The 57434-nt window shown below is 35.7% G+C and carries 65 protein-coding genes and 1 riboswitch (2 of these 66 running past the window's edge); of the genes, 25 read left to right on the forward strand and 40 right to left on the reverse strand.

All coding sequences use genetic code 11. The annotated features are described in order from the left end of the window. The 5 genes from NSQ89_RS16195 to NSQ89_RS16215 form a co-directional block, all read right to left on the reverse strand. A protein-coding gene (locus tag NSQ89_RS16195) for an ornithine--oxo-acid transaminase (protein ID WP_341132919.1) crosses the window boundary here: on the reverse strand, window positions 1–905 show its 5' portion. The gene continues 319 nt to the left of window position 1, outside the view; only the first 905 of its 1224 coding nucleotides appear in the window; its start codon is at window positions 903–905; the stop codon falls past the left edge of the window. A 184-nt stretch (window positions 906–1089) separates the two neighbouring features. Then, the gene (gene yugI / locus NSQ89_RS16200) at window positions 1090–1494 is read right to left on the reverse strand and encodes a S1 domain-containing post-transcriptional regulator GSP13 (RefSeq protein WP_095259324.1); all 405 of its coding nucleotides are present in this window, start codon (window positions 1492–1494) and stop codon (window positions 1090–1092) included. 213 nt (window positions 1495–1707) lie between these two features. Beyond that, window positions 1708–2880: an aminotransferase gene (locus NSQ89_RS16205; protein ID WP_047942203.1), complete on the reverse strand. Its 1173-nt coding sequence runs from the start codon at window positions 2878–2880 to the stop codon at window positions 1708–1710. Beyond that, window positions 2880–3380, reverse strand: coding sequence for an Lrp/AsnC family transcriptional regulator (locus NSQ89_RS16210; RefSeq protein WP_047942204.1), 501 nt, complete (start codon window positions 3378–3380; stop codon window positions 2880–2882). The genes NSQ89_RS16205 and NSQ89_RS16210 overlap by 1 nt, the downstream gene beginning before the upstream one ends. A gap of 197 nt (window positions 3381–3577) precedes the next feature. Then, window positions 3578–3838 (reverse strand): DUF1871 family protein, encoded by a 261-nt coding sequence (locus NSQ89_RS16215; RefSeq protein ID WP_047942205.1) that lies wholly within the window; start codon window positions 3836–3838, stop codon window positions 3578–3580. Window positions 3839–4006: 168 nt separating this feature from the next. Next, window positions 4007–4113: riboswitch (SAM riboswitch) on the forward strand. A 155-nt stretch (window positions 4114–4268) separates the two neighbouring features. Here NSQ89_RS16215 and NSQ89_RS16220 point away from each other — a divergent pair. From NSQ89_RS16220 to NSQ89_RS16240, 5 genes are all read left to right on the forward strand, one after another. Then, window positions 4269–5282 carry a methionine ABC transporter ATP-binding protein gene (locus tag NSQ89_RS16220; protein WP_061799037.1) on the forward strand — a complete coding sequence of 338 codons (1014 nt, stop codon included), beginning with the start codon at window positions 4269–4271 and terminating at the stop codon, window positions 5280–5282. Next, complete coding sequence (locus NSQ89_RS16225) at window positions 5272–5949, forward strand: methionine ABC transporter permease (RefSeq protein WP_061799039.1); 678 nt, start codon at window positions 5272–5274, stop codon at window positions 5947–5949. The genes NSQ89_RS16220 and NSQ89_RS16225 overlap by 11 nt, the downstream gene beginning before the upstream one ends. Window positions 5950–5981: 32 nt before the next feature. Then, the gene (locus NSQ89_RS16230) at window positions 5982–6806 is read left to right on the forward strand and encodes a MetQ/NlpA family ABC transporter substrate-binding protein (protein WP_047942208.1); all 825 of its coding nucleotides are present in this window, start codon (window positions 5982–5984) and stop codon (window positions 6804–6806) included. A 273-nt stretch (window positions 6807–7079) separates the two neighbouring features. After that, a complete protein-coding gene (locus NSQ89_RS16235) occupies window positions 7080–7625 on the forward strand; it encodes a polymer-forming cytoskeletal protein (protein WP_061799041.1) in 546 nt (181 codons plus the stop codon). A 206-nt stretch (window positions 7626–7831) separates the two neighbouring features. Continuing rightward, window positions 7832–9106, forward strand: coding sequence for an Nramp family divalent metal transporter (locus NSQ89_RS16240; protein ID WP_341132920.1), 1275 nt, complete (start codon window positions 7832–7834; stop codon window positions 9104–9106). Between the two features lie 162 nt (window positions 9107–9268). Here the strand turns inward: NSQ89_RS16240 and NSQ89_RS16245 are convergent, their stop codons facing one another. Beyond that, window positions 9269–9784, reverse strand: a complete 516-nt coding sequence (locus NSQ89_RS16245) for a superoxide dismutase family protein (RefSeq protein ID WP_047942211.1) — start codon at window positions 9782–9784, stop codon at window positions 9269–9271. A gap of 128 nt (window positions 9785–9912) precedes the next feature. Between NSQ89_RS16245 and NSQ89_RS16250 the strand changes: the two genes are divergently transcribed. Next, a complete protein-coding gene (locus tag NSQ89_RS16250; RefSeq protein ID WP_047942213.1) occupies window positions 9913–10302 on the forward strand; it encodes a kinase-associated lipoprotein B in 390 nt (129 codons plus the stop codon). Between the two features lie 44 nt (window positions 10303–10346). Here NSQ89_RS16250 and kapD read toward each other — a convergent pair whose 3' ends face one another. Beyond that, a complete protein-coding gene (gene kapD, locus NSQ89_RS16255) occupies window positions 10347–10964 on the reverse strand; it encodes a 3'-5' exonuclease KapD (protein ID WP_047942214.1) in 618 nt (205 codons plus the stop codon). An 812-nt stretch (window positions 10965–11776) separates the two neighbouring features. On the opposite strand from kapD, the gene NSQ89_RS16260 reads away from it, so the two are divergent. The 9 genes from NSQ89_RS16260 to NSQ89_RS16300 all read left to right on the forward strand — a co-directional run bounded on the left by NSQ89_RS16260 (window position 11777) and on the right by NSQ89_RS16300 (window position 18329). Then, on the forward strand, window positions 11777–14167 hold the full coding sequence (locus NSQ89_RS16260) for a Na+/H+ antiporter subunit A (protein ID WP_341132921.1): 2391 nt from the start codon (window positions 11777–11779) through the stop codon (window positions 14165–14167). Next, complete coding sequence (locus tag NSQ89_RS16265) at window positions 14154–14579, forward strand: Na(+)/H(+) antiporter subunit B (RefSeq protein ID WP_047942218.1); 426 nt, start codon at window positions 14154–14156, stop codon at window positions 14577–14579. The genes NSQ89_RS16260 and NSQ89_RS16265 overlap by 14 nt, the downstream gene beginning before the upstream one ends. After that, on the forward strand, window positions 14579–14917 hold the full coding sequence (locus NSQ89_RS16270; RefSeq protein ID WP_047942219.1) for a Na(+)/H(+) antiporter subunit C: 339 nt from the start codon (window positions 14579–14581) through the stop codon (window positions 14915–14917). Before NSQ89_RS16265 ends, NSQ89_RS16270 begins: the two co-directional genes overlap by 1 nt. Beyond that, window positions 14910–16382, forward strand: a complete 1473-nt coding sequence (locus tag NSQ89_RS16275; protein WP_341132922.1) for a Na+/H+ antiporter subunit D — start codon at window positions 14910–14912, stop codon at window positions 16380–16382. Before NSQ89_RS16270 ends, NSQ89_RS16275 begins: the two co-directional genes overlap by 8 nt. 5 nt (window positions 16383–16387) lie before the next feature. Then, window positions 16388–16864 (forward strand): Na+/H+ antiporter subunit E, encoded by a 477-nt coding sequence (locus NSQ89_RS16280; protein ID WP_251688413.1) that lies wholly within the window; start codon window positions 16388–16390, stop codon window positions 16862–16864. Then, window positions 16864–17151: a Na(+)/H(+) antiporter subunit F1 gene (locus tag NSQ89_RS16285; RefSeq protein WP_047942223.1), complete on the forward strand. Its 288-nt coding sequence runs from the start codon at window positions 16864–16866 to the stop codon at window positions 17149–17151. The genes NSQ89_RS16280 and NSQ89_RS16285 overlap by 1 nt, the downstream gene beginning before the upstream one ends. Further along, window positions 17132–17494, forward strand: a complete 363-nt coding sequence (gene mnhG / locus NSQ89_RS16290) for a monovalent cation/H(+) antiporter subunit G (protein ID WP_095259317.1) — start codon at window positions 17132–17134, stop codon at window positions 17492–17494. Before NSQ89_RS16285 ends, mnhG begins: the two co-directional genes overlap by 20 nt. 111 nt (window positions 17495–17605) lie before the next feature. Further along, window positions 17606–17788 (forward strand): hypothetical protein, encoded by a 183-nt coding sequence (locus tag NSQ89_RS16295; protein WP_047942225.1) that lies wholly within the window; start codon window positions 17606–17608, stop codon window positions 17786–17788. Window positions 17789–17930: 142 nt separating this feature from the next. Then, on the forward strand, window positions 17931–18329 hold the full coding sequence (locus NSQ89_RS16300) for a hypothetical protein (RefSeq protein WP_141231664.1): 399 nt from the start codon (window positions 17931–17933) through the stop codon (window positions 18327–18329). A gap of 172 nt (window positions 18330–18501) precedes the next feature. On the opposite strand, the gene NSQ89_RS16305 is transcribed toward NSQ89_RS16300, so the two are convergent. Beyond that, the gene (locus NSQ89_RS16305; RefSeq protein WP_341132923.1) at window positions 18502–18711 is read right to left on the reverse strand and encodes a hypothetical protein; all 210 of its coding nucleotides are present in this window, start codon (window positions 18709–18711) and stop codon (window positions 18502–18504) included. Window positions 18712–18951: 240 nt separating this feature from the next. Here NSQ89_RS16305 and NSQ89_RS16310 point away from each other — a divergent pair, with 240 nt between their 5' ends. The 3 genes from NSQ89_RS16310 (at window position 18952) to NSQ89_RS16320 (ending at window position 21297) form a co-directional block, all read left to right on the forward strand. Then, window positions 18952–19719: a glucose 1-dehydrogenase gene (locus tag NSQ89_RS16310; protein ID WP_095259316.1), complete on the forward strand. Its 768-nt coding sequence runs from the start codon at window positions 18952–18954 to the stop codon at window positions 19717–19719. 65 nt (window positions 19720–19784) lie between these two features. Next, on the forward strand, window positions 19785–20282 hold the full coding sequence (locus NSQ89_RS16315) for a hypothetical protein (protein ID WP_144546588.1): 498 nt from the start codon (window positions 19785–19787) through the stop codon (window positions 20280–20282). Between the two features lies 1 nt (window position 20283). Continuing rightward, window positions 20284–21297 (forward strand): alpha/beta fold hydrolase, encoded by a 1014-nt coding sequence (locus NSQ89_RS16320; protein ID WP_053215672.1) that lies wholly within the window; start codon window positions 20284–20286, stop codon window positions 21295–21297. 65 nt (window positions 21298–21362) lie between these two features. Here the strand turns inward: NSQ89_RS16320 and NSQ89_RS16325 are convergent, their stop codons facing one another. Beyond that, the gene (locus tag NSQ89_RS16325) at window positions 21363–22865 is read right to left on the reverse strand and encodes a leucyl aminopeptidase (RefSeq protein WP_341132924.1); all 1503 of its coding nucleotides are present in this window, start codon (window positions 22863–22865) and stop codon (window positions 21363–21365) included. A 477-nt stretch (window positions 22866–23342) separates the two neighbouring features. Between NSQ89_RS16325 and NSQ89_RS16330 the strand changes: the two genes are divergently transcribed. Beyond that, a complete protein-coding gene (locus NSQ89_RS16330) occupies window positions 23343–23819 on the forward strand; it encodes a divergent PAP2 family protein (protein ID WP_095322189.1) in 477 nt (158 codons plus the stop codon). Between the two features lie 207 nt (window positions 23820–24026). On the opposite strand, the gene NSQ89_RS16335 is transcribed toward NSQ89_RS16330, so the two are convergent. Next, window positions 24027–24734: a 3D domain-containing protein gene (locus NSQ89_RS16335; RefSeq protein WP_047942231.1), complete on the reverse strand. Its 708-nt coding sequence runs from the start codon at window positions 24732–24734 to the stop codon at window positions 24027–24029. 333 nt (window positions 24735–25067) lie between these two features. On the opposite strand from NSQ89_RS16335, the gene NSQ89_RS16340 reads away from it, so the two are divergent. Then, on the forward strand, window positions 25068–26060 hold the full coding sequence (locus NSQ89_RS16340; RefSeq protein WP_095322188.1) for an NAD(P)/FAD-dependent oxidoreductase: 993 nt from the start codon (window positions 25068–25070) through the stop codon (window positions 26058–26060). Window positions 26061–26218: 158 nt separating this feature from the next. On the opposite strand, the gene NSQ89_RS16345 is transcribed toward NSQ89_RS16340, so the two are convergent. Beyond that, complete coding sequence (locus tag NSQ89_RS16345; RefSeq protein ID WP_082138323.1) at window positions 26219–26584, reverse strand: HesB/IscA family protein; 366 nt, start codon at window positions 26582–26584, stop codon at window positions 26219–26221. 315 nt (window positions 26585–26899) lie between these two features. Between NSQ89_RS16345 and NSQ89_RS16350 the strand changes: the two genes are divergently transcribed. Beyond that, window positions 26900–27586 (forward strand): DUF2225 domain-containing protein, encoded by a 687-nt coding sequence (locus NSQ89_RS16350; protein ID WP_047942234.1) that lies wholly within the window; start codon window positions 26900–26902, stop codon window positions 27584–27586. A 50-nt stretch (window positions 27587–27636) separates the two neighbouring features. On the opposite strand, the gene NSQ89_RS16355 is transcribed toward NSQ89_RS16350, so the two are convergent. Then, window positions 27637–27873, reverse strand: a complete 237-nt coding sequence (locus tag NSQ89_RS16355; RefSeq protein WP_047942235.1) for a DUF1450 domain-containing protein — start codon at window positions 27871–27873, stop codon at window positions 27637–27639. Window positions 27874–28099: 226 nt separating this feature from the next. Here NSQ89_RS16355 and NSQ89_RS16360 point away from each other — a divergent pair, with 226 nt between their 5' ends. Further along, on the forward strand, window positions 28100–29173 hold the full coding sequence (locus NSQ89_RS16360; protein WP_328283365.1) for an NAD(P)/FAD-dependent oxidoreductase: 1074 nt from the start codon (window positions 28100–28102) through the stop codon (window positions 29171–29173). 203 nt (window positions 29174–29376) lie between these two features. Here NSQ89_RS16360 and NSQ89_RS16365 read toward each other — a convergent pair whose 3' ends face one another. Next, window positions 29377–29700 carry a YuzD family protein gene (locus NSQ89_RS16365; protein WP_047942237.1) on the reverse strand — a complete coding sequence of 108 codons (324 nt, stop codon included), beginning with the start codon at window positions 29698–29700 and terminating at the stop codon, window positions 29377–29379. A gap of 167 nt (window positions 29701–29867) precedes the next feature. Here NSQ89_RS16365 and NSQ89_RS16370 point away from each other — a divergent pair, with 167 nt between their 5' ends. Further along, on the forward strand, window positions 29868–30104 hold the full coding sequence (locus tag NSQ89_RS16370) for a NifU family protein (protein ID WP_047942238.1): 237 nt from the start codon (window positions 29868–29870) through the stop codon (window positions 30102–30104). Between the two features lie 51 nt (window positions 30105–30155). Here NSQ89_RS16370 and thrB read toward each other — a convergent pair whose 3' ends face one another. The 4 genes from thrB to yutH form a co-directional block, all read right to left on the reverse strand. Next, window positions 30156–31076, reverse strand: a complete 921-nt coding sequence (gene thrB, locus NSQ89_RS16375) for a homoserine kinase (RefSeq protein ID WP_047942239.1) — start codon at window positions 31074–31076, stop codon at window positions 30156–30158. Further along, window positions 31073–32134, reverse strand: coding sequence for a threonine synthase (gene thrC / locus NSQ89_RS16380; protein WP_047942240.1), 1062 nt, complete (start codon window positions 32132–32134; stop codon window positions 31073–31075). The genes thrB and thrC overlap by 4 nt, the downstream gene beginning before the upstream one ends. Then, window positions 32134–33432, reverse strand: coding sequence for a homoserine dehydrogenase (locus NSQ89_RS16385; protein ID WP_047942241.1), 1299 nt, complete (start codon window positions 33430–33432; stop codon window positions 32134–32136). Before NSQ89_RS16385 ends, thrC begins: the two co-directional genes overlap by 1 nt. A gap of 429 nt (window positions 33433–33861) precedes the next feature. Further along, entirely contained in the window at window positions 33862–34863 is a 1002-nt protein-coding gene (yutH, locus tag NSQ89_RS16390; RefSeq protein ID WP_047942242.1) for a spore coat putative kinase YutH, read from the reverse strand. A 194-nt stretch (window positions 34864–35057) separates the two neighbouring features. Here yutH and NSQ89_RS16395 point away from each other — a divergent pair, with 194 nt between their 5' ends. Further along, complete coding sequence (locus NSQ89_RS16395) at window positions 35058–35549, forward strand: phosphatidylglycerophosphatase A family protein (RefSeq protein ID WP_095259312.1); 492 nt, start codon at window positions 35058–35060, stop codon at window positions 35547–35549. A gap of 67 nt (window positions 35550–35616) precedes the next feature. Here the strand turns inward: NSQ89_RS16395 and NSQ89_RS16400 are convergent, their stop codons facing one another. The 5 genes from NSQ89_RS16400 to lipA all read right to left on the reverse strand — a co-directional run bounded on the left by NSQ89_RS16400 (window position 35617) and on the right by lipA (window position 40143). Beyond that, on the reverse strand, window positions 35617–36393 hold the full coding sequence (locus tag NSQ89_RS16400) for a TIGR01457 family HAD-type hydrolase (protein ID WP_047942245.1): 777 nt from the start codon (window positions 36391–36393) through the stop codon (window positions 35617–35619). 120 nt (window positions 36394–36513) lie between these two features. Continuing rightward, window positions 36514–36951 (reverse strand): DUF86 domain-containing protein, encoded by a 438-nt coding sequence (locus tag NSQ89_RS16405; protein WP_047942246.1) that lies wholly within the window; start codon window positions 36949–36951, stop codon window positions 36514–36516. Between the two features lie 22 nt (window positions 36952–36973). After that, a complete protein-coding gene (locus NSQ89_RS16410; RefSeq protein ID WP_047942247.1) occupies window positions 36974–38269 on the reverse strand; it encodes an EAL domain-containing protein in 1296 nt (431 codons plus the stop codon). Between the two features lie 312 nt (window positions 38270–38581). Beyond that, the gene (locus NSQ89_RS16415) at window positions 38582–38854 is read right to left on the reverse strand and encodes a YutD family protein (protein WP_047942248.1); all 273 of its coding nucleotides are present in this window, start codon (window positions 38852–38854) and stop codon (window positions 38582–38584) included. Between the two features lie 374 nt (window positions 38855–39228). Continuing rightward, on the reverse strand, window positions 39229–40143 hold the full coding sequence (gene lipA, locus NSQ89_RS16420; protein WP_235844501.1) for a lipoyl synthase: 915 nt from the start codon (window positions 40141–40143) through the stop codon (window positions 39229–39231). A 284-nt stretch (window positions 40144–40427) separates the two neighbouring features. Here lipA and NSQ89_RS16425 point away from each other — a divergent pair, with 284 nt between their 5' ends. After that, the gene (locus NSQ89_RS16425) at window positions 40428–41387 is read left to right on the forward strand and encodes a M23 family metallopeptidase (protein ID WP_341133167.1); all 960 of its coding nucleotides are present in this window, start codon (window positions 40428–40430) and stop codon (window positions 41385–41387) included. Window positions 41388–41439: 52 nt separating this feature from the next. On the opposite strand, the gene NSQ89_RS16430 is transcribed toward NSQ89_RS16425, so the two are convergent. From NSQ89_RS16430 to sufD, 18 genes are all read right to left on the reverse strand, one after another. After that, complete coding sequence (locus NSQ89_RS16430) at window positions 41440–42534, reverse strand: HD-GYP domain-containing protein (RefSeq protein ID WP_061799077.1); 1095 nt, start codon at window positions 42532–42534, stop codon at window positions 41440–41442. Between the two features lie 201 nt (window positions 42535–42735). After that, window positions 42736–43038, reverse strand: a complete 303-nt coding sequence (locus tag NSQ89_RS16435) for a YunC family protein (protein ID WP_095320549.1) — start codon at window positions 43036–43038, stop codon at window positions 42736–42738. Between the two features lie 101 nt (window positions 43039–43139). Then, window positions 43140–44498 (reverse strand): bifunctional metallophosphatase/5'-nucleotidase, encoded by a 1359-nt coding sequence (locus NSQ89_RS16440; RefSeq protein WP_047942253.1) that lies wholly within the window; start codon window positions 44496–44498, stop codon window positions 43140–43142. Between the two features lie 87 nt (window positions 44499–44585). Next, window positions 44586–45431 carry a DUF72 domain-containing protein gene (locus NSQ89_RS16445; protein ID WP_144581275.1) on the reverse strand — a complete coding sequence of 282 codons (846 nt, stop codon included), beginning with the start codon at window positions 45429–45431 and terminating at the stop codon, window positions 44586–44588. A 258-nt stretch (window positions 45432–45689) separates the two neighbouring features. Continuing rightward, entirely contained in the window at window positions 45690–46493 is an 804-nt protein-coding gene (locus NSQ89_RS16450; protein WP_341132925.1) for a gluconate 5-dehydrogenase, read from the reverse strand. 14 nt (window positions 46494–46507) lie between these two features. Then, window positions 46508–47338, reverse strand: coding sequence for a 5-dehydro-4-deoxy-D-glucuronate isomerase (kduI, locus tag NSQ89_RS16455; protein ID WP_095320562.1), 831 nt, complete (start codon window positions 47336–47338; stop codon window positions 46508–46510). 21 nt (window positions 47339–47359) lie between these two features. Continuing rightward, the gene (locus tag NSQ89_RS16460; protein WP_341132926.1) at window positions 47360–48364 is read right to left on the reverse strand and encodes a sugar kinase; all 1005 of its coding nucleotides are present in this window, start codon (window positions 48362–48364) and stop codon (window positions 47360–47362) included. Between the two features lie 2 nt (window positions 48365–48366). Beyond that, window positions 48367–49014, reverse strand: coding sequence for a bifunctional 4-hydroxy-2-oxoglutarate aldolase/2-dehydro-3-deoxy-phosphogluconate aldolase (locus NSQ89_RS16465; RefSeq protein WP_251688398.1), 648 nt, complete (start codon window positions 49012–49014; stop codon window positions 48367–48369). Window positions 49015–49137: 123 nt separating this feature from the next. Continuing rightward, complete coding sequence (locus NSQ89_RS16470) at window positions 49138–49896, reverse strand: IclR family transcriptional regulator (protein WP_341132927.1); 759 nt, start codon at window positions 49894–49896, stop codon at window positions 49138–49140. Window positions 49897–50025: 129 nt separating this feature from the next. Next, window positions 50026–50823 carry an HAD family hydrolase gene (locus NSQ89_RS16475; protein WP_341132928.1) on the reverse strand — a complete coding sequence of 266 codons (798 nt, stop codon included), beginning with the start codon at window positions 50821–50823 and terminating at the stop codon, window positions 50026–50028. Window positions 50824–50848: 25 nt separating this feature from the next. Then, complete coding sequence (locus NSQ89_RS16480; RefSeq protein ID WP_061799197.1) at window positions 50849–51409, reverse strand: maltose acetyltransferase domain-containing protein; 561 nt, start codon at window positions 51407–51409, stop codon at window positions 50849–50851. Window positions 51410–51432: 23 nt separating this feature from the next. Then, window positions 51433–51813, reverse strand: a complete 381-nt coding sequence (locus NSQ89_RS16485) for a VOC family protein (protein WP_047942262.1) — start codon at window positions 51811–51813, stop codon at window positions 51433–51435. A 27-nt stretch (window positions 51814–51840) separates the two neighbouring features. Beyond that, window positions 51841–53064 carry an MFS transporter gene (locus NSQ89_RS16490; protein ID WP_341132929.1) on the reverse strand — a complete coding sequence of 408 codons (1224 nt, stop codon included), beginning with the start codon at window positions 53062–53064 and terminating at the stop codon, window positions 51841–51843. A 33-nt stretch (window positions 53065–53097) separates the two neighbouring features. Next, a complete protein-coding gene (locus NSQ89_RS16495; protein WP_341133168.1) occupies window positions 53098–54102 on the reverse strand; it encodes an ROK family transcriptional regulator in 1005 nt (334 codons plus the stop codon). A 231-nt stretch (window positions 54103–54333) separates the two neighbouring features. Then, a complete protein-coding gene (gene sufB, locus NSQ89_RS16500; RefSeq protein ID WP_047942264.1) occupies window positions 54334–55731 on the reverse strand; it encodes a Fe-S cluster assembly protein SufB in 1398 nt (465 codons plus the stop codon). A 39-nt stretch (window positions 55732–55770) separates the two neighbouring features. Next, entirely contained in the window at window positions 55771–56208 is a 438-nt protein-coding gene (gene sufU / locus NSQ89_RS16505) for a Fe-S cluster assembly sulfur transfer protein SufU (protein WP_047942265.1), read from the reverse strand. Next, on the reverse strand, window positions 56198–57427 hold the full coding sequence (locus tag NSQ89_RS16510) for a cysteine desulfurase (protein WP_095320547.1): 1230 nt from the start codon (window positions 57425–57427) through the stop codon (window positions 56198–56200). The genes sufU and NSQ89_RS16510 overlap by 11 nt, the downstream gene beginning before the upstream one ends. Then, window positions 57427–57434: the 3' portion of a Fe-S cluster assembly protein SufD gene (gene sufD / locus NSQ89_RS16515; RefSeq protein ID WP_095259305.1), read on the reverse strand. It continues 1300 nt past the right edge of the window; the window shows 8 of its 1308 coding nt (coding positions 1301–1308); its start codon lies off the right edge, out of view; it ends in the stop codon at window positions 57427–57429. The genes NSQ89_RS16510 and sufD overlap by 1 nt, the downstream gene beginning before the upstream one ends.

A 57434-nucleotide genomic window follows, 5' to 3' on the forward strand; every position in this document is an offset into this window, starting at 1 on the left:
GCAATTGATACAGCACACGCCATTGGATTTCCTCCAAAGGTTGATCCATGAGAGCCTGGATTAAAAACACCTAATATGTCTTTATCTGCAACTACACATGAAATAGGGAAGACTCCTCCTCCAAGCGCTTTTCCTAAAATATACATATCTGGTACAATACCGTACCACTCACTCGCAAATAATTTACCTGTTCTTGATAGACCTGTTTGAATTTCATCGGCAATAAACAAAATATTATTAGCCTTACATAATCGATAGGCTTCTTCCATAAAGCCTAGAGGAGGAATGATAATCCCAGCCTCCCCCTGAATTGGTTCTACAATAAATGCTGCTGTATTTGCGGTAATCGCTTCTTGTAATTGTTCAATATCTCCATAGGCAATTGTTTTAATCCCTGGTAACAATGGTCCAAATCCGCGTTTATATTCTTCATCCGAGGAAAGAGAAACGGCGCCCAGTGTTCTTCCATGAAAATTCCCCTCGCACACAATGAGTTCTGCTTTGTCCTTTTCTATTCCTTTGCAGTCATATCCCCATCTTCTTGCTGCTTTGATAGCAGTTTCTACGGCTTCAGCACCTGTATTCATCGGTAAGATCATCTCTTTTTTTGTTAGGGAGCTAATCTTTTCATACCAAGGACCTAATTGATCATGATGAAAGGCTCGAGAAGTTAAGGTTACACGGTCCGCTTGTCTCTTCAATGCTTGGATTATTTTAGGATGACGATGCCCTTGGTTTAATGCGGAATAAGCACTCAGCATATCCATATATTTATTTCCTTCAGGGTCGGTAATCCAGACTCCTTCTGCTCCTGAAATAACAATCGGCAATGGATTATAATTTTTTGCTCCATATTTCTCTGACTGTTCCATTAGTGAGATAGATTTATTAACTTCTTGTACCATTTAATCATCCTCCCATTTAATGTATAAATGTAAGTAAAGATCTATATTATTAACTTTAGCTGATTTTTCTACAGATGGATAGATATTTATTTTCTAAAAATTCATTCTAGATTACCTCTCCCTTGAAAAGCGCAAAAAAGGCTGCTCAATGTGTAATTCACATTGGACAGCCTTTTATAAAATGTTATTTTTTAATTAAATCATCGCGGTTAGATTGATCAATCCACTCTTGTAATTTATCTTTTAACGTATTAAATCCTTGTACGTTTTCTGTTTCAACTACAGCAGCTGTTTGACGTTTAGGACGAGGTTTTTTTGCTTTAGCAGCTTCTGGTTGCGCTGGTGCTTCTTCTGTTGCACGGATAGAAAGACCAATTTTTCCAGCATTTTCGTCAATGGAAAGAACTTTAACGTTCACTTCATCGCCAACTTTTAAAAATTCATTAATATCTTTTACATAACCATGGGTTACTTCAGAAATATGAACTAAACCTTGTGTATTTTCATCTAAAGAAACAAACGCACCATATGGTTGAATGCCTGTTACCTTTCCTGTAATAACACTTCCAACTTCAATTTTATCTGACATGAGAACACTCCTAATTGTTTATATTAATTTTCCTTTTATATGCATTATAAGATTATATCACAATATCGCCATATTTACAAAAGGATTTATTTTTACTGTTATAATTCCCGTTAATCTTTTGCTTAAACTATGACCTTTACGGAAACCAGCTTAAATAAAAAAAGGCATTTGAAAGGATGGGACTTCCCATCTATTCAACACCTCTTTTTGCCTTTATTTAGAATATTTTTCGACAAATCGCTTCATTCGTTTCATAGCTTCTTGCAATTGTTGCAACGATGTAGCATAGGAACAACGAACGTGTCCTTCGCCACTTTCACCAAATACACTTCCTGGCACAACTGCTACTTTTTCTTCCATCAGCAGTCTTTCTGCGAATGACTCTGCATTCATTTTTGTCGCTGTTATATTAGGAAACGCATAAAAAGCTCCCCCAGGCATATGACAAGTTAACCCCATATCATTTAAGGATTGAACGATAAAATTCCTTCTGCGCCGGTAGCTTTTCTTCATTTCTTCTACATCGTTTTCACCACTTCGCAATGCTTCTAATCCAGCATATTGAGCCATCGTTGGGGCACACATTAAACTATATTGATGAATCTTTAGCATCGCTTGAATTAATTCCTCTGGTCCACAAACAAAACCTAGTCTCCAGCCTGTCATGGCAAATCCCTTTGAAAAACCAGAAAGGAGAATAGTACGTTTCCATGCTCCCTCTATTGCTGCTGTACTTGTATATTCTTCATCATAGCAAAGCTCTGCGTATATTTCATCGGAAAGAATAAGCAAGTCATGCTTTTCTGCTACTGCCACAATTGCTGCAAGCTCCTCTTGAGAGAGTGTGGATCCGGTAGGATTATTAGGCGAACAAAGCATAATTGCTTTTGTTCGGTCCGTAATGACTTCTTCTAGTTGAAAAGGCTTGATTTTAAAATTATTCTCCTTTAAGCTTTGAACCGCAATTGGAACCCCTCCTGCAAGCGTTACTAACGGTGCATAGGAAACAAAGCATGGTTCAACAACAATAACCTCTTCTCCTTGGTTCAAAATAGCCCGTAAAGCGATATCGATTGCCTGACTAGCTCCAACAGTTACAATGATTTCTGAAGATGGCTTATAGGATACCGTAAATCTTTTTTGCATATAATGACTGATTTCCTCTCGAAGCTCGAGTAGTCCAGGATTTGCCGTATATGAGGTATACCCTTGTTCGAGTGATAAAATTGCTGCCTCTCTTGTTGACCAGGAGGTGACAAAATCTGGCTCTCCTACACCGAGGGAAATAACTCCTTCCATACCGGATGCTAAATCAAAAAATCTGCGTATTCCAGATGGTTTCATTTCCTCAACCTTTTGTGCAATATAACTTTTTGTTTGTCTCATTACGGTGACACCACAATTCTTTTGTCATCATCCGATTGTTCAAATATTGTTCCATCATGCTTATATTGTTTTAAAATAAAATGAGTTGTTGTTGAGATAACTGAATCCAATGTAGATAGTTTTTCTGAAACAAATCTCGCTACTTCATTCATCGATTTGCCTTCAATAATAACTGATAAATCATATGCTCCTGACATTAAATATAGTGACTTAACCTCTTTAAAACGATAAATTCTTTGAGCAACCTCGTCAAAGCCTACCCCTCTTTTAGGTGTAACTTTTACATCAATCATTGCAGTAACACCTTCATGACCTTCCACTTTTGACCAATCTACTATTGATGTATAACGCACTACGACATTTACTTCTTCTAATTTCGCAATCAACTCTTTTGTCTTTTCTAAATCTTCCCCAATCATCTTAGCTATATCTTCATCAGAAATCCTCGCATCTTTTTCTAGAATTTCTGCAATTTCAATTTCTTTATCTGTTAGTTTCATGTCCATCCTCCTGCTTGCCTTTTAAATATTCTCATTATATCAAATTATCACTAAATTTAATGCGCTAATTTCATTTTTTAAAACCAAAATTATATGCAAATTATTTGCTGGAATTTCTATCTATAAAAAAACTTTAGAAGTTGAAAAGAGAAGCAATTGATAACTTTTTATTCATCAAAAAGAGTTTATTTGACTCTCTAAAAAGAGCAGGAACTGTTTCGTTTTAGAGATAAAAGTTTATGAGAGATTGCTGTGCAATCCTCTAAAGGGAGCTTCTCTTCAAAAGAAAATTCAAAGATAGCTTGGATAGAAGCTGCTAGATCATCTTCCAAATCAACATCATGTATTGCTTGAAGAATATCCGCAATTTCAGTATCATAATTGCCCTCTCCTATTGAAAAAGGGTCCCATTCATTTAATAAACGCACACATTCTAAATTAATTTCCTGACTATTCATCCGTTGTCACCTTTCGTTCCATTTGTTCAGAAACCATTCTATCATATATCCTTCTGAAGAAGATAACAGAAATGAAGAGCCCCCTCCAATCTAGCTATTTTAAAGGTAAATTTTTATTGACAATTCAGTATTTTAGCTTTATTATTCATTTAGTGAAAATTCCATAGTTACTTATCAAGAGAGATTGAGGGAACAGGCCCGATGACATCCAGCAACCTCCTTTCCTAAAGGAAGGTGCTAACTCCTGCAGAATGACTTATTCTGAAAGATAAGATCGGTATATTTAATACGATACTTCTTTCAAAATGAAAGAAGTTTTTTTTATTTCCCAGACTTACCGAAAGGAATTTTCACCAATCTTAACCGATAAAGGTTTTAAAATAATGTTACAAAACATGGCGTTTTTGGCAAAGGGGGATAGTATTTTCTAATGATACAAATAAATGATTTGGTCAAAATATATAAAACAAAAAAAGAACAAGTCATTGGTGTTGACCATGTTTCTTTATCTATTAAAAGAGGCGAAATATTTGGAATTGTCGGCTATAGTGGAGCAGGTAAAAGCTCTCTGCTTCGCTGTCTCAATTTATTGGAAAAGCCAACCAGTGGAGAAATTATCATTGACAATATTTCTTTAACAAAGTTAAATCAAAAGCAATTAAGAGCTGCTCGCTTAAAAATAGGCATGATTTTTCAACATTTTTACCTTGTTAGTAGTAAAACGGTATATGAAAATATTGCTTTTGCTCTTAAAGCAGCTAATTTACCTTCTAAGAAAATACATAAACGGGTATTAGAGTTGCTTGATATGGTGGGGCTGGCAGATAAGAAAGATGTCTTTCCTGCCCAATTAAGTGGAGGACAAAAGCAAAGAGTCGGAATCGCAAGAGCCCTTGCAAATAATCCAACCGTACTTCTTTGTGATGAAGCAACTTCTGCACTTGATCCAACTACAACAAAATCCATTCTTGCGTTATTAAAAAAAATTAATAAGGAACTTGGTTTAACCATCGTTCTAATCACCCATGAAATGGAGGTTGTGAAAGATATTTGTGATCGAATGGCTGTCATGGAAGCAGGGAAGGTAGTGGAAGAAGGTCCAGTTTACGATATGTTTGCAAACCCAAAACAGGAGCTTACTAAAAACTTTGTAAATAGCATTCTTCAATTTGAATTACCTAACCACCTATTAGAAGAAAGAAAAGGGAAAATTATTAAGGTTACCTTTCAAGGTGCCATCGCGGAAGAGGGAATTATCTCGGACGCCTTTCAGCACTATCAGGTGAAGGGAAATATTCTTCATGGAAAAATTGAATATATTCAAAATAATCCCCTTGGTATTTTTATCATGGAATTAACAGGGGAAGAAAATGAAATTGTAAAAGCGATACAGTATATTAAAGATCGCACCAAAAATGTGGAGGTGATATATCATGCCTCTTAGTCTGGATTGGAATTATTTGATCGAGTTACTTCCCGACTTAAATTCAGCATTTTTTGAAACCTTATATATGGTTGGCATTTCTATTGTTGTGGCTATTATTGTGGGTTTACCGATTGGAATCCTCTTATTTGTAACAGATAAAGGATTGTTTCTCGAAAACACACTATTAAAAAACACGGTGGGCTTTGTTGTAAACATGGTGCGGTCAATCCCTTTCATTATCTTACTAATCGCCCTTTTACCATTAGCAAAATGGATTACCAACACAACGATTGGTCCTACTGCTGCTTCTGTTTCTCTATCTGTTGCTGCGATTCCGTTTTTTGCGAGAATAGTAGAACAAGCTTTTCGTGAAATTGATAAAGGAGTAATTGAAGCTTCCGTTGCTATCGGCGCTTCCCCATGGATGATTATCTGGCAAGTCTTAATACCAGAAGCAAGACCTGGAATTATTCAAGGAATCACTATTACCATTATTAATTTAATTGCCTATTCTGCTATGGCTGGAATAGTCGGCGGCGGCGGTGTAGGTGATCTTGCCATTCAATACGGCTATTATCGCTATGATAATACTGTCATGATTACGACTGTCGTTGTTCTCATTTGCTTAGTTCAAATCATTCAATTCTTTGGGGATAAAATATCCAAGACATTGGATAAGCGTTAATAATCACTTTAAGTTAATAGGAGGAAAAGACAATGAAAAAAATACTTATAGGAATTCTATTATTATTATCATTTACAGTACTTAGTGCTTGCGGACAAGACAAAAACAATGCAGATTCAGGGGAGAAAAAGGAAATTAATATTGGTGCTACTTCTGGTCCCTATGCAGACATGGTTAAAAAGGCAATTAAACCTATTTTAGAAGAGAAAGGCTATAAAGTAGAAGTTACAGAGTTTACAGATTATGTGCAGCCAAATAAAGCTCTAGCCGAGGGTAGTATTGATGCGAATCTATTCCAACATAAAATTTATATGGAATCTTTTGCTCAACAAAATAACATAGAGTTATCTGAACTAATTTCTGTTCCAACTGCACCAATGGGTATTTATTCCAAAAAGTTTAAAAGCTTGGAAGATATTACAGATGGGGCAACAATTGCTATCCCTAACGATCCGACCAATGCGGCTCGTGCCTTCTTAATTTTAGAGGAAGCTGGCTTAATTAAAATTGATCAAGCTGCGGATCCACTTACTGTGTCTGAAAAAGATGTGACAAAGAATATTAAAAACCTAAAATTTGAAACAATTGAAGCGGCACAATTACCTCGTGCAGTTGACAGTGTAGATTTATCCGCTGTACCAGGCAACTTCGCCCTAGCAGCAAAAATGAACTTATTAGATGCACTAAAACTAGAAAATATGCTCGATCAATATCGTAATCGTGTTGTTGTTAATACAAAAGACATAGATGCTCCATTCGCTAAAGATATCAAAGCCGCTGTTGAATCAGCAGAATTCGAAAAAGTAATTGATGAGGATTTTAAAGGCTTCGGTAAACCAGAGTGGATGAATCAATAAATTGATGTTACGCAGTTATAAAGAAGCGAGGTTTGTTGGGAATTTTTTCCCGACAAACCTCGCTCTTTTTTTATGCAAAACGAATAACTGATGGAAGAAAAAGCCCGTTGCCAATTTTCTGATTATTAAAATAAAGTCACATATTCACCATATTTCTTTCACAAATTAGTCACACCTCCCCCCTCTACAACTACAAACTGTATGTTAATATAATGTTGTATTGTGAATCCATTCACATAACAATATAAAGAACATTTATAGGGGGAACTAATCATGAAAATTACACCAAAAGTTTTACTAGCTTCCATCTTAGCAGGAGCACTTTTAACTGCTTGTGGAAATACAGACACAGAACCAAAGAAAGAAGAGAAAAAAGCAGAACAATCAGCTGATGTAGTAACAACAGCTTCCATCGTAAATGAAGCAGATCCACTAGTGAAAGCATTAAGTGCTGATGGAACTTGGATTGTTGCAACACTTCAAGATTTAAAAGTAGACAGTGATATCTTAGTAGCTGGTGAATTCCACGATAAAAATGATGCTGCTAATCCAATCTATCGTAAACTTGCTCTTTATACACAAGATGAAGACCATAACATTATTGATTCCTTCACTTTAACAGCTCCTAAAATGACTGTACAAAGTGAAAATTTCAAAATCCAAGGCGGTACTTTTGTCGGTGATGTTTACGTAGAAGCTAATGGATTTACTATTGACGCTACTGCAAAAGTAGATGGTAATGTTTATTACAAAAGTGATGCATTTAAATCTTCTGCTGTAATTGATGGCGAAGTAACTGGTACACAAGAAGTAAAATAATAGCTTATAATACCTAGCTGGAAATTCAGCTAGGTATTTTTTGTATTTCCTGTATTCTACACTCCCATACTCCCTCAACAAATTAACAAAAATTCCTATAAATTAATAACACAAATAGATTGACAATTTTCTAATTTAGGAATATCTTTTATATAAAAGTTGTATTAACGAAACTTTTTAAACCAAAGCAAAATCAGGTGAGAAAAATGGAAAGAAATCGATCTTTAGAAAAAATTCATTCTAAATCAGCAAAAAGTGTGTTTAGCAAGGAAGTTAAAGGTTGGAAAAAAATCCTTCCGTTTCTAGGACCAGCATTCATTGCGGCAATTGCCTACATTGATCCAGGAAACTTCGCAACGAATATTGCTGCTGGATCAAAATATGGATACTTATTATTATGGGTTATTCTTTTTTCTAATATTATGGCGTTAATTATTCAATCCTTATCAGCAAAATTAGGTATCGCTACCGGTAAAAATTTAGCAGAGATAGCACGAGAGGAATTTCCCAAGCCTGTATCTATCGGCTTGTGGATACAAGGTGAGCTTGTCATTATGGCAACAGATTTAGCAGAGTTTATTGGTGCAGCACTTGGTATTTATCTTCTCTTTGGTATTCCTTTACTGGAAGCTAGTCTGATTGCTGCTGTAGGATCTTTTGCTATTCTTGAATTACAAAGACGGGGATACCGTTCTCTAGAAGCAGGAATTACTGCGATGCTATTTATTGTTGTCCTTTCTTTTATTGTACAAATGTTCTTTGCGAAGCCAGATGTTCCATCTTTATTACATGGGTTATTCACTCCACAATTTGATGGATTAGATAGCGTAATTTTAGCTGCTGGGATCCTTGGGGCTACAGTAATGCCACATGCGATTTACTTACATTCTGCATTAACACAGAATAGAATTGTTGGGGAAACGGATAAAGAGAAAAAGCAAATCTTCCGCTTTGAATTTATCGATATCCTTATTGCCATGTTGATTGCAGGATTTATTAATGGGGCAATGCTTATCGTCTCTAGTGCATTATTCCATAAAAATGGATTATTTGTAGAAGATTTAGATGTAGCTTTTAACTATTTTGGACAGTTAGTAAATCCCGTTTCAGCAACTTTATTTGGACTTGGTTTATTAATTGCTGGATTATCCAGTTCATCCGTAGGAACGATGTCTGGAGATGTTATTATGCAAGGATTTATTCATTTTCGCATTCCTTTATATGTAAGAAGATTTATTACAATGATGCCTCCTATTGCTGTCATTGCATTAGGTATTAATCCAACAACTGCACTAGTAATAAGTCAAGTAATTTTATCATTTGGAATTGGTTTTGCTCTTATTCCATTAATAATGTTTACTAGTTCAAAACGTATCATGGGAAACCTAGTCAATACAAAATGGATTACGATTATTTCATGGATTATGGCTATTTTAATTGTTGGATTGAATATTTTTATTCTCGTACAAACATTTCAGTAAAACAGGAATCTTATAAAGGCCAATCTAAATCTTTTTCGTATAAAAGAAGCAGAATAACAACACTAAAAAATCCTAAAACATTTTTTGTTTGTCCCAGCTTCTTAGAAATGAACCAAAGAAACAACAGGCGATCCTAAAAGTCGCCTGTTGTTTCATATAGAATTATTTCTTTTTAATCGATCCACATGCGATTCTTTCGCCTGAATCCCCTGCAGGTTGAGTCATTCCGTCATCTTGTTGTTCGGTAATAACGATTGAAGTCCCTTTTTTGCTGAATAATGAATTTTTTCCATCTCTAAGGGTTACTTGTGGTGCCATTAGCTCAGCTTTTACGGTTCCATCTTCCTTTACCAAGATATTAGGTAAATCACCTGCATGGGCACCTTCTGGGTGAAGTAAACCATGTTCTTTATTATCTGGATTAAAGTGATTGCCTGCCGATTGAAAATCTGGAGCATCACATTTATTTGTTTCATGTATATGAATACCATGGATTCCTGGAGTTAGACCTTTTAAATTTAAAGATAATTTTACTCCGTCAGCCTGCTCCTGCAATTTAATTGTTCCTAAAGAGTCTCCCACATCATTAAACATTTCTACCTCTGCTTTTGTCACTTCCCCCTCCGCACAGCCGGTTAGGAAAATGGTTATCAGCACTAATAAACTCAGTTTTCTCATCTTTTTTCCTCCATGGACGGTTTGGTATTAATATTTGAAAAAAGACTCCTTATTATGCAGTTATTCTCGTTTATCAAACTATAGCCTTTGTGATACTATTAAAGGAAAGAAAATCTGGAGGGATTAGATTGTCAGAACTAGCTATCGGTTCCATCGTCACGGCTTTTTATAAAACTGGAAAATACATCGGGGAAATTACAGAGATTCGTCCTCAAAGTTATTTAGTAAGGGTTCTTGCGGTCTTAAAGCATCCGATGCAAGGGGATTTGCATCAGCCAAAAGAGGCCATAGTTGATATTTTCCATGAAAGAAAAGCCCTTTCTTACCGAGAACAGATGAATGCTCCAAAGAAAATGGTCAAGCTATATAAGGAAGACTCCATTCCTTCTTATAATGATTCCCTACAAACAGCTATCGAAAAAATGCGTAAAGAGCTTCAAGAAGATGATTCTGCTTTCGCTATTCAAAGTTTAAAAAACTTGGAAATACTTAATGCAGAATACTATAAAATCGTTTAGAAGAAAATAACAAAAAAAGACGAGGAATCTATTCTTCGTCTTTTTTATGCAAACTTATTAAATAATTTAGACATATCAATTAAGTCTCCAATGGTTGGTTGATTAGATTTCCCCAAGTACTTCTTATCTTGCTCAACAAGTTTAAAAATATGATAAGTGGTTAAGGCATCATCTAACGCACGATGATGTTTCCCAGTTCCCTCTCTGCCATACTCCCTAACTGCTTTCCATAAGCCTGTTTGGTTTTTATCACCAAAAAACCGCTTATATTCCATCGATAAATCAACTTCTTTACAAGATAGAATAAAGGGAAGTTGTGCTTTATGACAATTATCCTTTAGCACTTTCATATCCATGTTTCCCCATGTAACAATAATATTTTGATATCCGTTACAAATTGCCTCAAGCTTTTTCATTAGATCGTATAAAGATATCCCGTTATTTACTTGTTCTTGTGAAATATGTAGAAAAGATTTGCATCTCCTTGAAAGGGTTGAAAACTTACGGGGTACTACATATGAAGAAAACTGTTCCCTTATGGTATCACCAACAACGGCTACAATACCAACTTCAATAATTTCTGGATAAAACCCCTTAAACTTACTACTTTTCTCTGGCATGGTGAATTCAAAGTCAATAAATAAATACTGTTGCTTTTCCATTCTTTCACCTTCTTTTTTATCGATATTTCACATGAATCATCCTGTCTAAACCGTTCTTTCTTCTATGCATCTCGATAAACTAGCTGTCTTTTATTTATCTATATTATAACAGAATATCACTTAACCTTTTTAATTTTCTGTATTTTTATCTTTATTTTTTTTATTAACTTATCAGATCCATTTATTGGTTCTATGCAGAAATGCAATGTAAAAAAACACTGGATAGCTCTCCTGTTTAAATATAGTTTGGGAAATACGAAAGACTGCTTCCATTTGGATATTTATGAAATAAACAAGTTTTCCCCTTACACATATTTTTCCTTCTACTGCAGAACATAAAAAAAGAACAACCCTTAATAAACGGCTGTCCCTTTTCGCTGCATTATTCTTCTGCGATTATCCTGATATATTCTCTTGGTTGAAAAGGAATCATCGTTTCATCCAAAAAAGGAGAGTTTGCCTCTTCTATGAAAAGAAGTTCCTCCAGTGAATAAAACTCTCTTTTTTGGAAGTTGTCCAATAAAATTCCAACAAAAAGACATAGAGAAAATAGACAAATGGAAATATTTACTTTTATTTTTAATTGCAAAGTATACCACCTCACCATTAGTTTGAGCAAAAAGATGGATGTTTTACACAAAAAACAAAAAATTTTTTTCCTGTTTTAGACCATGTTTCTACCTATTTAATAGAAAGGTTTAGTCTTAACTTAATTTCTAGTTTCCTATATGCAGAGCGTTTTTTTTTGCGTTATACTTTAACATGTTCAATCATTTCAAGCGTCTTTTAGCAAAGTTTAAGGAGGGGTTAATTTGTCTATTCTTCACTGGGCTGTACTTGCACCATTTTTATACACCCTATTAATACCGATCACATTTATATTTAGGAAAAAAATACATACGGGATGGTTTGTTCTTCTACTTCCCTTGCTGTTGTTTATTTATTTTTGCCGAAACATTGGGACAACCTCAAATTTACATACAAAAGTAGAATCAATCCCCTGGATCCCATCACTAGGAATCGATTTCGCCGTAAAATTAGACGGTCTTGGCATGCTATTTGCCTTATTAATAACTGGAATCGGTTCTCTTGTTATTCTCTATTCCATTTATTATTTGGATAAAAACAAAGAGAAGGTAAATCATTTCTATGTATATCTTCTGTTATTCATGGGAGCAATGCTCGGGGTCGTCTTATCTGATAATCTCATTGTTCTTTATATGTTCTGGGAAATTACAAGTATTTCTTCTTTCCTTTTAATAGGTTTTTGGAATAATCGAAGTAATTCGCGATATGGCGCAATCAAATCAATGGTTGTTACCGTATTTGGTGGTCTTTCCTTATTAGCAGGGATTGTCCTACTTTACCTAATGACCGGTTCCTTTACTATTTCAGAAATAATTACTTCTGTTCAACAAGAATCTATTATGTCTCATCCGTTATTTATTTTAGGGATGATTTGCATCTTACTTGGAGCATTTACAAAATCGGCCCAATTTCCCTTCCATATTTGGCTGCCTGATGCAATGGAAGCTCCAACACCAGTCAGCAGTTATTTGCATTCCGCTACAATGGTTAAAGCTGGAATATATCTTGTGGCCCGTTTAAGTCCTGTCTTTGCAGTGTCTGGTTATTGGCTGTGGATTGTATCACTTGTCGGGATTGTTACACTGATATATGGATCTTTTATGGCGATAAAACAAGTAGACTTAAAAGGTCTTCTCGCATACTCAACCATTAGTCAGCTCGGAATGATTATGTCTTTACTAGGGATTGGAGCTGCTGGTGTCCACTATGACAATGAAAGTGTGTATTACATTGCTACAGCTGCTGCAGTCTTCCATCTTGTCAACCATGCAACCTTTAAAGGAAGTTTGTTTATGATGGTTGGAATTGTTGACCATGAAACTGGAACAAGAGATATTCGCCGTTTAGGCGGCCTGATGAAAATTATGCCTATCACATTTGCTATCGCATTAGTCGGCTCGATGTCTATGGCTGGAATCCCCCCATTTAATGGATTTCTAAGCAAAGAGATGTTCTTTGCAAGCATGTTAAATATTCTTGATTTCCAAATGTTTAACCTAGATACATGGGGAGTTTTATTACCTGTCATCGCCTGGGTCGGCAGCATCTTTACATTTGTCTATAGCATGATTCTTGTATTTAAAACTTTCACTGGAAAATATCAACCAGAAAAATTATCTGCAAAACCACATGAAGCACCAATGGGTATGCTGATTTCACCCATTATCTTAGTATCACTTGTTGTCATATTTGGATTATTTCCTGGGCTTCTATCCAATACCATTCTTTCTCCTGCTATTACATCTATTTATGGCGGAGGCGTTTATGATCTGCATATCTATCACTGGCATGGATTTGAACCTGAGTTATTTATGACAATTGGGGTCATTGTATTGGGAATAATTCTCTATTTAACAGTGGGAAAATGGTCTGTTATCTATCAAGCCATTCCTGTTATTTGGAATCGAATATATGATTGGTTATTTGGCGAAACAGAAAATGGATTTAACAAGCTGACAAACAGATATATGACAGGTTCCTTGCGCACCTATCTCATTTATATCTTTTCTTTCTTTATCCTAATCCTTTCTTATACTTTATTTGCAAAGGATGGATTTACAATAGACACTTCCCGACTAGCACCAATTGGTGGATACGAAGTAGTACTGTCGCTTGTTCTGGTGATTTCCACCATAGCTATACTATTTGCTAAATCCCGTTTGACCTCTATTATTCTTTTAGGGGCAGTCGGATATACCGTTTCTTTATTTTACGTAGTATTTCGCGCACCTGACCTTGCTTTAACTCAATTAGTTATTGAAACAGTTTCCGTTGCTTTATTCTTATTGTGTTTTTACCATTTACCTAGAAATGCTAGAAAAAAGGAAAGTATTCATTTCAAATTATCAAATGCAATTATTTCCGTACTAGTAGGACTCGTAGTGATGGTTATTGCGATTGCCTCCTATAGCACGAAACTGTTCGATTCCATTTCTCAATTTTATGTGGAGAATACTTATACGAAAGCAGCAGGAGAAAACATGGTAAATGTTATCTTAGTGGATTTTAGGGGATTTGATACACTCTTTGAAATTACAGTATTAGCAATTGCTGCTATTGGTATTTATTCGATGATAACTTTGAGAATGGGAGGAAAGAAAAATGAAAATAAATAATTTAGTTTTACAAACCATTACAAAAGTCATTGTCTTTTTGATACTTCTGTATGCAGTTGATCTCTTTTTTTCTGGTCACTATACACCAGGCGGAGGCTTTATCGGCGGATTAATGGCAAGTGGAGCAATAGTTCTATTGCTGATAGCTTATGATTTAAAATTAGTAAAAAAAATCTTTCCTGTTAATTTTATCTATGTTACTGCAATAGGCTTGCTGATAAGCACTTTAACAGGAATGATTGCCGTATTAGATGGGAAACCATTTTTAACGCATTTTTTTAATAAACATGCGCACTTGCCTTTATTAGGAGAAACGTCCCTTCACACTGCTGCACTGTTTGATCTCGGGGTTTTCCTAGTAGTAGTGGGAGTTACAATGACCATTATTCAAACGATTGGAGAGGATGACTAATGGAATTCTTAATGGCATTCATTATCGGCATTTTATTTATGTGTGCGACGTATTTAATACTTTCTAAGAGTCTATTGCGCATTATTATTGGAACTGGCCTTCTTAGCCATGGGGTTCACTTATTAATATTAACGATGGGTGGTTTAAAGAAAGGTGCTGCTCCTCTCTTAGGTCAGCATGCTGACAGTTATTCTGACCCGTTACCCCAAGCATTAATATTAACTGCGATTGTTATTAGCTTTGGTGTCACTTCCTTCTTATTAGTACTTGCCTACAGAACTTATCAAGAATTAGGGACAGATAATCTGGAGAAATTGAGAGGGAAAAAGCATGAGTAATTTAATTCTATTTCCAATTTTAATTCCTTTACTCACAGGAATCATGTTGATTTTCTTTTATAAGAAGACCATCTTACAACGGATTATTTCCCTATTGAGCACTAGTGTTTCGATTATTATTGTGCTATTTATGATAGTTAAAATCAAAAACGAGGGAATTCAAACAGTAAATTTGAGTAATTGGGATGCACCGTTTGGGATAACGATTGTATCAGATATGGTATCAGCACTTCTTGTGTTAACAACAAATATAATCGCCTTTTGTTGTATCCTCTACTCCTTTAAGGGAATCGATAGAGAAAGGGAAAATTACTTTTATTACGCGATGATTCAATTTCTCTTAGTTGGTGTTATTGGTGCGTTTTCAACTGGCGATATCTTTAACTTGTTTGTATTCTTTGAAGTAATGTTAATGGCTTCCTATGTACTACTTGTTCTTGGAAATACAAAAATTCAATTAAGAGAAACAGTAAAATACATTATTGTAAATGTTGTCGCTTCCGCACTCTTCGTTATTGCCGTTGCCTATATTTATTCTGTTGTTGGAACTTTAAATATGGCGTCTATTTCAGAACGAATCAGTGAAGTGGATGGATCAGGCATATTAACGGTCATAGCTGTCCTGTTCTTAATCGTTTTTGGATTAAAAGGGGCTCTCTTCCCGTTATTTTTCTGGCTTCCAGGATCTTATTATGCCGCTCCAATACCGATACTTGCATTATTTGGAGCCCTATTAACAAAAGTTGGAGTTTATTCGATTGCCCGGACGTACTCCCTCTTCTTCTATGAAGATTCTTATGTCTTTACATTATTAGGTGCCCTTTCTCTACTAACCATTATTTTAGGAGCAATTGGAGCAATTGCCTATAATGATGTCAAAAAAATTATTATCTATAATATCGTTACGGCAATTGGGGTTATCTTGTATGGATTCTCTATTTTTAATAGTACTTCCTTAAATGGATCGATTTTCTACCTTTTACATGACATGGTTATTAAAGGAGCACTGTTTCTATTAATCGGAATCATGATTTCTATTACTGGAACTAGTAATTTAAAATATATGAGTGGCTTAATGAAAAAATATCCTCTACTTACTTGGACTTTCTTTCTTGCAGCACTTGGACTTGCAGGTATTCCGCCATTAAGTGGCTTTATTGGTAAATTACTAATTATCCAGGGAGCGTTTGAAGAAAGTAATTATATTGGAAGTTTTATTGTTGTGCTATCGAGTCTCCTCGTTCTACTATCTGTTATCAAGATATTTGTTAAAGCTTTTTGGGGAGAAGAATTAGATAATATTACTAGAAAGCCTATAAAAACACTTTTACTGCCCGGATGTTTACTAGTCCTTCTTTCTTGTCTAATCGGAATTGGTGCAGAGGTGATTTCACCATATATTTCTCTCGCTGTTGAAAGTTTATTGCAGCCGGAAAACTATATAAATGCCGTATTAAAGGAGTGATGACAATGGCATTTCAATTATTATTAAATTTTGTAATCAGTTTTATTTGGATGTTTCTGAAAGGCTCCTTCGCTCCAGATACGTTTCTAATCGGCTTTATTATCGGATTGATTCTCATTTTTATTACAAGAAGATTTTTCTCCGATAAGTTTTATTTATATCGAGTTGTTTCTATATTAAAGCTTTTAGGTATTTTTCTAAGAGAATTAGTACTTTCTAATATTGCCGTGTTAAAAATTATTCTTCGACCAAGGTTAAAAGTAACGCCGGGTATTTTTGCCCTCGAAACGGATTTAAGGAAAGACTGGGAAATAACGCTACTTTGTAACCTTATCACCCTGACACCTGGAACCCTTGTTGTAGATATTTCAGAAGATAATAAAATCCTATATATTCATGCAATCGATATTAGCGATAAAGAGGCCGCTATCAGCAGTATCAAAAATAGCTTTGAAAAAGCCATACAAGAGGTGAGTATTTGATGTTCCAGACGATTATGCATATATCTTTATTTATTGTTTCTACCTCGACGATTTTATTTATTTATCGAGTTGTAAAGGGACCTTCTACTCCCGATAGAGTAGTCGCTTTAGATGCCATCGGAATCAACCTTGTTGCGATTACTGCTATTTTATCAGTGGTGTTAAAAACATCAGCCTTTTTGGAAGTTATTCTTCTCATTGGTATTTTAGCCTTTATTGGTACGGTAGCTTTCTCGAAGTATCTGGAGAAAGGAGTAATAATCGAAAATGACCGCGACAATCATTAGCATTATCATAGCTATTCTTATTCTCTTAGGAGCCTTATTAAGTCTGGTTGCAAGCATTGGCGTATTACGACTACCAGATGTGTACACAAGAAGTCACGCAGCATCTAAATCTGCGACACTAGGGGTCATGTTTATCCTTCTTGGTGCTTGTCTCTACTTTTTCCAGTCGGAACAAATTTTCAATTCCCGTTTAATTCTTGCCATCGCCTTTATTTTCTTAACATCTCCAGTTGCGGGACAACTTATTATTCGCTCTGCTTATAACAGAAAAATACCAATGGCAGATGAAGCGATAAGAGATGATTTAAAAGAAGCGAGAAACGCTGCTGCGAAAAGCAAATAAGCCCATCATTTGCCTGCGGAACCAATGTTTTTAGCAGGATAAGCTATCGATCATAAGCAAATAATATTCCTGTCCTGTCATTGGACTAATACAGAACAGGAGTACAATAATATGAAAAATATACGTGAAGGATTAATCCCCACTGTTCTTGGAACAGCCGTTACAACTGCTGGCATTGCCATGAAAAAAAATCGTAAAATCGATTCCATGATTTCCAATACAGTCTTTGGATTTGGACTAGCACATGTAGTCTTAGGAACAATTGATTTAATCGAACACCGTAGTAAGTTTTAAGAAAAAATAAAACATCTTAAAGTTATGCATACATTAAAGACTTGAAATCGAAACAGGCTATTTTTTCCTGATGTGATTTCAAGTCTTTTCTTATTCATAAATTACCTTTATAAGGAATAGAATAAAAGAAGCAAAATTATGCATGAAAGGAATGGCTACTATGTACCACGCTCGATATTATCATCGTAAAATCCCTACTTTAGCAGCATTCCACCCATATCTTCATTACCCTCTCTATTTTCGAGAACTCCCAGAAGCGAATCCTTCTAAACTCATCAATTCTGCTAAGGATACCCTAACTTTATTGCCTGATGTGGAGACCTGTTTAAAAAAATTAGCTAACTCTCCTGACTTTTCCAAGAATCTCATGAATGCCGCTCAATTATCTAAAACGGTAACAGTGGAGCAATTAATAAAATCAATTGGCGTAAAAGAATCCCCTACAATAGCTTATAATCCTGATGGGATCACATTAAATTTCGACCATAAAAATAAGCCACCCTATTGCTGCTTCTTATCTGTTCAATTGAGATGGCGTTAGCATTTTTTTAGTTGTTCATAATAGATTATTTCAGGCTGTATAACGTACTGCCTGAAATAATCCGATAAAGAATAAGTGAACTTTATTTTTCTAAAACGCTTTTTGTTATGATTGATTATACCTGTTCAATCATTGCTATATAAGCTATTCTTCTATCCAGTTGATGGATTTTTTAGTAATAAGGATACGGTCCATATGGTCCCGAAGCAAACGGAGCTGGACCAAACGGAACAGGGCCATATGGGACAGGACCAAAAAACGGTCTTGGTCTAACTAAAGCCCCGCCTATTACTCCTCCTAATAAACCACCCACGAAGGGTGCTGCAAACCAGGCTCTTGAATCTTGCTGTGGATATTGATACTGATAAGGGTATCCATACATTCTTCAACATTACCTCCACTCTCATTTTAGACTTATTTCTCTTCTCTATTTTCTATGCGAATGTCCCCCTTTTGGACTGGGCTATCGCCTTATATCGCTAAATTTCTAGAAATAAATGCTTTTTTTGTTAATAAAAAAAGTACAGGATAGGCATAGGTAATTCCATTAATTTATTCACGCTTAGGTCATTGCTTGTCTATACTATATGGAATAGATGTCGCAGGAGGAATGGTAAAGAAAATGAATTCACTTTTTGATTTCACGAATAAGACGGCAATTATCTCAGGGGGAAGTCGAGGGTTAGGAGAACAAATGGCCAAAACGCTGGGTGAAGCTGGGGCTAACATTGTCATTTGTTCCAGAAACTTAGAACAGTGTACAAAAACTGCTGCTAAATTACAAGATAAAGGAATAAAGGTATTAGCCCTTCCATGCGATGTATCCAAAAAAGAGGATATAGACAATGTTATTAGCCAAACAATCGCCAAATTCCAAACTATAGATATCTTAATTAATAACAGCGGTACTTCCTGGATGGCACCTTTTCTTGATTATCCCGAAGAGAAATGGGATAAAGTACTTGATGTTAATCTCAAAGGATCTTTTTTATTTTCACAGGCAGCTGCTAAAAAAATGGCAGAACAAAAAAAGGGCAAAATAATTAATGTTTCTTCTGTTACCGCATTTAACGGAACTCCGCCGCACTTATTAGATGCAATTGCTTATAACACGAGTAAAGGCGCACTCATTACATTAACCAAAGAATTAGCTATTAAGTTAGCCCGTTATAATATCCAAGTAAATGCGATTGCGCCAGGTTTTTTCCCGACAAGTATTACGACTAAATTAGAAGATAGTAAAAACCTAATTACTGCTGGAATTCCAGCAAGGCGCTTAGGGGAATTAAGTGATTTAGATGGAATTATTCTGCTCTTAGCTGGAGAATCTTCCAATTATATCACAGGACAAACAATTGCCATTGATGGTGGACTTTCCTCTAGTTTATAAAAAAGGGAGTCTAGAAATAAGCTTTAGGATGTTCACTAAAAAAGAAAAGAAAGAGGGATAGGAAAATGGCACACGTTACAATCGATTTTTATGAGTTATTAAAGAAAGGCGGCACTTTATTACAATATCGGTTAAATAACCGTATTAAGAACAGTTTAAATCAAATGTCCATTATTAATTTCACAACTTCAAAAATGAATCCATTAACAAACAAATTAGATCAAATTCAAACTTATACAGAGCAATTAAGTAATTATATGAATCTACCTACTAAAACAGACCTTGCAAACGCAACCCAGTTAATTCTTCAATCAGAAGAAAAAATCGATAATCTTGATGATCAGTTATTTGAATTAACGACAATGATGAAAGAAGTCAAACAACTAATTGAACAATTAAGCATGAATCCTTCTGATGATTACTCCAATCAATTGACAAATATCATCACGGAGCAAGAACAGCGTATTTACACACTTCAAAATGAATTAGTGCAAGCAAAACAACAATTGGATTCACAAAAAGACGAACTCAGCTTTTCTACTATTTCCAATCAGGCGATATAATATGGCAAAAAAAAGTCTAGCTAAATTTATTCATACCTTATCGTACGATCCTGCCGTTGGACAATCAGAAAAATATGCCATTTGGAAAAAAAACAAAGCAACTTTATGGTATTACCCTTCTAAAGAAAGAAAATATAAAGAATCGATTTTTCTTGTTTATTCAATCGTGAATAAACCATATATTCTTGACTTAGGTCCCTCCATGAGTTTAATTGAGGCATTTAATAACGCAGGGTATGATACGTATTTAATTGATTTTGGGATTCCTGCATACGAGGATCGTCATTTAACCATTGATGATTATATAGCAAAGTATATTCAACCAGGTTTTAAACGAGCGATGCGACATGCTAACTCCGATTCCTTTACTGTCATTGGTTTTTGTTTAGGAGGAACACTTGCCAGCATATTTGCAGCATTAGATAATCGTTATATTAAAAATTTAATTCTTGCGGTGTCTCCAATTAACTTTTCCGATTTTCCGGACTATGATAAGTGGCTGAATGCTCTTCGCGAAAATGAACTGCACCTTGAGGAATTAATCGATAAAATGGGCATTGTACCTCCTGAATCGGTTAAATATGGAACTAGGTTACTTGTTGCTCCTCTTTCCTTCAGCCATTATTTAGCACTTTTAAATCGTTCTGGCGAAGAAACATACTCGGAAAAATGGGCACGAATGAACAAATGGACACTCGATCATATCCCTGTAGCTGGGGCAACGTTTAAACAACTTATGAATGACTTTGTCAGGGACAATAAGATGATTGAGGGTGGTTTAACAATCAATGGAGAAGAGGTTGATTTGTCTAACATTCACTCTAATTTACTTGTATTTTCCACCAAGAATGATCCTCTTGTTCCAAGTTCTCTCTGCGAACCAATTATGGATCTTGTTTCAAGTCAAGATAAATCCTTTGTTTTATTTGATGGCGGGCATGCTGGTCTCGTTGCGAGTACTCATATGCCAGAACCAATGGAAAAGTGGCTGCAAGCACATAGTACCCCCCTATAAAAAACCAGACCCCATCAATCGATAAAATGGGGTCTGGTGATTTCTTCTATAGATCTACGTATTTTCTATTTTATATTTTCAAATCTTTCTACAAACAATGCTAATGTTCTAGTCATAGCGCCTGTTCCACCTGGCTGACCTAAATCAGTAGCCTTACTTTGTGTAGATGTTCCAGCAATATCTAAATGAACCCATGGCGTTTCCTCTGCAAATTCGCCGATAAAGGCACCACCCATGATTGCATGACCAGCGGCACCTGGTGAATTATTTAAATCTGCAATCGGACTATTGCGCACTAATTTCTTATGACTCTCAAAAATAGGCAGTCTCCACATTTGTTCCCCTGCTTCATAGGAAGCTTCTAACACCTGTTCAAATAAAGATTCATTATTCGTCATTGCACCTGTCGTTTCCATTCCTAAAGCGGTAATTACTCCACCTGTAAGGGTTGCGACATCTACAAGGTAGTCAGCGCCATGATGTTTTGCGTAAGTTACTGCATCTGCTAAAACTAAGCGACCTTCTGCATCTGTATTTAATACCTCAATTGTTTTTCCACTCATCGATGTGATAACATCATCTGGTTTAAACGCATTACCACTTATCATATTATCAGTAGATGGAATAACTGCAACGACATTTTGTTCTGGTCTCAATTCTCCAATAATCTCCATTGCTCCAAGAACTGCTGCTGCACCGCCCATATCCGTTTTCATACCGACAATACCAGTTTTTGTCTTAATAGAATAACCACCTGTATCAAAGGTAATCCCTTTTCCTACTAAGCCGATGACATCTTCCCAGTTATCTTTTCCCTGGTATTTCAGCACAATCATTTTAGGAGGCTCTGTCGAACCTTGGTTCACAGCAAGCAATGCACCCATACCAAGCTTTAGCATATCTTCTCTCTCTAATATTTCTGCCTCAAAGCCATATTTTCCCGCTAATTCTAGTGCATAATTAGCTAAATCTGCTGCTTTTAACATATTCCCTGGCAGGTTAACTAGCGTACGCGCAGAGTTTGTTGCCTGACCATATACATACCCTACTTTTAGCGCTGACATAACTTCCTCTTCCTCTACATGACTATAAACAGTAATTTCTGTAATCTTTTTTTCTGGTTCATTTGATTTTTGTTTATAACCTGAAAACTCATAGGTAGCAAGACCAAACGCTTCACTGCTTGCATGAGCAACATCTTGTGCATCATTTTCCTCTGATACAAAGGAATCCAAGTATATAGCTGTTTCCACCCATTTTTCACTAGTAATGCGTTTAAAGGTTGCTCCAAAAATTGCTTTTAGCTCATCAAAGGTCAGTTCTTTCTCTTTTCCTAATCCAACAAAAATAATTCGTTTTGCTCCAATTTTTCCAAAAGTATGTATAACCGTAATGGCCTTTTTCTTTGCTGAAATATCCCCATCTTTTACTAAACTAGTTAATTCTCCTTCAAACTGTTCGTCTAGTAATTGCAGCTTACCTTCTAATTTAATAGACTTATCAAATAATCCAATAATAATATTTTCATGATTATTTTGAAAATCCCATTCTTTCTGATATGAAAACATAATTAATTCCTCCATTCTATTTCTTCTTCTATTATAACGAATTTATTTATCATTTCGTATATCTAATTAAATTTACATCATCCATTTCTAAATGATAATGCTGCATTCCTAAAGATTAGCTCCAGCTGAATGATTTATTTTGAAAATCAACTTTCTTATAAAAGGTACCAAAATGTAAAAAGATTTTTCGAATTTAAGTAGAAAGCACAATATTTGGTTATGTTATAATAAGATAAGTGGAAAAGCAAAGAGAGCATTGAAAATTGCTCTCAACCATTTAAAAATGAATCGCATTTTTGTTTTTCCATGGCTTTGAAAGCAAATAATACAGAATGAAATTCATTTTAACCCTATATCTAGCTCCACTGTCTACCTCCTTATTTCCATTAATTCTCCTTATATGAAAGATTAATAATGAGTTAAATAAGGTATACATACTAAAAGTACATATTTTTCACAGAATGATGAGGTGTTTTTATGGAACTACTAGCTAACTTTCCTTTACTTGCGAGTTTGGCTGCAATCTTTTTTGCGCAATTTGTCAAAGTGCCAATCACTTTTTTTGTTACGAAAAAAATTGACTGGTCTTTGTTAACTAGTACAGGAGGAATGCCAAGTTCTCACTCAGCAGCTGTAACTGCTCTTTCTACTGGTGTGGCTCTGCAAACAGGCTTTGATTCACCGATCTTTGCAGTTGCTGCTATTTTTGCAATAATCACCATGTTTGATGCTACAGGCGTTAGAAGACAGGCAGGAGAACAAGCAATTGTTTTAAATCGCTTAGTAAACGATTTTAATAAGTTCTTAAATGAAGCAAAAGGATGGCAAAACAAACCGGAGCAGGAAAAAAGAAAAGAATTAAAAGAATTGTTAGGACATAAACCGATAGAAGTATTTTTTGGTGGACTAACCGGAATTCTATTGACGCTTGTTTTACATATGCTAATTTATTAACCTTGACTTTATAAATACAAATAAATACTGCTTAAGATATTATATTCTAAAGCAGTTTTCGGACTGTCGACAACATAAAACTGCTTAAGCTATTCTAAAGCAGTTTTATTTATTCTAAAAAAGAAGGATATCCTAAAAATCAACTAACATTTTTTTGTTAGGACCTTGATTTTAGGATATCCTTTTTACTTGTTAATTAGTATGTAATTATTTATTTTCTGCTTTTGTATACTGTTGACGGAATACTTGCATAGATTCTTCTTCATTTAATGCACTTAACGTTTCTTCTGTTAGTTTGCCTTTACCCATTTCCACTATGTATACATCTATTGTTTTCTTGCCCCATTGACTATATACATCTTGTACGGTTTCATAGTATAAATCTAATCTATTGCCATTAATCGCTGAACCAGTATCTGCCACAACCCCAAATCCATAATCAGGGATAAAAAGAATAGTTCCAATTGGAAATACACTAGTATCAGCAGCTATGGTACTATATAAATCTCTTTTTACTTTTACACCTGAATAGGTAATACCGAATTGTGGATGCCCTGGGTTCTTGCCAGTTGACTCATATCCAGCGGTATAGCCTGTTGCTATCACCCGTTTTGTCGGATATTGTGACCAATCCTTCATATTTTCTAGCAAAGGGGGTTTACCTGCAACCTCTTTACTGGATGAAATTTGTGTTTTTTCCGCCAATGCTTTTTTAAAGCTTTTTAATGCTACACTCATTTGTTTTATTGTATGATCAATATGACCGGTATCTTTACTTACCTGAGATTGTTCGTTAGTACTAATATTTATCGAACTCGCCTTAACACCTGAAATCGATTGGAACGTGGTTAGTAGTGCTGCCATTAAAAGTAGAACCATTCCTACTCTTCTAAAAAACTTTTTATAATAATTCATATTTTTCACTCCTCTCAAAACTATTCATTTCCCATATTCAAAGAATTTATTCATAAAAAGGTTAAAAGCAGAACTTTCCCCCTAGTAAAATACCAAAAAAATACAAAAAAACATCGATTAGAAGCTTCTAATCGATAATTTCTACATTATTTTCCGAATTATTCTATTACCAATAAAAGTTAAAAGTTGGAAATTCTTTATTTTATAAAATTTATGAGTAGGATGGTGGTCCTAGATAGCTTTCAAAATTGGAAGATTAAAAAAGTGAGAAATCATAATCATTATGATATGATAGCTTGTAGAACTGATCTTTATTAGGAGGGTTTAGGAAAATTGGAAGAAAATCAAACCATTTATGATATTACTGTTATCGGTGGTGGACCTGTAGGCATGTTCACTGCTTTTTATGGAGGGATGAGACAAGCAACCGTTAAAATCATCGAGAGTCTCCCTACCCTTGGCGGTCAGCTTACAGCACTTTATCCCGAAAAATATATATATGACATTGCTGGATTTCCAAAAATTCGTGCTCAAGAGTTAGTCGATAATTTAGAAGAGCAAATGAAAAAATTTGAACAGTCTATCGTACTAGAACAAGCTGTTCAAACAGTGGAGAAACAAGGTGACGGTATATTTAAAATTACTACCGATAAAGAAGTCCATTACTCCAAAACAATTATTATTACAGCTGGAAACGGAGCTTTCCAACCTCGTAAATTAGAGTTGGAACAAGCGAAAGAATATGAAGGAAAAAATCTTCATTACTTTATCAATGACTTAAATCAGTTTGCAGGGAAAAAGGTAATGGTGTTTGGTGGTGGAGATTCTGCTGTTGACTGGGCATTAATGCTAGAGCCTATTGCGGATACTGTTTATTTAGCACATAGACGTGATAAATTCCGTGCACATGAGCATAGTGTAGAAAACCTTAAAAATTCAAAAGTAAACATCAAAACTCCTTATATTCCTTCAGAGTTAGTAGGAGATGAGGAAATCAAACAAGTGATTCTTGAAAATGTAACAACACAAGAAAAAGAAATTATTGATGTAGATGCAGTTATTGTAAACTATGGATTTGTTTCTTCTTTAGGCCCAATTAAAGAATGGGGCTTTGAGATTCAAAAGAACTCTATTGTTGTTAACAGCAAAATGGAGACAAATATTCCAGGTATCTATGCAGCTGGAGACATATGCACATATGATGGAAAAGTGAAATTAATAGCTACAGGTTTTGGCGAAGCGCCTACAGCAGTCAATAATGCTAAAACATATATGGATCCAAAAGCTCGAGTACAGCCTCTTCACAGTACTTCTTTGTTTAAATAACCTTTTCTAAAGACTAATGATAATCAGTTGTTTTCTCTCAATGGTTTGGAAAACAACTGATTACATTCAGTCTTTTTTATTAAATAAAAAAACCGCTGTGTCATGAAGACCAAAAGGTGTTCATGACACAGCGGTGTTCAACTTTTAAAGCTTTGTTCTTAACACTCTTCTGGTGTTCCAGCCACTTTCGCTGTACGGAAAGAAGACCCGCAGCCACAAGATGCAATCGCATTAGGATTGTCGATGGTGAATCCGCCGCCCATTAGGGATTGCTTGTAATCAATTTTTGTTCCTTTTAAAATAGGGCCATCGTTTTGATCAACTAACACACGAATGCCATATTGCTCAAAAAGTTGGTCATTTTCTTCTTTATCCGGTGAGAAACCCATTCCATAAGATAAACCACTGCAGCCTCCACCTTTTACTGCTACTCTTAAGTAGGAACCTTCTTCATCGTTCGCCTTCATCATTTCTTTTATTTGAAGAGCAGCGGCTTCTGTTATGTGTACAATTTCTTCTGTCACTGTTCATTCTCCTTTCGTCCTGTTATTACTTCTTATTATATTATATACCGCTAATCAAAACTACTCAACTGAAGGGACCTGTGTAAAACATGGTAACAAAACAGGTCTATGTGATAATCTGCACGAACATTTTTCAAGTATTTTCGATTAAAACATTATTATCGTTTACTGTTCCCACTTTGAAGAAATCCCTTAATATAATATAGACTTTTCACCTATCTGTAAAATTTTTATAGGGAATATTACTCACGATAAGGTATAATAAAATATATAAATATCTAGCCTTTTTACCTAACAACAAAGGGAGTGAGAAATGTGAACAAAATCGAACCGTTATTTGATAAGCAATGTACCTGTTTGCTTTGTCACACTAAATTTACAACAAAAAAATTACGTTCAAGATTTGTCAAATTGAAAAATTTAGATACAGATTTCTTTCCTGTCTATGCTGAGCATAATCCACTCCTTTATTACATAAATGTCTGTCCTGCTTGCGGGTTTTCTTTTAGTGATGATACAGTTTCTTATTTTTCTCCAGAAAGTAAAAGGATACTAATCGAAAAAGTATGTTCCCAATGGATTCCACATTCCTTTGGAAAAGAACGTAACATAGAGGATAGTATTAAAACATATAAATTAGCTGCTTATTGTGCTTCTTTACGGAAGGATAAGCATATTACCCTTGCAGGACTCCACCTGCGGATTGCATGGCATTATCGTATGTTAAATAATCATAAACAAGAGAGGCGTTTTATATCCCTTGCATTATCAGAATATGAAACTTCCTATTCTGTTGGTGACTATCAGGGAACTCCTGTTTCAGAATTAAGAACCATTTATTTAATAGCAGACCTTTCCAAGCGGACAGATAATCTAGAAAAAGCTACAAAATATTATTCGAAAGTAATCGAGCAGCAGAGTAGGACAGTGGAAACACAAATTGTCAAGCTGGCAAAAGAAAGCTGGCAGGAAATAAGAGACAGGCAAAAAACCTTCATCTAAAAACCGCTTATATCAGTGAATTAATTTTAAACACACTGATATAAGCGGTTTTATGTTGGATTTGCCTTCAAATATTGATAGATATTCTCAACAAGCTCGTTTACATCTTTCCCTTTGACTACTTCACCATCTACTAACGCAAATAACGAATCGCCACATTGCCCACAATAACTTAAACACCCATAGTCAATCACATCTAAAGAATCATCCTGTTCAAGACATTCTTTCGCTTCATATGCGCCTGATGCTAGGTTACTCGCACAAAATTCAATTAGCGGTTTAAACAAACATCTCACCTCCCTCTGAATTATACAGGTTTTTCTTAGTGTTGAACGCAAAAATTGTCTGATTTCATACTTCCTTTCTTAATCTGTAAGGGGAAAAGTCATTTTCCTTCTATAATGAAGAATAAACAGTCCTAACCTTTTAATATACTCTAAAAGGAGCAGATCTAAAATTACGAACTAATTTTTAAAGAATAGATTTTCTCATGAGCACACTAAGGGGGAAAAAATGAAAAAATTAATAATATTAGGCGGCGGTTATGGTGGTATGCGTGTTTTATCCTCTATCATACCTCATTTACCATATAATTTTATGGTCATATTAATAGATAAAGTCCCATTTCATTTTCTAAAGACAGAATATTATGCTCTTGCAGCTGGTACTGTACTGGATAAAACCCTACAAATTCCTTTTCCTAAACACCCTCAAGTAAGCATTATACAAGCAGAAGTGGAAAAAATTGATTTGGAAAACAATAAAGTTTGGTTAGCGGGAAGAAATCCGATCGATTATGATGATTTGATTATTGGACTTGGCTGTGAGGATAATTATCACCAAGTCGAGGGCGCTAAAGACAACACTCATAGTATTCAATCCATCAATAAATCCAAACGAACACATAAGCAGCTCCATAGCTTGTCTCAGGGGGCAAAGGTAGCAATTATCGGCGGCGGCTTAAGCGGCGTTGAGTTAGCAGCTGAATTAGCTGAAAGTAGCAGCCTGCAAATCACACTTTTGGATCGTGGAAATACCATATTATCTTCTTATCCTAAAAAAGTAAGAAACTATGTAGAACGATGGTTTACAGATAGAAAGGTTAATCTTATCAAAAATAGCAATATTACTTGTATAAAAAAAAATACAGTTTATAATCATGGAATCCCACAGCATTATGACTGTATTGTTTGGACAGCTGGGATTCACCCAAATAAAGTTGTACGGGAACTTGACGTGGAAAAAGATAAGAAAGGACGCATTCTCTTATCCAAGCATCACCACCTTCCTAATAATGAGCATGTTTTCGTAGTTGGTGATTGCGCAAGCCTTCCTCATCCTCCCAGTGCACAGCTTGCAGAAGGACAGGCAGAACAAATTGCTTTTGTTTTAATTTCTCGTTGGCAAGGGAAAGTACTACCTGATTATATGCCGCCAATCAAGCTAAAAGGGGTCCTTGGGTCATTAGGAAAAAAAGCCGGTTTCGGACTTATTGCCAAAACCGCTTTAACAGGAAGAATTCCACGCTTAATTAAACATGGAGTGCTATGGAAAGATAAAAATAATAAAAATAAAATTAACGACTAGTAAAAGAATGGGAGTGTGTCACACTTATTCCAGCTTAAGATAACGCTGGAACAAGAAAATACCAATAATATTCCCTATCGATTTTAATCGATAATAAGAGTTATAGTTATCCTTCTAGACTGAATATACTTCCTATTGTATCGATAGCCATGTGTATTCAGTCTACTCCATTATTTCTGAAAAAACGGATACAATTTTAACCATTAAGCACTAGTATATCCGTATTTCTCAAATTCTGCATAAATTTTCTTCAACTTCGGATTACCTTCGCCTACAATCTCTCCCTCAATTACTACTACTGGATAGAATAAATCTTCCTCTATAATTTTCTGACAGAATTTATTTTTATCTTCCGTATAATTGGCTTGAAAAATATCATAATATTTAATCTGAAAAGTTTGCTCTGGAAATTTTCTACTTAATGCAGCCTGGAGCCATTCATATGTGTCCTTAGAAGATGGCAGGTTAACACAGCTTGCACAAATTTGTTCTGCTCCATAAATACTTACTTCAATTTCCTTTTTCAAATAAACTCTCCTCCATGGGATAGACAAGCTTGCCTATCCATTATTTTTCCGGTATTATAGGGTTTTGTTATATATCCAATTTTTTGTTTATTTAATTCGTGTTTCTTGATTATAGATTTTTCATCCTAATGTGATTATAATAAATAATAGGAAAGGAGTCGATATGTATGCAAGAAGTTGAAATGAAAGAACAAGTCCAAGAAGTACTAGATAAATTACGTCCATTCCTTTTAAGAGATGGTGGAGACTGTGAATTAGTGGATGTAGAGGATGGCATTGTAAAACTACGCTTATTAGGTGCTTGCGGAAGCTGTCCAAGTTCTACTATTACTTTAAAGGCTGGTATTGAACGTGCTTTATTAGAGGAAGTACCAGGCGTTTATGAAGTAGAACAAGTATTTTAATTTTTGATGAGAAAATGCAGAAAGAGGATGCAATTGCATCCTCTTTCTTTTTTATTTAACTTCTGTTGCAAGTACTCCGGAGCAAGTACTGCCTTTCTTGTCTATTTCCAATGGGAGGAAACGCATATCAGGTAATTTCGGCGCTAATCCATCTATTAACGTATTCATTTTCCCTGGTTCTACAAAACACAATACTGTCGGTCCCGCTCCACTTAAAGCCACCCCATAAGCACCTAGCTCGCAGGCATGTTCTTCCATTAGCTCTAAGTGCGGTACTAACTCTTTCCGATATGGCTGATGATACTTGTCCTTTTTCATCATTTTTCCAGCAAGTTTCCTATTACCTGTAAGCAGTGCCGCAACTAATAGATTAGATACTGCACCTGCTGAAACAGCTTCAGCGAAAGAAAGAGTGTCCGGTAAAACTCCTCGTGAAGACTTTGTTAATAGCTCTTCTGCTGGAATCACAGCTAGTACTTCCAAATCTACCGAATGAATGATTTCTGCATCTACTTCTTCTCCTAATTGACAGCCAACAACTAAGCCGCCGAAAATACTCGCTCCAACATTATCTGGATGCCCCTCCATTTTGGAGGCAATTGCAAATTTCTGTTGTTTAGTCAATTGTAAATTACCAACTTGATCTGCTAGTTCAATTCCTGCCACAATAGCGGAAGCACTAGATCCAAGTCCTCTTGCTAAAGGAATATTACTATTCACTTTTATTTGACAAGGAGGAAGAATAGTATGAAATGATTTCGCCACCTCGATCGCTGTTTTAATAATGAAATTACTTTCATCACTTGGAAATTCCTTCAATTCATCTGTTAACGGAATAACCTCCCAACAGTCACTTTGAACAACTTCCAATGTTAAATATAAGTTTAACGCTAGTCCAATACTGTCAAAGCCTGGCCCGAGATTAGCAGTACTCGCTGGGACTTTAATTAGCAGCATCTCTCCTTCGTTCATATATGAACGACTCCCTTAATGTGATTAGCTACTGCTTTTTCATCATTAGGTAATACTACTGGCTTAATTGGACTTACATCGATTGCTGTATTCGGATCTTTCAAGCCATTTCCTGTAAGGATCGCTACTATTCTACTTCCTTTAGGAATTTTCCCATTTTGAATATGCTTATAAACACCTGCAATCGATGCACAAGAACCTGGCTCAGCAAATACCCCTTCTTTTGCAGCAATCGTACGATATGCAGCAATAATCTCTTCATCTGTTACTTCATCAATAATTCCCTTGGACTCTTCTTGTGCTTGAACAGCCAGCTTCCAGCTAGCAGGGTTACCAATTCGAATGGCTGTAGCAATTGTTTCTGGATTTTCAAATACGCGATTATGAACAATCGCTGCTGCTCCAGCCGCTTCAAAGCCGTGGATTTTCGGCAGTCCTGTTTGCTTTATTTCGTGGTATTCTTTAAATCCTTTCCAATAAGCACTAATATTTCCAGCATTACCAACAGGAATTGCCAATATATCTGGCGCTCCTCCTAATTGGTCACAGACTTCAAAAGCAGCTGTTTTTTGTCCTTCTAAACGATACGGATTCACTGAATTAACAAGTGCAACTGGTTCTGTTTCACTAATTTTGCGTACCATCTGTAATGCTTGATCGAAATTCCCTTCAATCGCAATAATCTCAGCACCATACATAACAGCTTGTGCTAATTTTCCCATCGCGATTTTTCCTTCTGGTATAACGACAATACAGCGCATCCCTGCACGTGTAGCATAGGCAGCTGCTGCAGCTGACGTATTTCCCGTAGAAGCGCAGATAACGGTTGAGTTTCCTTCTTCCTTTGCTTTAGCTACAGCCATGACCATTCCTCTATCTTTAAAGGAGCCAGTTGGATTAGTTCCTTCCGTTTTGACAAATAGCTCTACGCCCCATTCCTCAGACAACTTTTCCAGCTTAATTAAAGGTGTGTTTCCTTCATTCAGTGTTAACATTGGTGTCGATTCATTTATTGGTAAATACTCTTTATATTCTTCTAAGAGACCCTTCCATCTCATTACTTTGTTCCTCCTTCAACTCGATAAGAACTTTTAACTGTTCGAACAGATGATAAGTCCCTTAATTCTAATAAAATATTCTCATAGTTTAATAAAGACGCATGGTGTGTTACTAAGACTATTTCTGCCAACCCTTTTTCCTTCACTGGTAACTGGAGGATCTTCTCAAAGCTGACTCCATGCTGGGAGAAGATAGATGTAATTTCCGCAAATACTCCAACCTCATCCACTACTTGCAGTCGTAAGAAATATTTAGAAAACATTTCGTCTGGCTCTTTTAGCTTCTTTTTAAATTGTGGAGCGATTGCACCTTTTCCATTAACGCCCAAGCGCATATTTTTCAAAACATTCACTAGATCCGATACAACGGCTGTTGCAGTTGGTAAGCTTCCGGCACCAGGTCCATAAAACATCGTTTCTCCAACCGCTTCTCCATATACATAAACAGCATTATACTCATTATTAACGGCTGCCAATGGATGGCTGTCGACAATAAAAGTAGGCTGGACACTAACTTCTACTTTTTCTTCCTGTCTTTGAGCAATACCAATGAGTTTCATTGTATATCCTAACTGCTTTCCATACTGTATATCGTCATCTGTTACATTCGTTATGCCTTGTACCTTTACATCTTCCAAGCCAATATTCATCGAAAAGCCTAAAGTTGCTAAAATAGTCATTTTTCTTGCTGCATCCAGCCCTTCGACATCAGAGGTAGGATCACTTTCCGCAAAACCTAATGCTTGCGCTTCTAAAAGAACATCCTCATACGGTCTTTGCTGTTGACTCATCTTCGTTAAAATAAAATTAGTTGTTCCGTTCACAATTCCCATTAATTTAATGATACGGTCAGAAGCTAACCCATCTACTAAACCTCTTAGAATAGGAATTCCACCAGCAACACTTGCCTCATAAAATAAATCACAATTATTTTGGGAAGCTGCTTGCAGTAGCTCTGCTCCATGTACTGCCATTAAATCCTTGTTAGCCGTTACTACTTGTTTTTTATTTTTTAAGGCTTTTAGCAGGATGTTCCTTGTCTCTTCAATCCCACCCATTACTTCTATAACCACATCTATTTCAGGATCATCTAATATATCATTAGCATCAACTGTTAAGAGAATATCATCGGTTATCTCTACTTCTCGTTCTTTCTTTACATTCTTGACGAGTATTTTTTTTACCTGCACTGGACAGCCGACTTGATGCATGATTTTATCTTGATGATTTTCAATAATTTTTACAACGCCGGATCCAACAGTTCCTAAGCCGAGTAGTCCAATTGAGATTGCCTCCATCTGTTTACCTCCCGTTGATGTTCTTTTTACGAGAACAACTGTCTTTGTATAGTAGACATTATAGTGTTTGATTCCTTTTTTTACAAGGGGTGTTTAAACATTCTTTTAAAATTTTTATTTTAAAAGAATAAGAATAGCTTTTCCCTTTTAAAAAGAATATTTGTGCTCGTTTACTTAATGAATCCATTATATAGGAAGATGCTAAAATTCCAAAAGAAAAATTATAAATTTTATGTATATTTAGATTTTTTAAGCAGTGAGTCGACGAAGCGCTCGTCGCTCACTCCATGGAAAAGAAACTGTATTCATAAAAAAAACCAGACAACATACGAAATTCCCATGAACATCTCCGTATAATTGTTAGGATTTTCCTTTGTTTTGAACACTTATATCCCTGACTATTTAAGCCCTTCGCTCCAAACCAATTATTTACAACCAGGAAACAATAGGGATTTTCAATGTTTTAACTGGCACTTCTGTGTTGTCATAAAATTCTTTCAGAAATATTTCTAAATCCCTCGACTGGCTGAGCATTTTCTTTAACCGTTCTTCTAGAAATAGACGGTCCGCCTCCTGTATAGCAGAATAATAATTTTCGATACATTCCACATAATGAATGGGGAATAACAGCCTTGCATATATTAATCTCCATGCAAAAGAACTTAGGGGCATAACACTTTGATACTCCTCATAAAACGTCTTTACTTCTCGATGATATGTTTTGATATTTCGAAAATATCGATCTCTTGTCCATTCAGCAAGATCTCTTCCACAATGATCAAACACCCAATCAAATGGATTTTTAATATAATATTCTCCTGCCCATGTGTCTTTGGTAAAACGGTTATAACAAATTGTTCCACTATCTACAGCAGTTGGATCATCATCTAGCTCTGTATCGACAAGATACTGAATGGCATTCTCAGCAATCCCCATATAATATGGAAAAGATTCTAAAAATAATTGATCGAATTCACTTTCTGGCTGTTTGTATAACATACTGTTCCAGAAACCCTCCAATTGGCCCAATCTTTGTTCCCACATACTCTTCCACTGCCCCATTCTACTTATTTTTTGGACACCAAATGGTACAGTTCTGCCTCTAAAATGAAACTTCCCCAGTTTTCGCCCTAATTTCCGAGATTGAAAGGGACGTAGTCGTTCATTCATAAGCACACAATAAAGCTGCTCATTCATTTCAGTATGTTTGCTTCCTTCTTTTGACTCTAATAACATGCTGACATGTTTATCACCAATCTGATAGATATGTGCAGCAATTTGGTCTCTTTCTGTTAGTTCTTCTTCCTCTATATTTCCTACTGGGACAATAGTATACAGTTTTCCTTTGCTTATACAAGCTTCATAATGACCGACTCTTGTTTCTTCTTCTACATCAATTCCATACTTTGTCGATAAAATTTTCTTAATCATGTCTTTTCCTCCTCCTCGTTATTCTCTCTTTTAGAAGTATATGACAAGGAATGTTAAAACTTGTTAAGAGGATACAAATCATGAATTGCCCCTATTATGGAAACAATAGCTGTAAGGAACATCTAACAGCCATCATGCATATAATAATAAACACTGTGAATACATAGTGAATAATTAAAGAAAAGGTGAAGTTCATGTCATTAAAAGACCTAACAGAAAAAACAGCCAGAAAGTGGTTACATGAACGTGGAGTCGAAATAGAAGACATAGCGAAGCTTGTTTATCTCTTACAAGAGAAATATCATAAAGATTTACAAATGGAAGACTGTATTCATAATGTCGAGCGCGTTCTTTCCAAAAGAGAGGTTCAAAATGCTGTTATCACAGGGATACAATTAGATGTACTCGCTGAAAAAAAGCTCCTGGAATCTCCCCTGCAAGAAATTGTCGAAACAGATGAAGGGCTTTACGGGGTAGATGAAGTGCTTGCTTTCTCGATTGTAAATGTATATGGTTCCATCGGATTTACTAATTATGGCTATGTAGATAAATTGAAACCAGGCATTTTACAAAAGCTAAATGATAAGAGTTCTGGTGAATGCCATACCTTTTTAGACGATATTGTCGGTGCTATTGCAGCAGCAGCTTCAAGTAGACTAGCTCACCGTGCTAATGGGGAAGAATAAGTCACCTTGTAAAAAAAAGACGTTTCATACACTGTAAACAGTAGCGAAACGTCCTCTTTATATGACCTTATTTTATTATAGCCCACTCACTTAAGCTATCAACCGTGTAGGTTGGCTTGACAGAATATCCGCTTAGTTGCTCTTTCGTTGTAACTCCTGTATACACGAGAAGTGTATCCATCTTTGCATTGATGCCTGCCATAATATCTGTTTGATAATTATCGCCAACCATCAAGACGTCTTCTTTCGGCAGATCTAATAATTTGATTGCTTGATCTACAATAATTGATTCTGGTTTGCCGACAACAACAGGCTGTTGCTGAGTACTTACCGAAATAACAGAAGTTAAGGCACCATTTCCAGGTAATAATCCTCGCTCACTTGGCAAAGCCGTATCCCCATTTGTAATGACAAATTGTGCGCCATTTCGGACTGCTAAGCATGCCACTGTAAGCTTTTCATAGGTAATCTGTTGATCAAGTCCAGCAACCACATAATCAACATTTTCTGAATCCTTCATTAACTTCAAGTCTTTTTCCTCTAAAGCGTGCTGAAGTCCTTTTTCCCCTATCATAAACACATTTGCTCCAGGGGATTTTTCGACAATATAATTAGCAGAAGCCATGGCGGAAGTAAATACTTCACTCGCTTTTGCCGGTATTTGAAACTCCTGTAGTTTTTTGGCCACTTGTTCTGGTGTTTTTGTCGAATTATTGGTGACATATAAATAGGGAATTTGCGCAGCAATCAATCGCTTAACAAATTCAGCTGCCTCTTCAATTACTTCTGTTCCCCGATACATTGTTCCATCTAAATCTATTAAATACCCTTTATACGCTTTCATTAAGAAAATCCTTTCAATTGCTATGTATTAATTCAGGAACTATTTAAAAAAGCACGTTGCTTTTTTCACAGCTTGAAAATTATTCTTTATTAAATTAAAATCATTTTCTTTAAAAATAATCTAATTTCTAAATGCAGAAACAGGTCCTAATTCATGAATTAAGTATTCTTTTACAGATGGAGCAAAGGCTTTTATGGAGAGTAGCTTCGCTTCAAATACTGCAATCAATCCCTTATGATCAATATTAGTATACTGATGTACAAGCTGTTTGCGCCAAAGAATGAGTTCCTTAATGTCTTTTCCTATTTCCATAGTAATAACTTTTTCATCAATAAGTATATCGACAATGTCGTCATAACTGCCCGGATCCCTCATAATAAAACCATCAATCATACTATTTCCTACATCTAAGATGACTTCAATCATCATATGTGTCAATCTTTCAAGTGCCACTTTCTCAAGAAATGTATTCCACGTTTCTTGCGTTTCAAACTGACTGATGAGCTCATGGTAATAATTTAACTGTTCTTCTATTTTTTCTCGGTCCACAAAATACATATTCCCTTACTCCTTCCGCATACTATGAGATTTGTAAATGGTTACTAAGACTAGTAGGCTTGGCGTAAAAATATCCTTGAGCTAAATCCACTTTATTTTTCGATAAAACAGAGGCTTCCTCTGCATTTTCAATTCCTTCTGCTACCACAACGGAGCCCACTTCTTTTGCAATAAGAAGAAGTCCTTGGAGCATCGATTCCTTTACTGAATTTTTATCAATATTCTGGATTACAGAACGGTCAATCTTAATAATATCTGGCATGATTTCACTGATGGAATTCAGACTAGCATAACCCGCGCCAGTATCATCAACTGCGATTAAAAAACCAAGCATTCTTAAAACCTTTAGATTTTTAGCAAAATGCTCTAACCCTTCAAATGAATCTCTTTCTGTAATTTCAATTGTTATTTTTTTCGGGGAAATCCCTTTATACCTACGAATTACGCTCTTTATATCTTTAATAAATCTTTGGTTACCAATTGTGATTGGTGTAAAGTTAATAAAGATATTATGCCTCCATTTTGTTTGCTGGATTTGTTCAAAAGCTTTATCAAGAACAATCATTTCAAGATCATACAAAAACTTCGTTTGCCTTGCTAAAGAGAAAAGTTGAAGTGGATTTTCTAACGGTGTTCCTTCTGGGCCTCTTGTCAGCATTTCACAAGCGTGAATTTTATTTGTTTCTACATCCATAATTGGTTGTGCCAATAAACGGATGCTTTTTTTCGCCACAATATTACTCAAAGTATAGACTAATTTATTGAATTCCGGATCAGTTCTTTTATGTGCCATTGCAAGGGCAAATTCATAAGCCGTTTGAATAGCATCAGAAAGATAGGTATATTTATTCTCGATAAACATGTATCCTGTATGAAATTCAGGCGGAATGCTCCCAATTTCACGAAAGTCATTTTCCACATTATGTATAATATCTTTAATTAACCCATCTATTACTGGTAAACATTCGGATCCTTGTTCCCATTTCATAAACATGGTTAAGCCGTTCGGATTATAATCATGAATAGCAATGATTTCATTAGAAGCTTTTAATTGTATCGTTTTGCCAAATAATTTTTTTAGCAATCGAATATATTGTCGAAAATCTTTTGCTTCTAATTGTTGCTTTATTCTATGTAAATTCGATATATCTATTACAATAACAGCTACCTCATATCCTTTTATCATCGCTTTTTGTACTTGATGAATAATAGGGTCTCGTAATACAAATGATGGAGGAAAATACTTAATAAGTTTTGCCGGAAGAAGTAATTTTCCCCAATTAAATAATCTTGAACAGACATTCTCTTGATATTTCATAGCCCCATTCCTCTCAAAATGCCAACTTTTTCTGTCATTAAAGCAAATTAATTCTCTTTAGATGGACTTTTCCTTACTTCTATTGCTACAAGACTTACAATTAGAAGCAAAAAGTCGCATTGGGGAATTCAAATGGTAAGATAATCATTCATGGCTTTGCTTAAGAAACTGAGTTAGATGGATTTCCTTACACTTGGATAAAGATAAGTAATCATTAACAAAACAGTTTCTCCATTTGCTAAGCCAGTCCATTTCTTGTTTTCTTTCTGAATGGAAGCTCCTTCTTCAAGATCAAAATAAAGGATAACCTTTTTATTTTGTTTTTTTCACGACAAAATAGGCACAGCCAAAATTACAATACTCATATAAATATTCCGTTAACGTGCTTATTTTCGTGTCAAAACTTGATTTTTGATTATGATCATCAAAAAAGCCACGTAATCTTAATTGTCCATAACCCCAATCTCCGACAATATAATCGTATTTCGTTAATATGTCACTATATCTATTTTTAAATGCTTCTTCATTAAAACCTGATTTTCTTTCTTCAATCAGTTCATAACAATGATTATTAATACAAACCAATCGTATCACCTCAAAACCTGTATATATTTCCTAAATATAAAACTTCCAGCCATGCAGCTTTGCTTTTTAACTTTACTGATAATTAGTTGAACTATTCGTATCTTGGTATAAATAGTCCAATTATAACATTGCTCACTATCATTATAACCTTAGGATAGATATTTACATAGCACTAACAATAAAATCTTCCTATAAAAATACAGAATTTTTATTCTATACTGTTAAATACCTTTTGATTATGGGCTGATATTCTTAATTAATTCTGGTTGAATAAAAAAAACCCAAACCATTATACGAAATATTTTTAGTATCTCCGTATAATGGTCTGAGCTAATGTTCAGCGGAAAATTTATCCCTTTAGTCTTATTCTTTATTTATGCTTCTTTTGCATGTTCAGCCATTTGCTGATTTTTTTTCGCTTCGTTTACTTGCTCATCTGCGTGATAAGATGAACGAACTAATGGACCTGCTTCACAATGGCTAAATCCTTTACTTAAAGCAATCTCTTTTAACTCTTTAAATTCATCTGGATGATAATATTTTTGTACTTTTAAATGTTTGACAGTTGGTTGTAAATATTGGCCAATGGTCATAATATCCACATTATTTGCTCTAAGATCATCCATTGTGGCGATAATTTCTTCTTTCGTTTCCCCTAACCCAACCATAATACTAGACTTAGTAGGAATATTAGGCTGCATCTCTTTTGCTCTTCGTAAAAACTCAAGAGAACGATGATATTTTGCTCTGGCACGTACTCTAGGGGTCAATCTTTCTACTGTTTCAATATTATGGTTCAAGATATCTGGCTTAGCATCCATTAATAATCGAAGGTTTTCTTCTACCCCTCCCATATCAGATGGTAATACCTCAATGCTGGTGAATGGATTTTTTCTGCGAATGGCACGAACAGTTTCTGCAAATACAGCTGCTCCGCCGTCTTTTAAGTCATCTCTTGCAACAGCAGTAATAACCACATGCTTTAAGTTCATTGCAAACACAGAATCAGCAACTCTTTCTGGCTCTTGCCAATCTAATTCAGTCGGTAATCCTGTTTTGACTGCACAAAAACGACAGGCTCTTGTACAAATAGCTCCTAAAATCATAAATGTTGCCGTTCTTCTAACTGCCCAGCACTCATGAATATTTGGACATTTTGCTTCCTCACAGACTGTATGTAGCTGCTTTTCCTTCATCATTTTTTTCAAACCTGTATAATTTTCATTCGTATTCAATTTAATTTTTAACCATTCAGGTTTGCGCAAATATTCTTGTTTTTTTTCTGACACCACATTCATCTCCTAGTAAAATAATTTTCATCATTTTTACTTAAAAAACAGTATTGTATAACAGCTATCCCTCAGATTTTTTTGTATGTTATACACAGTAAAAGGATTGTCTCTTCTTCATTTGTCACTTTAACATAATGGAAATGCGTCTACAAGTTATTCATTTAAAATGATTACCATTAATTGATAATTATTTTTTTTGATATAAGTCACAAAATATAACGACAGAATAAGAAGGGAGGGACTAATCTTTGCACAGGTTAATATTTATAATCATTATTCTTATGTTTTTACTACCTAACACCGTCACATATGCTAATGAAAAAATGAATGACCCTTACACAAAAAGGATGGAACTTTATAAAAAAATAGAAGCATTATATCATATTCCTTGGTATTATCTAGCGGCTGTCGATCAATATGAGCGTAACATTCGCTCTTCAAGAAAAGATATCCCTAAGGCAAAGGGATACACTGGGATTTATTTTACGAAGGAAGAATGGGCTGGTATTATTAATCCCAATCCAGAGGATGATAACCCTTTAACCATTCCTTTATTTGGAGGACTTGGTGCTGACGGTGATGGAGATGGAAAAGCAGATAGATTTAATGATGAAGATATCCTTTCCGCATTCTCCAATTATATAAGTCAATATGGCATTGATGAGGATAACTTTAAAATCGGATTATGGAACTACTATAAAAGGGATAAAACTGTTAGCATCATAATGGGAAAAGCAGCCATATACAACCACTTTGACAGATTAAATTTAGATGATCATGCCTTCCCTCTGCCATTAAGAAGTGATCATAGCTATCGCAGTACTTGGGGGGACGCCCGCGGCTGGGGAGGAAAAAGAATTCATGAAGGTACAGATATTTTTGCAGACTATGGAGTCCCTGTAAAAGCGACTTCCTATGGTATTGTAGAAATGAAAGGCTGGAATAATTATGGCGGATGGCGCATCGGAATAAGAGATATTAATAATAATTATCATTATTTTGCCCATTTAAATGGATTCTCGAAAGAGATTCAGGCTGGAATGGTCGTAGAGCCAGGGATGATTATTGGTGGAGTTGGAAGTTCAGGATACGGACCGCCAGGAACCTCAGGAAAATTCCCTCCTCATCTACATTATGGTATCTATAAAGATAATGGCTATACAGAATGGTCCTATGATCCATATGCACATTTACGATTATGGGAAAGACAAGAAAAGATAAAAACAAGAAAGAAAAAATAAATTACTTACTTGGCGATAAGGATCTACTGCTTCATTCTTATCGCCTTTATGTTCACAAGGGATTTTGGAGAGAATCACATTGCGTTATGACAATTGAAAGATTTTCCTTTAAATTCAAGTCATATGGAGGAATTTCTTTTCCCTCTCTTTCCACAATTCGTATAATTGGTCTTTCATTCATCCCCTTATTTTGTTTACATACAATCCCTTTTTCTCCATTGCTTAGCATAACACTTAACCCATTAGGATAAAGGACTATCGCTCTTCTAAATGCTTCAACAATTTTTGCATCATATAGATAACCTGATCCTGTATACAAAATCTCTAGTGCTTCATGTGGTAATAAAGCATCATGATAGACGCGATTAGATGTAATGGCATCAAAAACATCTGCTACAGCAATAATTTTTCCAAACAAATGAATATCTTCTGCTTTTATGCCTCTCGGATAGCCAGAACCATTTAATCGTTCATGGTGCTGGTAGGCACAATGACTAACGAGTAAAGGCAGTGTCTCCACTTTTCTTAGCATCTCAAAGCCTGCTTCAGCATGACTTTTTATAATATCAAATTCTTCTGCCGTCAACTTTCCTGGTTTCAGGAGAATTTCTAATGGAACTGTCATTTTACCAATATCATGTAAAATAGCCCCAAGCCCTAAGATTTCCATCTGCTTCGGCGGAAGTTTTAACTCTAAACCTAATGCCAACGAGTAAATAGTTACATTTAAGCTATGCGAAAAAATATAATTATCATATAGATAAACATCAGACATAACAGAAGAAAGATGTTCATGATTTTTTAATTCCAATAGTACTTTTTCAACCAAATTTTTAAAAACCGGTGTATTCTTCTCCATCACCATCGAAATATTATCAGCATCCGCACTTTTTATCATATCAAAACTTTTCTCAATAGTTTGCATCGCTTCCATCTTAACTTGCTCTGAGATAGCATCATTCACTTTAATATCCTTTGTATTTTTATCTTCTAAATAAACATAGCTAATACCAAAGTCAAGCAGCCTTTTAATCATCTTTTGCTCTAATCTTATCCCGCTATTTATTAACACTCTTCCGCGATCATTTAATATAGGCTTAGCTAAGATTGCACCTTCTTTTATATTCTTTGTCCCAACTAATCTCATGCTTTAATAGCTCCTAATAATTTATATAGTACCTATTATATCGTACTTTTGCTTCTGTTTCTTTATACCTATAAAGAAAAGTAAAATTTATAAGAAATTGTCTAAATGCAGGGATATTCATTTCCTTCTCTTCCAAAAAAGAAGGTTTAACGAAAGGGGGCTCCCCTCTGATTCGTTAAACCTTCTTAACCTCTTTATCCTTTATACCATTTTCAATAATGCTTCTCTTCCAATCATCCCTTTATGAATTCCATATGCTTCTGCTTCTATTGTCACTGACTCTAAGGGTGCATTTAGCAATTGTTCAATCGTTTTCACACCAACAGCTCTACCAGCAATAATTTTCCGGTCTTTCAGCTTATCATTTAACAATGCCACATCTAAAGCACCGCACATAATGTAGCCTTTATCATTTTTTACAGCAAGCAAAGTAGTTTTAGGCAATAATACCGAGACCGCAATAAAAGTATGTCCATTGATATCAACAGGATACACATCAATCATAATACTCTGTGCTCACTCCTCTCTTTCCCTTCCTAATAAGTATATTCAAGAGAGGAGAAATCGGTGTTTTCTTCTTTATTTAAGAATGATAAAATGACCCTTTACGCTTTTATCCTATTTTGTAAAGTGTCAGCAAGAATATTACGCATAAATTCAGGAAGAAAATAGTCTTTCTTCGTTGCCCGATAAATGGCTGGAAAAAAATTACCGAATGTAAACATATCAGGTACTGTTACAACATAATTCTGATCTGCCTGTATTTCCTGTGCATGGATATAGTACTGTTCTTTTTCTCCGATTGTCTCTTGCGTAATGCCTGCTGCAATCATTTTCCCCATTAATGTTCCCCGGAATCCAAGACCCTTGACAGGCATTATCTCCCACTTATCGGATTTCATATCAAGCAGAATTTCTTTCAGTTCCGCTCCGGTTAATGTCACATTACATGGATTAATTGGATGTGGACAAATCGATAATAAATCAAAGAAAGTGATCTCCCCGGCTTGCAATCCTTCTAAAATTAAGCCCTCATTTATAATTGCACAATCCGATTGACACCACGAAATTAATTTTTTGCAAAGCATTTCTGCTAGCGCTTCTCTAGATAAATACTCATCAATCGTTGCTGCCTTTTCTGATAAAACCAATTTCCCTTGCTGGTAATAATTTTCCACAATGGCTTCTTCTTTATTTGCAATCGGCAACTTACTTGTTTCATATAATATGGCTTTTTTATCGATTACCCTTTTGGAAGCATCAACCTTTAATTCAATATGACCAAGATAATAGCCATATTTACCGGCAGCACCTTGAAGATTATTATTAATTATTTTTCCTTGATGGAAAATATGATGGGTATGTGCACCAAGAATCACATCTATTTCTGGATAATTAGCTGCAATCATCTCATCGTCATTTATCCCTAAATGGGAAAGCAATACAATAATATCAACATTTCCTCTAATTTTTTCTAATTGCTTTGATAGTTCTTCTATTGGTTCTGTCAATTTCCATCCTAAGAGCTCATATAACTTTTCGAAATAGGCTGTAATACCGATTACCCCAATTTTTGTTCCTTTAGCTGTCTTAAATATTTGATGAGGAATAGCCCAATCAGGACGTTCCCCATTACGTTTGTATAGATTTGCAACAATTACATCAAATTTGGCTTCATCATATAAATGATCTAATCCTTCATATGACAAAGTAATTCCTTCATTGTTCCCAATTGTCACTGCATCATAGTGTTCCTCATTTAACAGCTGTGTGTTAATTCTACCTTTAGTTGCTTCCGTATAAGGATGAGACAAATCTAAATGGTCACCTATATCAAATAAATAAACAGCTTCGCCAGCCTCTTTATGCCATTTTTTTCTTTCACGCAGCAATTCATAAATTCTTGGCCAATTTTCAAAATGGCTATGTAAATCATTAGTATGATATATGTGGATGACTTCCATCTTCTCGCCTTCCTTATTTGTATTTTCACTTTTTTAGGCAATTATCTATTCTATAGCAGAGAATGCTCTTCTCCACTCTTCTGATAGTTAGAATAAATCCAATTGTCTTGGAGCTAAATCCGTATATTCTATATTTAATAAATCAATCAGTTCTCGTGCGTTGTCAGCCGCATCTCCACCAGAATTATTATTAAAGAGCACATAAATATTTTTACATTGCTTTTCAAGCTGGCGAATATTTTCAGCCCATTCACTTAATTCTGCTGTGTTATACCGATATAAATAGCGAACTTCTCGCCAATTTGGATTATTATTTTGCTGCCAACCATAATAATTTCTTCCGTGAAGCCGAATGAGCACCTTATCTTCGCCAACCGCTTCTAGAACAGTAGGAACAGAAACAGGCATTACTTGAGGCTCATCACAAATACTATGTATCCAATTCTCTTCCTTCATAAACTGAAGGGTATTTGCTCGATATTTGGGATTAAACCATGATTGATGTCTAAATTCAAGTGCACAAGGTATATCTCCCATCCTTTTTCTACACGCTCTTAAGAATTGGACATTTTCCTTTGTGCAATCAAACCAAGGAGGAAATTGGAATAACACCATCGCCAATTTGCCACTTTTTCTATATGGAACTAAGGAATCGATAAATGCAGCAAACATTTCATCATTCGAGGCAAAAGGAATGTCTCCACGATTATGGCCTGTCATCCCTTGGAATGCCTTTACGATAAATTGAAAAGAGTCAGGTGTTTTCTTTACCCAAGACTCCGCATTCCGGACTGGCTGCACCGCATAAAAAGAAGCATCCACTTCCACAGTAGGAAAATACCCGGCATATTCCATTAACTTATTTTGCGATGAAGTATTTTTTCCATATAGACTCGGATGATCTCCCCAGCCTGTTAATCCGATATGAATCAATAAAATCACCTCGATAACATTGTTTTTCTCAAAGCGATACTCACATAGAGAAAAACACTAACTTCATTTCCAAAAATATATCTGTTTTTTTATTTCTTTATATTAAATATCATATCATAATCATCATAAATAACTAAGTTAAAAGAAAAAGAGGTACCAATAAATCAGTCACCCGATTTATTGGTACCTCCAAGATAAATTTAAAAATAAGTACAGATACTTTCAGATATTGAACTAGTAAAAATATCTATGCTTCTCTTAAGGCTGTTTACCAATATAAGCCAGTATTCCGCCATCTACATAGAGAATATGACCATTCACGAAGTTCGATGCTTCAGATGCTAAAAATACGGCTGAACCAGCTAGGTCTTCAGGATTTCCCCAACGTGCTGCAGGCGTTTTTCCAATAATAAACTGATCAAATGGATGACGGGATCCGTCTGCCTGCTTTTCGCGTAATGGGGCAGTTTGTGGTGTAGCGATATAACCTGGTCCGATTCCATTACATTGAATATTGTATTCTCCATATTCAGAAGCAATATTTTTTGTCAGCATCTTTAACCCGCCTTTAGCAGCAGCATAGGCACTGACTGTTTCCCTGCCAAGTTCACTCATCATGGAACAGATATTGATGATTTTACCGCCGCCATTTTGAATCATATCAGGTATAACTGCTTTAGAAACGATAAATGGTGCATTCAAATCTACATCTACTACTTGGCGGAAATCTTCTGCAGACATTTCTACCATTGGCACACGCTTGATAATCCCAGCATTGTTAACTAAAATATCAATCGGACCAACCTCTTCTTTAATCTGCGCAACCGCAGCTTGTACGGCTTGTTCATCTGTAACATCAAATACATAGCCTTTTGCTTCAATTCCTGCTTCTTGATAACTTTGAAGTGCTTGATCGACAGATTCTTTATTTAAGGAATTAAACACGATTTTTGCACCCGCTTCCGATAAAGCGCTTGCAATTTCAAAACCAATTCCATATATTGCACCTGTAACTAAGGCTACTTTTCCATCAATGCGGAATTTATCCATCGTGAATGCCATTGTTTTCTCTCCTTTTATTTCAATTTATTCATTGGAATCATGTCCATATCGGTATACGTGATATTTTCGCCACACATTGCCCAGATAAAGGAATAGTTGCTTGTGCCAACTCCAGAATGAATAGACCAGCTTGGTGAAATAGCAGCTTGCTCACTGCTCATAACTAGATGCTTTGTTTCATCCGGTTTCCCCATCATGTGAAAAATACGGGTATCTTCTTCCATATCAAAGTAAACATATGCTTCCATGCGTCTTTCATGTGTATGAGAAGGCATTGTATTCCATGCACTTCCAGGCTCTAAGATAGTATAGCCCATTTGCAATTGGCAGCTTTCACATACATTTGGATGTATGTATTGATAAATTTTACGCTGATTTAATGTTAGGGCTTCTCCTGTTTCCATTGGTTTGATATGATCAATACTAATTTTTACATTTGGATATTTGTGATGTGCCGGTACGGAGCTAATATAAAATTTAGCTGGATTGTTTGGATTCTCGGAAGAAAAGACAACATGTCGTGTCTCTTTGCCAATATAGTATCCATCTTGTTTTTTCATTTCTTCTTTTTCTCCGTCGATTTCGATATAACCAGGTCCACCGATATTAATAACTCCCAGCTCACGGCGTTCCAAAAAATATTCCACACCCAATTGCTTATCCAATATGATTTCTAAGGATTTATCGGTTGGCGTAATTCCACCAAAAATCATGCGGTCGTTATGCGTATACGTTAAGCTAATTTCCCCTGGCACAAATACTTTTTCTACTAAAAATTCTTTTCTCAATTGTTCTGTAGAGTAATGACGTATATCCTCGGGGCTATGTGTATAACGCGTTTCCATGTTTTGCATTTTTCTACACTCCTATCGATTTATTTTTCCAGAGCCAGCTAGTAAAAAGCTGTTGACTTCTGGTTCGTTAAATTGATTACAATCACCTTGAACTGTATGTTTCAAAGCAGATGCAGCTGTCGCAAAGTCAATCATTTCCTGTGGACTTTTTTGTGCTAGTATTCCATGCAGAACTCCACCGGAAAAGGCATCACCTGCTCCTACTCGATCAACGATTGGATTAATAACATGTTTTTGAGATTCATAGTAGTAATCATCCATCCATAATGTTCCTATTAATTCATTGCTACTAGCAGATACCACCGTTCTTTTTGTGGAATATAGAACAGAGATAGCAGGAAATTTCTTCTGTATTTCTTGATAGTAGTAAACTAATTCATTCTCCTGTTCAGTCGCCTCAGGAATTCCTAACAAATAGAGAGCATCAAGCTTGCCAGCTGAACAGTAATCTACCAAAGGCAATATTTCAGAAATTGTCTCACCTGCTTCTTTTTGAGACCATAATTTTCCTCGATAGTTAATATCAAAACTGATTTTACAGCCAGACTCTTTTGCTGCTTCTATTAATGAGATTGTTGTTTTTTTCCAACTTGAAGATAACGCTGGTGTAATTCCTGAAATATGAAAGATATCTACGTTATTAAACAGTTCTTCCTTTTTCCATTCACTCTCTGTCATTTCGGCGAAACTCGAACCAGCACGGTCATAAATGACATTGGCTGCTCGTTCACCAATTCCAGCCTCTACATAATAAGTGCCTAACCTGGATCCTCCTTTTAAAAGAAAGTCAGTATGAACGCCATAACAACTTAAATGCTTTACTACACCTTCTCCTAAGCCATTGTCTGGAATTTTACTAGCAAAGCAAACATCGTGACCAAAATTGGCTAGTGAAATAGCGACATTGGCTTCACCCCCGCCATAATGTGCACGAAAATTATCAGCATGGGCAATTCGTACACCAGAATCAGTGGATAGACGAAGCATGATTTCACCTAACGTAACTACCTTCCCCATATTTATGCTCCTTTAATTTGATGAAATTTATCCATATATTGACTAGCAATCTCTGTAACTTTAGCAAAATCCCCTTTTGCCACAGGTGCTAATAGGTTTCCTCCTACGCCAACTGCTACTACTCCTGCTTTAAACCAGTCTTCCATATTTTCCAGGCTAACTCCGCCTGTCGGCATAATATTAACTTGAGGCATTGGAGCTTTAAAAGCGGATACAATACTTGGTCCATAGGCACTGCCTGGGAATAATTTGATAATATCTACTCCTGCCTTTAATGCCTCTTTCATTTCTGTAATCGTTAAGCATCCCGGAAGATAGGGAGTTTGATAAAGATTACATAGTTCTGCAGTTTCTCTATCAAAGTTTGGGCTGACAATATATTCTGCTCCAGCCATGATAGCTAAACGAGCAGTTACTACATCTAACACAGTACCTGCACCTATAACAATGTCAGAATCATTCTTATACAACTCTACTAATTCACTAATGGCTTTATCTGCATTAGGAACAGTAAAAGTTAATTCAATTCCCTTCATGCCACCTTGAACTACTGCATTACTTGCCTTCACAGCCTCTTCCTTGCTGTTCCCTCGGACTACTGCGATTACTCCAGCACTCTTTAAGCGTCGTAATGTTTCAACTCGTTTCATCTCCATCACTCTTTTCCTATTCAGAAATACAATTTTACTATTAAGAAACTCACCTTGATTATACATACTTTTTTGAAAAATGTAAACGCTAATCATTAAATAAAAAAAAATCGCCGAAACGATTTAACGAGCCACAACTTGCATTATCTCATTTTTCGTTTCGACGACAGCCTTTATTATTTGTTTTTTAAATTCTTCTGTGAGTCTATATTTCGGCATACTTACACTAAATGCTCCAATGATTTTTCCATCTTTTTTTAAAGACGCTCCAATACAGAAAATATCTTTCTCCATTTCTTCGTCATCAAAAGCAATACCAGTCTCTCTCACTTTCTGCAATTCTGCTGCAAGCTTTAAAGAGTTGGTTATCGTATGCTCTGTATATGGAACTAAAGGAGTTGTTTTTAGATAATTTAAATACTCTTCTTCTTCCAATTCTGCAAGAACTGCCTTTCCCATTGCTGAGCTGTACAAGGGCCTTGTTATCCCAATCCTTGATGACATTCTTATTGTCTGATGTTTAGCCTCTAGCTTGTTTACATATAAAATTTCATTATCTGCAAGTACGCCTAAATGAATGGTTTCATCAATTAACTTTTGCAGTTTTTCTAAATAAGGCAATGTCAGCTCTACTAAGTCCAGCTGATCCACACCTTGATTGGCATATCGAATAAGTTTAGATCCTAATCGATAATTTTTATTTTTATCTCTGCTCACAAAGCCAATTAACAATAAAGTGTCCAATATTTTCAAAGTAGTTGAAGTTGTCATCTCTGTGTTTTGAGCAATTTTCTGCAATGCTTGATTAGGATTGTCTGAAAGGTAATCCATAATTTTTGCTGCTCTTAATAGAACCGTACCATAAGGTTTTGTTTTCTCCATTATACACCCTCTTTTCCAATAAAGAAATTATATACGAAAAGAGGAGAAATGAAAAGCTTTCTCTTCCTAAAATCACATTTGGGATTCACTTCTTACATTATTTTCAAATAGATAGATTCTATCTTCCATCTATGAAAGAGATAACAGTTGAATGATTGTTCTCATTACACCATCTTCTTCATTTGAACGAGTGATGAAATTTGCTGTCTCTTTTAATTCCTTTACGGCATTACGAACAGCAAAACTATATGTACTGCGACTCATAAGTTCTATGTCATTATAGCCATCACCAAATGCCATTGTTTCTTCAGGGGTAACATTTAGTACTTGTTGTAAATGCTCAACTGTTGTCCCTTTATGTACATTTACATTGGCTATATCAATCCAAGCTGCCTCAGATGCTACAATATAAGCGGATTCGAAAAAGGATGATAATCTTTCTTTTGTCTCAAAACATTTAAGCTCTGAATCGTGAATTGTTATTTTCACAAAATCTTCCGTTATTTCTTTAAAGTCTGACACCTTTCTCACCTGTGCATAAGACTTTCTTACAATAGCAGTTTCTTCCGGGATAACGTTATCCTTTATAACTGCACCGCTTCTCGTACAAGCAATAATAGTATGATTTAGACTGATTTCCTCTAGCAAACGAATAATCGCTAGACCCAATTCATTACTTAACAGCGATTCATAAACAAATTTGCCATTATGCTTAATGCGGGTGGCGCTATCCCCTAGAATCCACATATCTTTCGCATCTTCACCAAATAATTCTTCAACCCGTTCACATTGTTTACCAGTAACAGGAGCAAAAGCTACGCCTTTTTCTTTCATTAAATTCTTTACTTCTTTGATCAATTCCCGGTCAAAATCACCATTATTATTTAAAAATGTTCCATCCATGTCTGTCAGCACTAATTTAATCATTCGCTTTCCCCTCACCTCTGGTATTCTACTCAACTATTTTTTTTAGAATTCTTGCCGGATTTCCACCAATAACAACATTATCTGGTACATCCTTTGTCACAACTGCACCAGATGCAACCACCACATTATTCCCAATACTTATTCCGGGATTGATAACTGCTCTTCCTCCCACCCAGACATTATTTCCGATATTCACCGGCTTTCCGTACTCAATTCCTGCTATTCTCTCTTGAGCATTTACAGGATGTGTCGCTGTATAAATATGTACTCCTGGGGCGATGAAGCAATTATCCCCAATTCTAATCTCACAAACATCCAAAAACACACAATCAAAATTAGCAAAGAAGTTTTCCCCTACATGGATGTTATATCCATAGTCACAACGAAAGGTTGGTTCTATGAATATATTAGTTCCTGTGGAACCAAATAATTGTTTTAATAGGACGGACCGAATATTGTCTTCTGTTTCAATGGATTCATTAAATATTCTTGTTAGCTTTCGCGCATTACTTCTATCCTTTATTAATTCTGGATCTGCTGGATTATAGAAGTCTCCATTTACCATTTTTTCTTTTTCTGTTTTCACTTTTTCATTCCTTTCTATCCACATTAAACCGTCAACTCTAAAAGGTTTCCTTCCGGATCTTCTATCACACTTTCATAATAGCCGTCCCCTGTTAGACGAGGCCCATTAACTAACAAATAACCATCCTTTTGCAATCGTTCCGTCAGTTGATTAACTGCTTCTTCACTTCCTAATGAAATAGCAATATGCGCCCAGCCAACTCTATCATTTGAATCATCCTTATCGATCCCAGCTTTCCGCATAAGTTCTAAGCGAGCTCCTTCCTTGAACGATATAAAATAGGATTCAAATTTCTTTTCTCTATTTTGATATTTCGAATTTGCTCTCCCACCAAAATAGGTTGTATAAAATGTCTTCATTCCTTCTAAATCTTTCACCCATATTGCAACATGTTCTATTTTCATATTCCTGTCACTCCTTCTTTAATTAGCTTAAATTACACGCGCTGTATCCCTTTTTATCTCTTTTTTATGCAATACTCCATTTAACCTTTCCGATCCCCATAGCATAATGGCAATAAATCCTGCAATAACAAAAGGGAAAATTCCTATTGTTGATTTGGCTGCAGCATATCCGAGAATGGGAGGAAGAAAGGTACTGCCTGTATAGGCAATAGCCATTTGATAACCCATTATGGTTTGGGAATGCTTCTTTCCAAAACGTAGTGGTGTTTCATGCAGCATACACGGAAATATCGGCGCTAAACCTAAACCGATCATAATAAAGCCTGCCAGTGAAAAAAGAACAGGGAATGGCAAAAATAATAGAACTGCACCAACTAACGCAATTATTTGTCCCCATCTTATTAACCTTTTATTACTCATTTTTAATGTAATAAAGCCTGTGATAAATCTTCCAATGGTGATTCCTGCATAAAATAAGGAAACCCATTTGGCTGCTACATCTATCGATAAATTTTTAACATTAACGAGAAAACTGCTTCCCCAAAGCCCAACTGCCGCTTCCGCCCCGCAGTAAAATAAAAATGCAAGTAAAGCTAGCTTAACCCCTCTTATTTGCCAAGGCTTTTGATTTTCCAAATATGTTTCATCCAATGTACTAGTTGAATCATCTCTTTTATACTCGTTCTCCTGCTTAGGGATCCTTTCTATCTTTTTCCATAAGGGAAGTGTGAAAAGCAAAATGACAACTAAAATAAATTGAATACATGCGATGGCAAAATAACCACTTCGCCAAGAATTATCTCTGGATATAAACTGTGCTACAATAATCGGGCCAAGCGTAGCTCCAACTCCCCAAAAACAGTGAAGCCAGCTCATATGATGCGCTTTGTAATGACTTGCCACATAGTTATTTAAACCCGTATCTACAGCACCTGCACCTAATCCAAGCGGGATTGCAAAGATAAACAGCCATATAATGGATGGGGCGAAATGAAACCCTAATAGAGCTCCCGCTGTCATAAAGCAGCTTACAAATGTAACCATTCCAGTTCCGAATTTTTTCAGCACTATACCGCTAATAAAGCTGGAAATAATCGTCCCCGCTGCAATTGTCATAAACAGTACTCCTGCAGTTTCAAGGGGTGCCTTAAATTCCACTTGCATTAAAGACCATGACACTCCCAATAAAGAATCAGGCAAACCTAAACTGATAAAAGCCAAATAGATGATTACTAAAAAGAATGTCGCCAATAGTTAACCCCCACTCTGTAAGCGTTTTGCAAACTATTCATTTGTTTTACTACTTATTCCTCTAATGATTAGTTCGAGTCCAAGTCTTTGTAACCCATATAAATAATCTTGCTTCCAGTCACTCATTCTAAATTCAGGAAGATGCTCTGCCGGAATATAGGTGGAGCTTTGTTGTTTGATTTGGTTGATTGTGGTTTGAGTGACTTCATCATCACAGAAAATAACCGCATGCGGGTTAATAATTGCCACAAAGGAAGCAATTAATCTACTTATGGCATCTACTTCATCTTCCTTTGAAAAGAACACTTTTCCATTTGTAAAGGTCTGTCCAAAGTTTCGGTTATTATATTGCGGAACAAAAGATACTTCCCCTGCGAAATTAGTACTCCCTCGTACAATCTTTCCATTTACGATAATTCCAGATCCTGGACCATTTTGGCCAGAATAGAGATAAACAAGTGATTTATCGTTCTTTTTCTCCTGCTGATCTTGATAACCTAATACTGCTGCATTCATATCATTTTCAATGACCACTGGAATCGAAAAATAATTTTCTAAGTATCCCTTTAAATCAAAATCGTGAAGATATTCATAATCAGGACTGTAGATGATTCGACCATTATCAACCGAACCAGGCACCCCAATAGAGATAGAGCTAATCTTCGGATATTGTGTTTGTAGCGCTTCCACGTACTCGATCAGTAATTTAACATTGTCATCCCTTAATGCACTGGAAATTTTGCCAGTCTCCTTTTCTTCCCCTAGGCAGTTAAACACAATATAATTGGTTTCAGTCTTTTCTAAAAAAATAGCTAGCCCCAACATATATTCAGGATTATATGTATACCGCTTCGCTCGTCTGCCGCCACTTGAATCATCTAAACCTGCTGATTGTAATTCTCCATTCTCTTCCATCTGCGCCGTAAATTTGCTAATAGTTGGGAAACTAATTCCTAATTTATCACTCAACTCCACTTTCGTAGCACTTCCATTTGCTAAAAGAAATTGACGAATATTTTGCTGGATAATATTTTTCATAGATTTTGGCGTCGCATCCACTTTATTTCCCTCCTTTCCATCCAACTTATTAAAGATATTTAATAAGTGAGCAAAATAAAACTTATTAAACTTCTTTAATAAGTACTTGAGGCTAATATAACACACTAATTTTGGGAATGCAATATAGTTCATATGCAGCTAAAAATATTTTCTTCCTGATAAAAATAAAAGAAGACGAACCTCAATAGTTCATCTTCTTTACTGGATATATTAACCGATAGAGCCTTCCATCTCGAATTTGATCAGACGGTTCATCTCTACTGCATATTCCATTGGTAATTCTTTTGTAAATGGCTCGATAAAGCCCATTACGATCATTTCTGTTGCCTCTTCTTCCGAAATACCTCTACTCATTAAGTAGAATAATTGTTCTTCTGATACTTTTGAAACTTTTGCTTCGTGCTCTAATGAAATATTATCATTTAAAATTTCATTGTATGGAATTGTATCAGATGTAGACTTGTTATCCATAATTAACGTATCGCATTCGATATTAGAACGAGCACCGTCTGCTTTACGTCCAAAGTGAACGATACCGCGGTATGTTACTTTTCCGCCTTGTTTCGAAATAGACTTAGAAACAATTGTAGAAGATGTATTTGGAGCTAAGTGAAGCATTTTTGCTCCAGCATCTTGGTGTTGTCCTTTACCAGCAAGAGCGATAGATAAAGTCATTCCTCTTGCTCCCTCACCTCTTAAGATGACAGCAGGGTATTTCATCGTTAATTTAGAACCAATATTTCCATCGATCCATTCCATTGTAGCATTAGCATCGCAAACTGCACGCTTTGTTACTAGATTGTATACATTGTTTGCCCAGTTTTGAATCGTTGTATAACGGCAATATGCGTCTTTTTTAATAATGATTTCAACAACGGCACTGTGAAGAGAGTTCGTTGTATAAACTGGTGCTGTACAGCCTTCTACATAATGTACACTTGCACCCTCATCCACGATGATTAATGTTCTTTCAAATTGACCCATATTTTCGGAGTTAATACGGAAATACGCTTGTAATGGCGTGTCTACTTTAATTCCTTTTGGAACATAAATGAAAGATCCACCAGACCATACAGCTGAGTTTAAAGCAGCAAACTTATTATCCGTAGGTGGAATAACAGTTGCCCAATGCTCACGGAAAATATCTTCATTTTCTCTTAATGCAGAGTCTGTATCTTTGAAAACAATTCCCATTTTCTCAAGATCTTCCTGCATATTATGATAAACAACCTCAGATTCATACTGAGCAGATACACCTGCTAAGTATTTTTGCTCAGCTTCTGGAATACCAAGCTTATCAAATGTTTGTTTGATTTCATCTGGAACTTCATCCCAAGATCTTTCTGTTTTCTCTGATGGCTTTACATAATACGTAATTTCATCAAAGTTTAAAGCAGAGAGATCGCCGCCCCATTGTGGCATTGGCATGTTGTAAAAATGCTCTAATGCTTTCAAACGAAAGTCTAGCATCCATTGTGGTTCAGCCTTCATTTTTGAAATTTCTTCAACGATTTCTTTCGTTAATCCACGTTTAGAACGAAAGATAGAAACGTCTTTATCTGAAAATCCATATTTATAATCCCCAATATCGGGCATCTTTTTTGCCATTTCATTTTCCTCCATTCTACATGCAACCTTGGTAGTAAATTATGAATCTAATCCTTCATTTACGCCTTTTTCCATAGCCTTCCAAGCTAATGTTGCACATTTAATTCTTGCTGGGAATTTACTAACACCTTGAAGTGCCTCAATATCCCCCAGGTCCATATCATCAGCGTAGTCTTTACCTTGAATCATTTCAGAGAATGACTCAGACATTTTTAACGCTTGTTCGACTGTTTTCCCTTTAATTGCTTGTGTCATCATGGATGCAGAAGACATGCTTATGGAACATCCTTCTCCATCGAATTTTGTGTCAGCGACAATCCCATCTTCAATTTTCATTGTAAGAAGGATACGGTCCCCGCAAGTAGGGTTATTCATATTGACAGTCAAACTGCCTTCAAGAACTCCTTTATTCCGGGGATTTTTATAATGATCCATAATTACACTTCTATAAAGTGAATCTAAATTATTAAAAGACATCGCTAAAATACTCCTTTGTCTTGCCAATCCCTTCCACAAGCTTATCAACATCTTCTTCTGAATTATAAAGATAAAAGCTTGCTCGAGCGGTTGCAGAAACATTTAGCCATTTCATTAATGGTTGTGCACAGTGATGTCCTGCACGTACAGCAATTCCTTCAGCATCTAATACTGTTGCAACATCATGTGGATGAACATCTTCAATATTAAAGGTAATCACGCCAGCACGGTTATTTGCGTTTTGCGGTCCATAAATAGTTAAACCATTAATAGATGACAATTTCTCCATTGCATATGCTGCTAATTTATGCTCATGTTCGGTTATATTCTCTAAGCCAATTTCTTCGAGAAAATCAATGGCTGCTCCTAAACCGATTGCCCCTGCAATGATTGGCGTTCCAGCTTCAAACTTCCACGGAAGTTCTTTCCAAGTCGACTCATATAATCCGACGAAATCAATCATTTCTCCACCAAATTCAATTGGCTCCATATTTTCTAAAAGATGTTTCTTTCCATAAAGTACCCCAATTCCTGTTGGACCACACATTTTATGTCCAGAGAATCCAAGGAAATCACAATCCAAATCTTGCACATCGATTTTTACATGTGGAGCTCCTTGTGCAGCATCTACAACGAGTACAGCTCCATTTTTATGAGCAATAGCCGCAATTTCCTTTATTGGATTGATAACCCCCAGAACATTTGAAACATAGGTAATGGAAACTACTTTTGTTGCTGGCGTGATTGTATTTTCAACATCGGCAAGTGCAATTGTTCCATCTGCTTGCAGCGGCAAATATTTAAGTGTTGCTCCTGTTTTTTTGGCAACTTGCTGCCAAGGAATAATATTACTATGATGCTCCATCGGGGTAATGACTATTTCATCCCCCTCTTTTACATTTTCCATCGCATAGCTTTGTGCAACTGTATTCAGCGCAGTTGTCGTACCACGAGTAAAGATAATTTCCTCGATGGAAGAAGCAGAGATAAACTTTCTTACCTTTTCCCTTGCTCCTTCATAAGCATCTGTCGCTCTTGTGCCTAAGGTATGAACGCCACGATGAACATTGGAATTATATTCTCGATAGTAGTTCTCGATTGTTTCAATTACCTGGACTGGCTTTTGAGAGGTAGCTGCACTATCAAGATAAACCAATGGATGTCCGTTGACTTCTTGGTTTAAAATTGGGAAGTAAGAACGAATATGTTTGCTATCCATTATCTTA

Source organism: Niallia sp. FSL R7-0648 (assembly GCF_038007005.1).
GTDB lineage: Bacteria > Bacillota > Bacilli > Bacillales > Cytobacillaceae > Niallia > Niallia circulans.

Coding starts and splice junctions, on each gene's coding strand:
- NSQ89_RS16440 (WP_047942253.1), bottom strand. CDS start 44,498: ATGGAAGTCATCCACATATATCATACTAATGATTTACATAGCCATTTT.
- NSQ89_RS16295 (WP_047942225.1), top strand. CDS start 17,606: ATGAAAAATATACGTGAAGGATTAATCCCCACTGTTCTTGGAACAGCC.
- sufB (WP_047942264.1), bottom strand. CDS start 55,731: ATGGCAAAAAAGATGCCCGATATTGGGGATTATAAATATGGATTTTCA.
- NSQ89_RS16285 (WP_047942223.1), top strand. CDS start 16,864: ATGTTCCAGACGATTATGCATATATCTTTATTTATTGTTTCTACCTCG.
- NSQ89_RS16460 (WP_341132926.1), bottom strand. CDS start 48,364: ATGGGGAAGGTAGTTACGTTAGGTGAAATCATGCTTCGTCTATCCACT.
- NSQ89_RS16315 (WP_144546588.1), top strand. CDS start 19,785: ATGGCACACGTTACAATCGATTTTTATGAGTTATTAAAGAAAGGCGGC.
- NSQ89_RS16470 (WP_341132927.1), bottom strand. CDS start 49,896: ATGGAGAAAACAAAACCTTATGGTACGGTTCTATTAAGAGCAGCAAAA.
- NSQ89_RS16335 (WP_047942231.1), bottom strand. CDS start 24,734: ATGAATTATTATAAAAAGTTTTTTAGAAGAGTAGGAATGGTTCTACTT.
- NSQ89_RS16300 (WP_141231664.1), top strand. CDS start 17,931: ATGAAAGGAATGGCTACTATGTACCACGCTCGATATTATCATCGTAAA.
- yutH (WP_047942242.1), bottom strand. CDS start 34,863: ATGATTAAGAAAATTTTATCGACAAAGTATGGAATTGATGTAGAAGAA.
- NSQ89_RS16225 (WP_061799039.1), top strand. CDS start 5,272: ATGCCTCTTAGTCTGGATTGGAATTATTTGATCGAGTTACTTCCCGAC.
- NSQ89_RS16495 (WP_341133168.1), bottom strand. CDS start 54,102: ATGAAAAATATTATCCAGCAAAATATTCGTCAATTTCTTTTAGCAAAT.
- NSQ89_RS16395 (WP_095259312.1), top strand. CDS start 35,058: ATGTCATTAAAAGACCTAACAGAAAAAACAGCCAGAAAGTGGTTACAT.
- NSQ89_RS16215 (WP_047942205.1), bottom strand. CDS start 3,838: ATGAATAGTCAGGAAATTAATTTAGAATGTGTGCGTTTATTAAATGAA.
- NSQ89_RS16235 (WP_061799041.1), top strand. CDS start 7,080: ATGAAAATTACACCAAAAGTTTTACTAGCTTCCATCTTAGCAGGAGCA.
- NSQ89_RS16305 (WP_341132923.1), bottom strand. CDS start 18,711: ATGTATGGATACCCTTATCAGTATCAATATCCACAGCAAGATTCAAGA.
- NSQ89_RS16325 (WP_341132924.1), bottom strand. CDS start 22,865: ATGTTTTCATATCAGAAAGAATGGGATTTTCAAAATAATCATGAAAAT.
- yugI (WP_095259324.1), bottom strand. CDS start 1,494: ATGTCAGATAAAATTGAAGTTGGAAGTGTTATTACAGGAAAGGTAACA.
- NSQ89_RS16425 (WP_341133167.1), top strand. CDS start 40,428: ATGTTTTTACTACCTAACACCGTCACATATGCTAATGAAAAAATGAAT.
- kduI (WP_095320562.1), bottom strand. CDS start 47,338: ATGGAAACGCGTTATACACATAGCCCCGAGGATATACGTCATTACTCT.
- NSQ89_RS16270 (WP_047942219.1), top strand. CDS start 14,579: ATGGAATTCTTAATGGCATTCATTATCGGCATTTTATTTATGTGTGCG.
- NSQ89_RS16400 (WP_047942245.1), bottom strand. CDS start 36,393: ATGAAAGCGTATAAAGGGTATTTAATAGATTTAGATGGAACAATGTAT.
- NSQ89_RS16280 (WP_251688413.1), top strand. CDS start 16,388: ATGGCATTTCAATTATTATTAAATTTTGTAATCAGTTTTATTTGGATG.
- NSQ89_RS16485 (WP_047942262.1), bottom strand. CDS start 51,813: ATGAAAATAGAACATGTTGCAATATGGGTGAAAGATTTAGAAGGAATG.
- NSQ89_RS16240 (WP_341132920.1), top strand. CDS start 7,832: ATGGAAAGAAATCGATCTTTAGAAAAAATTCATTCTAAATCAGCAAAA.
- kapD (WP_047942214.1), bottom strand. CDS start 10,964: ATGGAAAAGCAACAGTATTTATTTATTGACTTTGAATTCACCATGCCA.
- thrB (WP_047942239.1), bottom strand. CDS start 31,076: ATGAACGAAGGAGAGATGCTGCTAATTAAAGTCCCAGCGAGTACTGCT.
- NSQ89_RS16435 (WP_095320549.1), bottom strand. CDS start 43,038: ATGATTGATGTGTATCCTGTTGATATCAATGGACATACTTTTATTGCG.
- NSQ89_RS16510 (WP_095320547.1), bottom strand. CDS start 57,427: ATGGATAGCAAACATATTCGTTCTTACTTCCCAATTTTAAACCAAGAA.
- NSQ89_RS16360 (WP_328283365.1), top strand. CDS start 28,100: ATGAAAAAATTAATAATATTAGGCGGCGGTTATGGTGGTATGCGTGTT.
- NSQ89_RS16475 (WP_341132928.1), bottom strand. CDS start 50,823: ATGATTAAATTAGTGCTGACAGACATGGATGGAACATTTTTAAATAAT.
- sufU (WP_047942265.1), bottom strand. CDS start 56,208: ATGTCTTTTAATAATTTAGATTCACTTTATAGAAGTGTAATTATGGAT.
- NSQ89_RS16230 (WP_047942208.1), top strand. CDS start 5,982: ATGAAAAAAATACTTATAGGAATTCTATTATTATTATCATTTACAGTA.
- NSQ89_RS16385 (WP_047942241.1), bottom strand. CDS start 33,432: ATGGAGGCAATCTCAATTGGACTACTCGGCTTAGGAACTGTTGGATCC.
- NSQ89_RS16275 (WP_341132922.1), top strand. CDS start 14,910: ATGAGTAATTTAATTCTATTTCCAATTTTAATTCCTTTACTCACAGGA.
- NSQ89_RS16205 (WP_047942203.1), bottom strand. CDS start 2,880: ATGAGACAAACAAAAAGTTATATTGCACAAAAGGTTGAGGAAATGAAA.
- NSQ89_RS16310 (WP_095259316.1), top strand. CDS start 18,952: ATGAATTCACTTTTTGATTTCACGAATAAGACGGCAATTATCTCAGGG.
- NSQ89_RS16450 (WP_341132925.1), bottom strand. CDS start 46,493: ATGGCATTCACGATGGATAAATTCCGCATTGATGGAAAAGTAGCCTTA.
- NSQ89_RS16370 (WP_047942238.1), top strand. CDS start 29,868: ATGCAAGAAGTTGAAATGAAAGAACAAGTCCAAGAAGTACTAGATAAA.
- NSQ89_RS16430 (WP_061799077.1), bottom strand. CDS start 42,534: ATGAGATTAGTTGGGACAAAGAATATAAAAGAAGGTGCAATCTTAGCT.
- NSQ89_RS16320 (WP_053215672.1), top strand. CDS start 20,284: ATGGCAAAAAAAAGTCTAGCTAAATTTATTCATACCTTATCGTACGAT.
- NSQ89_RS16410 (WP_047942247.1), bottom strand. CDS start 38,269: ATGAAATATCAAGAGAATGTCTGTTCAAGATTATTTAATTGGGGAAAA.
- NSQ89_RS16210 (WP_047942204.1), bottom strand. CDS start 3,380: ATGAAACTAACAGATAAAGAAATTGAAATTGCAGAAATTCTAGAAAAA.
- NSQ89_RS16405 (WP_047942246.1), bottom strand. CDS start 36,951: ATGTATTTTGTGGACCGAGAAAAAATAGAAGAACAGTTAAATTATTAC.
- mnhG (WP_095259317.1), top strand. CDS start 17,132: ATGACCGCGACAATCATTAGCATTATCATAGCTATTCTTATTCTCTTA.
- NSQ89_RS16330 (WP_095322189.1), top strand. CDS start 23,343: ATGGAACTACTAGCTAACTTTCCTTTACTTGCGAGTTTGGCTGCAATC.
- NSQ89_RS16220 (WP_061799037.1), top strand. CDS start 4,269: ATGATACAAATAAATGATTTGGTCAAAATATATAAAACAAAAAAAGAA.
- NSQ89_RS16245 (WP_047942211.1), bottom strand. CDS start 9,784: ATGAGAAAACTGAGTTTATTAGTGCTGATAACCATTTTCCTAACCGGC.
- NSQ89_RS16265 (WP_047942218.1), top strand. CDS start 14,154: ATGAAAATAAATAATTTAGTTTTACAAACCATTACAAAAGTCATTGTC.
- NSQ89_RS16465 (WP_251688398.1), bottom strand. CDS start 49,014: ATGAAACGAGTTGAAACATTACGACGCTTAAAGAGTGCTGGAGTAATC.
- thrC (WP_047942240.1), bottom strand. CDS start 32,134: ATGAGATGGAAGGGTCTCTTAGAAGAATATAAAGAGTATTTACCAATA.